At 61.5% G+C, this 55940-nt stretch carries 55 protein-coding genes (2 of these 55 cut by a window edge); 16 read left to right on the top strand and 39 right to left on the bottom strand.

What is annotated here, in order from left to right; translation table 11 throughout:
• From AB4Z19_RS06945 to mltG, 6 genes are all read right to left on the bottom strand, one after another.
• Positions 1-692 carry the 5' portion of a TatD family hydrolase gene (locus tag AB4Z19_RS06945; protein WP_442027585.1) on the bottom strand. Its footprint begins 88 nt before the window's first position, so the window shows 692 of its 780 coding nt (coding positions 1-692); it begins with the start codon at positions 690-692; the stop codon falls past the left edge of the window.
• Positions 693-756: 64 nt separating this feature from the next.
• Positions 757-1263: a GNAT family N-acetyltransferase gene (locus AB4Z19_RS06940; protein WP_442027584.1), complete on the bottom strand. Its 507-nt coding sequence runs from the start codon at positions 1261-1263 to the stop codon at positions 757-759.
• 8 nt (positions 1264-1271) lie between these two features.
• The gene (locus AB4Z19_RS06935; protein WP_442027583.1) at positions 1272-1649 is read right to left on the bottom strand and encodes a PilZ domain-containing protein; all 378 of its coding nucleotides are present in this window, start codon (positions 1647-1649) and stop codon (positions 1272-1274) included.
• A gap of 10 nt (positions 1650-1659) precedes the next feature.
• On the bottom strand, positions 1660-2679 hold the full coding sequence (locus tag AB4Z19_RS06930) for a DNA polymerase III subunit delta' (protein ID WP_442027581.1): 1020 nt from the start codon (positions 2677-2679) through the stop codon (positions 1660-1662).
• On the bottom strand, positions 2676-3290 hold the full coding sequence (gene tmk / locus AB4Z19_RS06925) for a dTMP kinase (RefSeq protein ID WP_442027580.1): 615 nt from the start codon (positions 3288-3290) through the stop codon (positions 2676-2678). The genes AB4Z19_RS06930 and tmk overlap by 4 nt, the downstream gene beginning before the upstream one ends.
• Positions 3287-4276: an endolytic transglycosylase MltG gene (mltG, locus tag AB4Z19_RS06920; protein WP_442034773.1), complete on the bottom strand. Its 990-nt coding sequence runs from the start codon at positions 4274-4276 to the stop codon at positions 3287-3289. Before mltG ends, tmk begins: the two co-directional genes overlap by 4 nt.
• Before the next feature lie 155 nt (positions 4277-4431).
• Here mltG and ygfZ point away from each other — a divergent pair, with 155 nt between their 5' ends.
• The 3 genes from ygfZ to AB4Z19_RS06905 are packed head-to-tail and all read left to right on the top strand — an operon-like array spanning position 4432 to position 6559.
• The gene (gene ygfZ, locus AB4Z19_RS06915) at positions 4432-5439 is read left to right on the top strand and encodes a CAF17-like 4Fe-4S cluster assembly/insertion protein YgfZ (RefSeq protein WP_442028946.1); all 1008 of its coding nucleotides are present in this window, start codon (positions 4432-4434) and stop codon (positions 5437-5439) included.
• A 2-nt stretch (positions 5440-5441) separates the two neighbouring features.
• Positions 5442-5735, top strand: a complete 294-nt coding sequence (locus tag AB4Z19_RS06910) for a DUF4936 family protein (RefSeq protein ID WP_442028947.1) — start codon at positions 5442-5444, stop codon at positions 5733-5735.
• The gene (locus tag AB4Z19_RS06905) at positions 5726-6559 is read left to right on the top strand and encodes an NRDE family protein (protein WP_442028948.1); all 834 of its coding nucleotides are present in this window, start codon (positions 5726-5728) and stop codon (positions 6557-6559) included. The genes AB4Z19_RS06910 and AB4Z19_RS06905 overlap by 10 nt, the downstream gene beginning before the upstream one ends.
• Here the strand turns inward: AB4Z19_RS06905 and AB4Z19_RS06900 are convergent.
• From AB4Z19_RS06900 to AB4Z19_RS06865, 8 genes are read right to left on the bottom strand one after another with little or no spacing between them, the layout of a single operon-like run.
• Entirely contained in the window at positions 6556-6804 is a 249-nt protein-coding gene (locus tag AB4Z19_RS06900; RefSeq protein ID WP_442028949.1) for a hypothetical protein, read from the bottom strand. The two genes, AB4Z19_RS06905 and AB4Z19_RS06900, sit on opposite strands and share 4 nt — an antisense overlap.
• Before the next feature lie 13 nt (positions 6805-6817).
• Entirely contained in the window at positions 6818-7243 is a 426-nt protein-coding gene (locus AB4Z19_RS06895; protein WP_442028950.1) for a GNAT family N-acetyltransferase, read from the bottom strand.
• A gap of 21 nt (positions 7244-7264) precedes the next feature.
• Positions 7265-8170: an SDR family oxidoreductase gene (locus AB4Z19_RS06890; protein ID WP_442034772.1), complete on the bottom strand. Its 906-nt coding sequence runs from the start codon at positions 8168-8170 to the stop codon at positions 7265-7267.
• Positions 8171-9166, bottom strand: coding sequence for an NADP-dependent oxidoreductase (locus tag AB4Z19_RS06885; protein WP_442028961.1), 996 nt, complete (start codon positions 9164-9166; stop codon positions 8171-8173).
• A gap of 9 nt (positions 9167-9175) precedes the next feature.
• A complete protein-coding gene (locus tag AB4Z19_RS06880) occupies positions 9176-9958 on the bottom strand; it encodes an SDR family oxidoreductase (protein WP_442028962.1) in 783 nt (260 codons plus the stop codon).
• A 9-nt stretch (positions 9959-9967) separates the two neighbouring features.
• Positions 9968-10270, bottom strand: coding sequence for a Dabb family protein (locus AB4Z19_RS06875; RefSeq protein WP_442028963.1), 303 nt, complete (start codon positions 10268-10270; stop codon positions 9968-9970).
• A gap of 9 nt (positions 10271-10279) precedes the next feature.
• Positions 10280-12076, bottom strand: coding sequence for an acyl-CoA dehydrogenase (locus AB4Z19_RS06870; protein ID WP_442034770.1), 1797 nt, complete (start codon positions 12074-12076; stop codon positions 10280-10282).
• A gap of 14 nt (positions 12077-12090) precedes the next feature.
• Positions 12091-13269, bottom strand: coding sequence for an acetyl-CoA C-acyltransferase (locus tag AB4Z19_RS06865; RefSeq protein ID WP_442029596.1), 1179 nt, complete (start codon positions 13267-13269; stop codon positions 12091-12093).
• A 177-nt stretch (positions 13270-13446) separates the two neighbouring features.
• On the opposite strand from AB4Z19_RS06865, the gene AB4Z19_RS06860 reads away from it, so the two are divergent.
• On the top strand, positions 13447-15150 hold the full coding sequence (locus AB4Z19_RS06860) for an MFS transporter (RefSeq protein ID WP_442034768.1): 1704 nt from the start codon (positions 13447-13449) through the stop codon (positions 15148-15150).
• A 49-nt stretch (positions 15151-15199) separates the two neighbouring features.
• Here the strand turns inward: AB4Z19_RS06860 and AB4Z19_RS06855 are convergent, their stop codons facing one another.
• The 9 genes from AB4Z19_RS06855 to queE all read right to left on the bottom strand — a co-directional run bounded on the left by AB4Z19_RS06855 (position 15200) and on the right by queE (position 23316).
• Complete coding sequence (locus AB4Z19_RS06855; protein WP_442030051.1) at positions 15200-15709, bottom strand: hypothetical protein; 510 nt, start codon at positions 15707-15709, stop codon at positions 15200-15202.
• Between the two features lie 500 nt (positions 15710-16209).
• Entirely contained in the window at positions 16210-17079 is an 870-nt protein-coding gene (gene nadC / locus AB4Z19_RS06850) for a carboxylating nicotinate-nucleotide diphosphorylase (protein WP_442027594.1), read from the bottom strand.
• The gene (nadA, locus tag AB4Z19_RS06845; protein ID WP_442034766.1) at positions 17076-18218 is read right to left on the bottom strand and encodes a quinolinate synthase NadA; all 1143 of its coding nucleotides are present in this window, start codon (positions 18216-18218) and stop codon (positions 17076-17078) included. The genes nadC and nadA overlap by 4 nt, the downstream gene beginning before the upstream one ends.
• Entirely contained in the window at positions 18218-19816 is a 1599-nt protein-coding gene (locus AB4Z19_RS06840; protein ID WP_442027591.1) for an ABC-F family ATPase, read from the bottom strand. The genes nadA and AB4Z19_RS06840 overlap by 1 nt, the downstream gene beginning before the upstream one ends.
• Positions 19817-19886: 70 nt before the next feature.
• Complete coding sequence (ldcA, locus tag AB4Z19_RS06835) at positions 19887-20801, bottom strand: muramoyltetrapeptide carboxypeptidase (protein WP_442027590.1); 915 nt, start codon at positions 20799-20801, stop codon at positions 19887-19889.
• Positions 20788-21720 (bottom strand): alpha/beta fold hydrolase, encoded by a 933-nt coding sequence (locus tag AB4Z19_RS06830; protein WP_442034764.1) that lies wholly within the window; start codon positions 21718-21720, stop codon positions 20788-20790. The genes ldcA and AB4Z19_RS06830 overlap by 14 nt, the downstream gene beginning before the upstream one ends.
• A gap of 50 nt (positions 21721-21770) precedes the next feature.
• Positions 21771-22241: a tRNA adenosine(34) deaminase TadA gene (tadA, locus tag AB4Z19_RS06825; protein ID WP_442027409.1), complete on the bottom strand. Its 471-nt coding sequence runs from the start codon at positions 22239-22241 to the stop codon at positions 21771-21773.
• The gene (queD, locus tag AB4Z19_RS06820; protein ID WP_442027410.1) at positions 22234-22680 is read right to left on the bottom strand and encodes a 6-carboxytetrahydropterin synthase QueD; all 447 of its coding nucleotides are present in this window, start codon (positions 22678-22680) and stop codon (positions 22234-22236) included. The genes tadA and queD overlap by 8 nt, the downstream gene beginning before the upstream one ends.
• 3 nt (positions 22681-22683) lie before the next feature.
• Positions 22684-23316, bottom strand: a complete 633-nt coding sequence (queE, locus tag AB4Z19_RS06815; protein ID WP_442027411.1) for a 7-carboxy-7-deazaguanine synthase — start codon at positions 23314-23316, stop codon at positions 22684-22686.
• Positions 23317-23466: 150 nt separating this feature from the next.
• Between queE and AB4Z19_RS06810 the strand changes: the two genes are divergently transcribed.
• Positions 23467-24456, top strand: a complete 990-nt coding sequence (locus tag AB4Z19_RS06810) for a diguanylate cyclase (protein ID WP_442027413.1) — start codon at positions 23467-23469, stop codon at positions 24454-24456.
• Here AB4Z19_RS06810 and AB4Z19_RS06805 read toward each other — a convergent pair.
• The 3 genes from AB4Z19_RS06805 to AB4Z19_RS06795 are packed head-to-tail and all read right to left on the bottom strand — an operon-like array spanning position 24444 to position 27224.
• Entirely contained in the window at positions 24444-26162 is a 1719-nt protein-coding gene (locus AB4Z19_RS06805) for a DUF4214 domain-containing protein (protein ID WP_442027414.1), read from the bottom strand. The two genes, AB4Z19_RS06810 and AB4Z19_RS06805, sit on opposite strands and share 13 nt — an antisense overlap.
• 52 nt (positions 26163-26214) lie before the next feature.
• Positions 26215-26466 (bottom strand): hypothetical protein, encoded by a 252-nt coding sequence (locus tag AB4Z19_RS06800; RefSeq protein WP_442027415.1) that lies wholly within the window; start codon positions 26464-26466, stop codon positions 26215-26217.
• A complete protein-coding gene (locus AB4Z19_RS06795; protein ID WP_442034762.1) occupies positions 26463-27224 on the bottom strand; it encodes a DNA/RNA non-specific endonuclease in 762 nt (253 codons plus the stop codon). Before AB4Z19_RS06795 ends, AB4Z19_RS06800 begins: the two co-directional genes overlap by 4 nt.
• Positions 27225-27365: 141 nt before the next feature.
• Between AB4Z19_RS06795 and AB4Z19_RS06790 the strand changes: the two genes are divergently transcribed.
• Positions 27366-28724, top strand: coding sequence for a methyl-accepting chemotaxis protein (locus AB4Z19_RS06790; protein WP_442034760.1), 1359 nt, complete (start codon positions 27366-27368; stop codon positions 28722-28724).
• Here AB4Z19_RS06790 and AB4Z19_RS06785 read toward each other — a convergent pair.
• Positions 28693-30009 (bottom strand): ATP-binding protein, encoded by a 1317-nt coding sequence (locus tag AB4Z19_RS06785; protein ID WP_442034758.1) that lies wholly within the window; start codon positions 30007-30009, stop codon positions 28693-28695. The genes AB4Z19_RS06790 and AB4Z19_RS06785 overlap by 32 nt on opposite strands.
• Positions 30006-30740 (bottom strand): response regulator, encoded by a 735-nt coding sequence (locus tag AB4Z19_RS06780; protein WP_442025384.1) that lies wholly within the window; start codon positions 30738-30740, stop codon positions 30006-30008. Before AB4Z19_RS06780 ends, AB4Z19_RS06785 begins: the two co-directional genes overlap by 4 nt.
• A gap of 171 nt (positions 30741-30911) precedes the next feature.
• On the opposite strand from AB4Z19_RS06780, the gene AB4Z19_RS06775 reads away from it, so the two are divergent.
• The 3 genes from AB4Z19_RS06775 to AB4Z19_RS06765 are packed head-to-tail and all read left to right on the top strand — an operon-like array spanning position 30912 to position 32914.
• Entirely contained in the window at positions 30912-31604 is a 693-nt protein-coding gene (locus tag AB4Z19_RS06775; RefSeq protein ID WP_442025383.1) for a cytochrome c biogenesis CcdA family protein, read from the top strand.
• 25 nt (positions 31605-31629) lie between these two features.
• Positions 31630-32154, top strand: a complete 525-nt coding sequence (locus AB4Z19_RS06770; protein WP_442025382.1) for a thioredoxin family protein — start codon at positions 31630-31632, stop codon at positions 32152-32154.
• Positions 32155-32158: 4 nt separating this feature from the next.
• Positions 32159-32914: an alpha/beta fold hydrolase gene (locus AB4Z19_RS06765; RefSeq protein WP_442025381.1), complete on the top strand. Its 756-nt coding sequence runs from the start codon at positions 32159-32161 to the stop codon at positions 32912-32914.
• Here AB4Z19_RS06765 and AB4Z19_RS06760 read toward each other — a convergent pair.
• Positions 32892-33866, bottom strand: coding sequence for a helix-turn-helix transcriptional regulator (locus AB4Z19_RS06760; protein WP_442025380.1), 975 nt, complete (start codon positions 33864-33866; stop codon positions 32892-32894). The genes AB4Z19_RS06765 and AB4Z19_RS06760 overlap by 23 nt on opposite strands.
• A 62-nt stretch (positions 33867-33928) precedes the next feature.
• Here AB4Z19_RS06760 and AB4Z19_RS06755 point away from each other — a divergent pair, with 62 nt between their 5' ends.
• Positions 33929-34555, top strand: a complete 627-nt coding sequence (locus AB4Z19_RS06755) for a LysE family translocator (protein WP_442025379.1) — start codon at positions 33929-33931, stop codon at positions 34553-34555.
• Here the strand turns inward: AB4Z19_RS06755 and AB4Z19_RS06750 are convergent.
• From AB4Z19_RS06750 to AB4Z19_RS06730, 5 genes are all read right to left on the bottom strand, one after another.
• Positions 34552-34896 carry a hypothetical protein gene (locus tag AB4Z19_RS06750; RefSeq protein ID WP_442025378.1) on the bottom strand — a complete coding sequence of 115 codons (345 nt, stop codon included), beginning with the start codon at positions 34894-34896 and terminating at the stop codon, positions 34552-34554. The genes AB4Z19_RS06755 and AB4Z19_RS06750 overlap by 4 nt on opposite strands.
• 66 nt (positions 34897-34962) lie before the next feature.
• Positions 34963-35949 carry a response regulator gene (locus AB4Z19_RS06745; RefSeq protein WP_442025377.1) on the bottom strand — a complete coding sequence of 329 codons (987 nt, stop codon included), beginning with the start codon at positions 35947-35949 and terminating at the stop codon, positions 34963-34965.
• Positions 35946-37067, bottom strand: coding sequence for a response regulator (locus tag AB4Z19_RS06740; RefSeq protein ID WP_442025376.1), 1122 nt, complete (start codon positions 37065-37067; stop codon positions 35946-35948). Before AB4Z19_RS06740 ends, AB4Z19_RS06745 begins: the two co-directional genes overlap by 4 nt.
• Positions 37068-38417 (bottom strand): sensor histidine kinase, encoded by a 1350-nt coding sequence (locus AB4Z19_RS06735; RefSeq protein ID WP_442025375.1) that lies wholly within the window; start codon positions 38415-38417, stop codon positions 37068-37070. It lies immediately after the preceding gene.
• Positions 38418-38419: 2 nt separating this feature from the next.
• Complete coding sequence (locus AB4Z19_RS06730; RefSeq protein WP_442034756.1) at positions 38420-39823, bottom strand: methyltransferase domain-containing protein; 1404 nt, start codon at positions 39821-39823, stop codon at positions 38420-38422.
• Positions 39824-39967: 144 nt separating this feature from the next.
• On the opposite strand from AB4Z19_RS06730, the gene AB4Z19_RS06725 reads away from it, so the two are divergent.
• Together AB4Z19_RS06725 and AB4Z19_RS06720 are read left to right on the top strand one after the other, a co-directional pair.
• Positions 39968-41668 carry a methyl-accepting chemotaxis protein gene (locus AB4Z19_RS06725; RefSeq protein ID WP_442034754.1) on the top strand — a complete coding sequence of 567 codons (1701 nt, stop codon included), beginning with the start codon at positions 39968-39970 and terminating at the stop codon, positions 41666-41668.
• Positions 41619-42689, top strand: coding sequence for a flavodoxin family protein (locus AB4Z19_RS06720; RefSeq protein WP_442027421.1), 1071 nt, complete (start codon positions 41619-41621; stop codon positions 42687-42689). Before AB4Z19_RS06725 ends, AB4Z19_RS06720 begins: the two co-directional genes overlap by 50 nt.
• Here the strand turns inward: AB4Z19_RS06720 and AB4Z19_RS06715 are convergent.
• Positions 42682-43881: a glycosyltransferase gene (locus AB4Z19_RS06715; protein ID WP_442027419.1), complete on the bottom strand. Its 1200-nt coding sequence runs from the start codon at positions 43879-43881 to the stop codon at positions 42682-42684. The genes AB4Z19_RS06720 and AB4Z19_RS06715 overlap by 8 nt on opposite strands.
• Positions 43882-44027: 146 nt before the next feature.
• On the opposite strand from AB4Z19_RS06715, the gene AB4Z19_RS06710 reads away from it, so the two are divergent.
• Complete coding sequence (locus AB4Z19_RS06710) at positions 44028-46400, top strand: diguanylate cyclase domain-containing protein (protein ID WP_442034753.1); 2373 nt, start codon at positions 44028-44030, stop codon at positions 46398-46400.
• Here AB4Z19_RS06710 and AB4Z19_RS06705 read toward each other — a convergent pair.
• On the bottom strand, positions 46375-47265 hold the full coding sequence (locus AB4Z19_RS06705; RefSeq protein WP_442029884.1) for a LysR family transcriptional regulator: 891 nt from the start codon (positions 47263-47265) through the stop codon (positions 46375-46377). The genes AB4Z19_RS06710 and AB4Z19_RS06705 overlap by 26 nt on opposite strands.
• Positions 47258-48943 (bottom strand): FAD-dependent oxidoreductase, encoded by a 1686-nt coding sequence (locus tag AB4Z19_RS06700; RefSeq protein WP_442034751.1) that lies wholly within the window; start codon positions 48941-48943, stop codon positions 47258-47260. The genes AB4Z19_RS06705 and AB4Z19_RS06700 overlap by 8 nt, the downstream gene beginning before the upstream one ends.
• 95 nt (positions 48944-49038) lie before the next feature.
• On the opposite strand from AB4Z19_RS06700, the gene AB4Z19_RS06695 reads away from it, so the two are divergent.
• A complete protein-coding gene (locus AB4Z19_RS06695; RefSeq protein ID WP_442028857.1) occupies positions 49039-50169 on the top strand; it encodes a hypothetical protein in 1131 nt (376 codons plus the stop codon).
• Here the strand turns inward: AB4Z19_RS06695 and AB4Z19_RS06690 are convergent.
• Entirely contained in the window at positions 50160-51182 is a 1023-nt protein-coding gene (locus tag AB4Z19_RS06690; RefSeq protein ID WP_442034749.1) for an AraC family transcriptional regulator ligand-binding domain-containing protein, read from the bottom strand. The genes AB4Z19_RS06695 and AB4Z19_RS06690 overlap by 10 nt on opposite strands.
• On the bottom strand, positions 51179-52054 hold the full coding sequence (locus AB4Z19_RS06685) for a GGDEF domain-containing protein (protein WP_442034747.1): 876 nt from the start codon (positions 52052-52054) through the stop codon (positions 51179-51181). The genes AB4Z19_RS06690 and AB4Z19_RS06685 overlap by 4 nt, the downstream gene beginning before the upstream one ends.
• A gap of 284 nt (positions 52055-52338) precedes the next feature.
• Between AB4Z19_RS06685 and AB4Z19_RS06680 the strand changes: the two genes are divergently transcribed.
• Positions 52339-54864: a TonB-dependent receptor gene (locus AB4Z19_RS06680; RefSeq protein ID WP_442034745.1), complete on the top strand. Its 2526-nt coding sequence runs from the start codon at positions 52339-52341 to the stop codon at positions 54862-54864.
• Positions 54864-55940, top strand: the 5' portion of a protein-coding gene (locus AB4Z19_RS06675) for a phytase (protein WP_442034743.1). The gene runs 669 nt beyond the window's last position; 1077 of the gene's 1746 nt are visible here — the first part of the coding sequence; it begins with the start codon at positions 54864-54866; its stop codon lies off the right edge, out of view. The genes AB4Z19_RS06680 and AB4Z19_RS06675 overlap by 1 nt, the downstream gene beginning before the upstream one ends.

The following is a 55940-nucleotide window of genomic DNA, read 5'->3' as shown; positions in this document are numbered from 1 at the left end:
AATTCTGCCACATGCGACACGTAGCCCGGCTCATTCATCTTGCCGCGATACGGCACCGGGGCCAGATAAGGGGAATCCGTTTCGATCAGCATGCGGTCCATCGGCACTTCCAGCGCCACCGCCTGCAGCTCCTTGGCGCTCTTGAAGGTCACGATGCCGGAGAAGGAAATGTAGAAGCCCAGCTCCATTGCGGCCCTGGCCACTTCCAGCGACTCCGTAAAGCAGTGCATCACGCCGCCGACGCCGCCGTCCTGCGGCGCGGCGCCCTCTTCCCGCATGATGCGGATGGTGTCTTCGCTGGCCGAGCGTGTGTGGATGATCAGTGGCTTGCGCGTCAGGCGGGAGGCGCGGATATGGGTACGGAAGCGCTCGCGCTGCCACTCCAGGTCCCCTTCCAGCCGGTAGTAATCCAGGCCGGTTTCGCCGATGGCGATAATTTTCGGGTTCCTGGCCAGCTCAACGAGCTGTTCAACGGTCGGCTCCGGCGTGTCCTCATAATCGGGATGCACGCCGACCGAGGCGTAAATATGCGGATATTGCTCAGCCAGGGCGAGCACGCGGGGGAAATCCGGCAGGTCAACCGACACGCAAAGCGCATGGCTGACCTTGTTTTCGTCCATCTTGGACAGGATTTCAGGCATCCGGACAGACAGCTCCGGGAAGTCGATATGGCAATGGGAATCGATAAACATCCCGTGATTTTACCTAAAACCCTAAGACCGGGTCAGACCCAAGGGTCTGACCCGAATCTCGGGTTCAGGCAACGCGCTTGCCGAGGATGATCAGATCGCGTTCGATGCCATCCAAATTCGCGACGCGCGGGAAATTGGCCCAGGTATCGAAGCCGAATTTGCGGAACAGGCCGAGCGACGGCTGGTTGTGGCCGAAGATGAAGCCCAGCAGCGTGTGGACCTTGATCTGCGGCGCGAAGGCGATGGCTTCGGTCAGGGCGTACTTGCCGACGCCTTTGCCGCGCCAGATTTCGTCGATGTAGATCGAGACTTCGGCGGTGCCGGAGTACGCCGGGCGGCCGTAGAAGTTCGAATACGAGATCCAGCCGACGATCCCGTCGCGGCCCTCTTCTTCGATGATCCACAGTGGACGGCGGTCCGGCGTGTGTTCGTGGAACCAGTTTAGACGCGACTCGACTGATACCGGTTCGGTATCGGCCGTCACTTCGCGCGAAGCGATGGTGCTGTTGTAGATGGCGACGATCGTCGGCAGATCGTCAAGCGTGGCAATGCGGTGGCGGAACTGCGTCATGCAAAAAGTCAGAGAGTATGGGTGGCACGGGACGAGCGCAGCGCGGCGCCCAGGATTTCTTCGATGCGCAGGCGGGTGCGCTTGCCGGTTTCATCGTCCGGAAAGTGTACGCCAATGCCCTGCGTCTTGTTGTTGTGCGCGCTGGCAGGCGTGATCCAAGCCACCTTGCCGGCAATTGCATATTTGTTCGGGTCGTCCATCAGCGTCAGCAGCAGATAGATTTCATCGCCTACTTTGTACGGCTTTTGCGTCGGCACGAACATGCCGCCGTTTTTCAGGAAGGGCATATAGGCCGCGTACAGGGCCGCCTTCTCCTTGATCGCCAGCGACAGCACCGTGGGCCGGTTGATCGGCACGGTGTTTGGATCGTTTGGGCTAGCGCTCATTCAATTCCTTTCAGGTACAGCACGAAGTATAGTCAAGCAGCATATCCTCGATAAATAGCTTGGGCGACAGCGGATGGTCCGATGTCGCGCGGCGTTCGGTGGCTCCTTTCAGCGCTGCCATCAGCCGGCTGACGTGGACCTTGTCGGCCAGCCCGGCCAGCTCACGCTGGTAACGTGGATAATAACGGATGTTTCCTGACAGTTTGTACGAAAAAACATCATAAAGCCAGCGCTGTTGCCAGGATACAAGTGCTGAAAGTGGCACTTTTTGCAACTTGTCGGCAGTGCGCAACGCCCCTTCGACGCTTGGATGCGCCAGGTATTGCAGGAAACTGTCCAATTCTTCGCGGTTGCCCGTTTCGGCCTGGGCCGCAGCGGCCAGCGGCGATCCGCCCTGTTCGCGCAGCCAGGAATCGGCCTCCGGTACGCCCTGCTCTTTCAGCCAGGCCAGCGCTTCCGCGTGGTTCGGCATCGGCATGGCGAATTTGCGGCAACGCGACAGAATGGTCGGCAGCAGACGGTCCAGCGAGTTCGACGCCAACAGGAATACGGTGCCTGGCGGCGGCTCTTCCAGCGTTTTCAGCAAAGCGTTCGAGGCTGGCATATTCAAGGCTTCGGCGGGATACAGCACCACCACACGCAAGCCTTGCCGGTGGGTCGAGATATTCATGAAATCCGCCAGGGAGCGGATCTGTTCGATCTTGATTTCTTTGGATGGCGTTTTCGACTTCTTTTTGTCCTCGCCGGCCTCGGCGTCGTCGCTGGGATCATCCTCCATCGATTCAGGGCGGATGCGGCGATAGTCCGGGTGGTTCTGCTGCAGGAACCAGCCGCAGGACGCGCATTCGCCGCAGGCATGGCCATCGGGGCGCACGCTCTCGCACAGCAGCGCCTGCGCGAACTGCTCGATGAAATCCGCCTTGCCGATGCCCGCCGCGCCGTGGAACAGAATGGCGTGCGGCATGCGCTCGCGCAGCGTTTGCAGTTGCCGCCAGGCGTTCTGCTGCCAAGGATAGATCTGGCCGCTCATGCCAGCTTGCCCACGATGCCGGCCAGCTCGCGCTGGATATCTTCAATGCTGCGCGTCGAATCGATCACGCGGAAGCGCTGCGGAAATTCGGCCGCCCGGCGCAGGTACTCATTGCGGGTGGCGTTGAAGAAGTCTGCCTTTTCGCGTTCGAAGCGGTCCAGGTCGCGGGTGGCATCCAGACGGGCACGCGCCACTTCCAGCGGCACGTCAAACAGGATGGTCAGGTCAGGCTCAAGGTCGGCATGAACCCAGTGCGCCATGGTTTCCAGCTTGTGACGGCTCAGGCCACGGCCGCCGCCCTGGTAGGCAAAGCTGGCGTCGGTGAAGCGATCGGAAATGACCCAGGCGCCGCGGTCCAGCGCCGGCTGGATTACTTGCGCAATGTGTTCACGACGGCTGGCGAAGACCAGCAGGGTTTCGGTCTCGACGTGCATGGCCTCGTGCAGCCACAGCTCGCGCAGCTTTTCGCCCAGCGGGGTGCCGCCCGGTTCGCGGGAGCTCACCAGTTCCACGCCGCGTGCCCGGATCAGGTCGCTGACGTACTGGATATGGGTGGATTTGCCGGCGCCGTCGATGCCTTCGAAGGTGATGAATTTACCGCGTTGGGTCATTGTCTCTGGTACTGGTTCACCGCCCGGTTATGGTCGGTCAGGTTGTCTGAAAACTGGCTCGTGCCATTGCCGCGCGATACAAAGTACAGGGCGCCGGATTTGGCCGGCGTCATGGCCGCCATCAGCGACTGCACGCCCGGCAGCGAAATCGGCGTCGGCGGCAGGCCGGTGCGCACATAGGTATTGTAAGGGGTGTCCGTTTCCAGATCCTTTTTGCGGATGTTGCCATCGAACTTGTCACCCATGCCGTAAATCACGGTGGGATCGGTCTGAAGCAGCATGCCAAGCTTCAGGCGATTGACGAAGACAGCGGCAATCATGGAGCGCTCGGACTTCTGGCCGGTTTCCTTTTCCACGATGGAGGCCATGGTCAGCGCTTCATACGGGCTGGAATACGGCAGGTTCGGCGCACGCTTTTCCCAGGCTTCGGCCAGGCGCTGCATCAGCATGATGTGCGCCTGCTTGAAGATCTGCAGCTCGCTGGAGCCTTTGGCGAACAGGTAGGTGTCCGGGAAGAACAGGCCTTCAGGACTCTTGAAGTCCGGATTTACGCGCGCCATCAGCTCCTTGTCGCTCAGGTCCGCCGTATCATGCTTCAGGCCTTTGTGGCCGGCTATGGCGGCGCGCATCTGCTTGAAGGTCCAGCCTTCGATGATGGTCAGCGACTCCTGCGCGAACTCGCCCCTCACCAGCTGGTCCATCAGCCGCAGAGGCGTCGTGTTCGGTTTCAGCTCATAGGAACCGGCCTTCAGCTTATTGCTCTTGCCCGTGAAGCGGGCCAGCATATTGAACATGAAGGGCTGGATCGGCACACCCGCAGCGGCCATCTGCTGGCCTGCCGCGCCGGCGCCGCTACCTTTATTGATCGTGAATTCGATCGCCGGTTCCTCGGTCGTGATGGGCTCTTGTGCCCACCAGGCGAATCCCGCTGCAACTGCCGCGGCAGCCACTACTCCCAATGCGATCGTTTTTGTTATAAATGCCATGTCACTAGTTTGTTGCGAATGATCGTTCGTTAACCGAATATTGAACCAGTTTCGCTCCCGATGTAAGCGTTTTCGGAGCGTCCGGCGGAAATTTCGGGAGATCACTATAATGAGCCCATAATGATACTGCCTTCACGGTCAAAATATTGGATTTTATGAACAGCTGGAATCAACTTTTAATACAGGAACAAGAACCACTGACCACTGCCCGCCTCGCCGTGGGCTTTGTTGCCCCGGTCACCGATCAGGGCCTGATCGCTTTCACCGGCGAAGAATCTGCCAGTTTCCTGCACAATCAGTTGACCAATGACGTGGAGCGTCTGGGCCAGGATGAGGTGCGCCTTGCCGCCTATTGCTCTCCCAAGGGCCGCATCATGGCTTCTTTCCTGATGTGGCGCAATGACGATTCCGTCTTCCTGCAACTGCCGCGTGCCATCCAGGCGCCGATCCAGAAACGCCTGCAGATGTTCGTGCTGCGCTCCAAGACCAAACCTGCAGACGTGACCGACAACTATGTCGCCCTCGGCCTCGGCGGCGGCATGGCGGAAGCGGTGCTGCAAACCTGGTTTGATGTGCTGCCGAACCGCCCATATTCAAGGATCGATCACCCGCTGGGCACACTGCTGCGCGTAGCCGATGCTTTCGGCGCGCCGCGCTACCTGTGGCTGACCACCGCCGAAACGGCAACGATGGCCGCACCAGTGCTGGCCGATCGCCTGATCGTTGGCGGCAATGAAACCTGGCGCCTGGCCGATATCCACGCCGGCGTGGCGCAGATTGGCCCCGGTACGCAGGAGCAGTTCGTGCCGCAAATGGTTAACCTGGAACTGCTGGGTGGCGTCAATTTCAAGAAGGGATGCTATCCCGGCCAGGAAATCGTGGCCCGCAGCCAGTACCTCGGCAAGCTGAAACGCCGCACGGCACTGGTCACCATCGCCAGCGCGGACGTTGCGCCGGGCGCTGAAGTCTTCACGCCTGCCGATCCTGAGCAGCCTTGCGGCATGGTGGTCAACACCGCGCCCAATGGCGAGGGCGGCGTGGACGCGCTGGTTGAAATGAAACTGGATGCAATCGAGCAGGCGGATGTGCGTCTGGGCTCGGCCACCGGCCCCGCCCTGCAATTCCTGCCGATGCCCTACGTGCTGGATAAGCTCGACGTCTGAGCATGTTCGATCTGTACATCTATTACCAGGTGCGCGAGGCCGATGCCGGCGCATTGCAGCCCCTGGTCGCGGCCATGCAGTCAAAGCTGGCCGCGCGCTACTCCCTGGCGCCGCAATTGAAACGGCGCCCGCAAGCCAAAGACGGCTTGCAGACCTGGATGGAGGTTTATCCCGCCACGCCGGACGGCTTCGATGCCGTGCTGGCGCAGGCCGTGGCTGAAGCAGGTCTGGTGGCATTGACCGCCGGTCTTCGCCACGTGGAAGTATTTACGGATTTAGTGTCACCATGTGTTTGATTGTCTTCGCCTGGCAGGTTGTGCCGGGTGTGCCGCTGATTGCCGCGGCCAACCGCGACGAGTTCTACGAGCGCGCGACCGCGCCGGCCGCGTCATGGCCGGAGTTTCCTCATGTTTTCGCGGGCCGCGACCTGAAGGCCGGCGGCAGCTGGATGGGCATCACGCGCCCTGCTTCGGCCGACTGTTCCAGCGCCGACGAGCCGGTCGTGCGTGCGGACTGCCATGGCACGTCCGAGCCCGATCCGGCCGCCGCGCCAGCCGATGCTGCCGTAACGCCATCGCGCTTTGCCGCCATTACCAACGTCCGCAATCCGCTCGATCATCGCGATGACGCGCCTTCGCGTGGCCATCTGGTGACCGATTTCCTGCAAGGCGAGCTGTCGGCGCGTGACTACGTTGCGCAAATCGCCGGCGGCGCATCGTACTACAACGGCTTCAACCTGATTCTGTGCGACGGCAAAGAGCTGGTGTGGTATTCGAATAAAGGCGAAGGTGATGCGCGCAACGGCCAGCCGTTGGCGCCGGGCGTGTATGGCCTGTCCAACGGCTTGCTGGACTCGCCATGGCCGAAGGTGCTGAAGACGAAGGCGCAGTTTGCCAGCATGCTGTGCCTGGGCGCACCGGAAGATGCCTATTTTGAGATGCTGTCGGACACGGCGACCGTGCCGGACATGCGCCTGCCCGACACCGGCGTCCCGATCGAATGGGAGCGTCTGCTGTCAGCGGTGAAGATTGAATCGCCGAATTACGGCACGCGCAGCTCCACGGTGGTCAAGCTGTATGCCAGCGCACCCGGCCTGCTGCACGAGGTTACGGTCCGTTAAGGCAAAGGCTCACGCACGCAGGACGGCTTGGCGCTGCCGTCCGACTTGCACCAGATGAGCGTCCGCGTGCCCGTGTCCACCGTGTAGAAATGCGTGCTGCCGGCTGACGAAGCGGCGGCCGCGGCGGGCCATGCGCCCGCACCGCCATACTGCGCGTGGGCGTTGGGGAAGCTGTTGATCGAACCTGCGATATAGCCGGCGCCAAATACGCCGGCAACTGCCAGTGCTGCGAACACACGCTTCATAGCGCCCTCCGCCTCAGAAGTAATAGACCATCTCGATGTGGGGAATGCCTGCTTCGTAAAACACATCGCCCTGTGCGGCGAAACCGTGGGCGAGGTAGAAATCCGCTGCGTGGGTTTGTGCGCTCAGAATGACGCGCTCGTCGCCGCGCTCCTCCGCCCTGGCCATCAAGCCTTTCAACAGCGCGCCGCCAACCCCGGTGCCGCGCGCAGTGCGCAGCACGGCCATACGGCCGATATGGCCATCCGGCAGCAGGCGGCCTGTGCCAATCGCTTTGCCGTCAGCGAAAGCCACGGCGTGGACGCAGACCGCGTCCTTGTCATCCATTTCCAGATCGGCGGGAACGTTCTGTTCCTGCACGAAGACCTCCAGGCGGATCGGCTTGGCGTCCGCCTGCATGCTTGCCCAGTCGCCGAAGCGAATATCGTGTTGTGTGCTCATGGGCGTGATTGTCGCAGGATTTCAGCCCGCGCGCATCTTCGCCAGCAGGGCCTCCCGGATCTGCGGCGTGGCTGCGTAAGGATCGCTCGGGTTCTGCTGGTTCACCATATCCTTCATGCGCTGCTCCACGCCGCCCAGGGCTTGCGGATGGGTGAAGATGTAGAAGCGGTCGTCGGCAACGGCTTCGAACGTCAGCTCTGCGACGTCCGCCGCAGTCAACTTGCCGGAGTTGACGGCCTTGTCGACCAGCGACTGTGCGGCCAGCTGGCTGGCGGTGGGCGGCGCGGTCATGCGCACATCGCTTGGACGATTGCGGTGCGACTGACCGATCCCGGTCGGGACGAAATATGGGCACAGTACCGAAGCACTGATGGGCGCCTGCACCAGCTGCAGATCCTGGTACAACGTTTCGCTCAGTGTGACCACCGCGTGCTTGGACACGTTGTACACGCCCATGGCTGGCATGCTCATGGTGCCCGCCATCGACGAGGTGTTGACGATATGGCCCTCATAATCCGGATCGTTCTTCGCGCATTCGAACATCAGGCGGGTGAAGATGCGCACGCCGTGGATGACGCCCCAGACGTTCACGCCCATCACCCATTCCCAATCGGCTTCCGAGTTCTCCCAGATCAGGCCACCGGAACCGACACCGGCGTTGTTGAACACCAGGTGCACCGCGCCGAATTCCTTCATCGTGGCATCGGCAAGCGCCTGTACATCGGCACTCTTGCGCACATCACAGACAAGGCCAAACGCCTGGGCGCCCTGCTCGCGCAGCTCCTGCACCGTGCGTTCCAGCGCGTCGGCCTGCACGTCCGCCAGCGCGATCTTCATGCCCAGCTGGTGGGCCTTGATGGCAAATTCACGTCCGAAACCGCTTGCTCCGCCGGTGATGACGGCGACCTTGTCTTTGAAGTTTTTCATTTAGATGAGCTTCACCAGTTGTTTGCCGAAGTTCTTGCCCTTCAGGAGTCCCATCAGCGCTTCCGGCGCCGAGGCCAACCCTTGCGACACCGATTCGCGGTACTTCATCTGGCCCGTTGCGACCAGTTTGCCCAGTTCGGTCAAGCCTTGCGGCCACAGGTCCAGATGCTCGGTCACGATAAAACCACGCAGCGAAACGCGGTTGGTCAGCAACAGGCGCGGATTACGCAGCGGGATGTCTTCGCCGTTGTAGCCGGCCGCCATGCCGCACAGCGCGATGCGGGCAAAGGCATTGCTGCGGCCGAGTGCCGCGTCAAACACGGCGCCGCCGACGTTTTCGAAGATGCCATCGACACCATCCGGCGTTGCGGCAGCGAGATCGGTTTCCAGATTGCCTGTGCGGTAGTCGATGCAGGCATCGAAGCCCAGCTCATTCACCACGAAATCGCACTTTTCCTTGCCGCCCGCGATACCAACCGCGCGCGCGCCCGCCAGTTTCGCCAGTTGGCCAACCGTGGCGCCAACCGCGCCGCTGGCTGCCGAGACGACTACGGTTTCGCCAGCCTTCGGTGCGATGATCTTGTTCACGCCATACCAGGCGGTCATACCAGGCATGCCGACAACGCCAAGATAGGCGGAGGCCGGAATGTGCGTCGTGTCCACCTTGCGCAGCGCCGCGCCATCGGACACGCTCATCTCGGCCCAGCCGAACATGCCGGCCACGAAATCGCCCACGGCGAATTTCGGGTTCTTCGATTCGACCACTTCACCGACCGTGCCGCCGATCATGGTTTCGTTCAGCGGCTGCGGCGCAGCGTAACTCTTGGCGTCGCTCATGCGGCCGCGCATATACGGGTCCAGCGACAGGAAGTGATTGCGCACCAGGATCTGGCCTTCGCTCAGCGCCGGAGTCTCGGCCGTCTCAAGGCGGAAGTTTCCAGCTTCGACTTCACCGCGCGGGCGGGAAGCAAGGACAATGCGTTGATAGGTCGCCATGCTGTCTCCTTAAACTGCCGAGACGCCGCCATCGACGGCCAGCGTCTGGCCCGTGATGTGCCGGCCCGCATCGGATGCGAACAGCACCACCGCGCCTTTGAGGTCTTCGTCACCGCCCAGCCGGTGCAACGGCGTTTCCGCTTCCAGCTTCTCTTCGCCAATGGCCTTCAGTACGCCAGCGCTCATCTTCGAAGGGAAGAAGCCAGGGGCAATCGCGTTCACATTGATGCCATGCTCGCCCCATTCGCCCGCCAGTGTTCGTGTGAAGTTGATTACGGCGCCCTTCGAAGTATTGTAGGCGATGGTTTTCATCGTGCCAGGAGCATTCCCAGCCAGGCCGGCAATCGATGCGATATTGATGATACGGCCGCTCTTGCACGGGATCATGGACTTCTTGCCGACTGCCTGCGACATCAGGAAAATACTGCGGATGTTCAGGTTCATTACCTTGTCCCAGGCCTCCAGCGGATAGTCTTCCGCGGCGGCGCCCCAGGTTGCGCCGGCATTGTTGATCAGGATATCGATATGGCCGAGATGCGCCAGGGCGCCGTCCACCAGCGGCTCGATCGACGATTCCTTGCCCAGATCCGCTGCAATGGCATGCGCTTCGATACCATGCTCGCGCAGCGTGGCGACGGCTTCATCGAGTTCCGCCTGCTTGCGTGCCGAGATCACGATCTTTGCGCCTTGTTCGCCAAGTGCCAGCGCCATTTGCAGGCCGAGACCACGCGAGCCGCCGGTCACCAGCGCAGTTTTGCCTTTGAGGCTGAAGAGTTCCTGGGTCGTGCGCATTGCGTCTCCTTAAACGGTGTAATCCATGCACTGGCGCGCTTCGCGTACGGCGCCAAAGAAAGGCTTGAGAGCCTGGTGCTGAGGGTGAATCTGGTAGGCGTCCAGCGCTGCCTTGTCGGCGAATTCGGAATACAGCACGATATCGTAAGTCGCTTCCAGGCCCTCTTCGGCGATGGCCACTTCCAGCTTCAGGATGCCGGGGACAATGCCCGCGCAGGCTTCCAGCTGCTCCTTCATTTTTTTCGCATTGGTGGCGCGATCGGCGCCCTCGGCGTGGTCTTTCAGCTTCCACATGACGATGTGTTTGATCATTTCAACTCCTCAGAACCACGCATCCTGCATATCGAGCGTAGTGGTATCAAGGCTGTCCAGCAGATCCAGTTGTACGTGGACCTTGGGCAGCTCCCATTGGTAGAAATAGCGGCAGGCTTGCAGCTTGCCGCGATAGAAATCGGATGGCTCGGCGCTCGTGGCCACGATGGCTTGCTCCAGCCAGATCCAGGCGACGATCACGTGGCCGACTGCTTCCAGATAAGCCGTAGCGTTGGCCAGCGTCTTGTTCGTGTCGCCCGCAGCATACAGCGTTTGCGTGACTTCTTCCACGCGGCGCCACGCCGCATCGAGCGCATTGGCATGCGCGGCCAGCGTGGCGACATCCGCCGCCTTATCCACTGTGGCGCGCAGTTCGGACGCAAACGCCTTGAACAGCGCACCATCCTTTAAAGCGACTTTGCGCCCCAGCAGATCCAGCCCGTGAATGCCATGTGTGCCTTCGTGGATGGAGTTCAGGCGATTGTCGCGATACAGCTGCTCGACATTGTATTCGCGCGTGTAGCCATAGCCGCCATGCACCTGAATCGCCAGGCTGTTCGCCTCCACGCACCATTGCGAAGGCCAGGATTTGGTGATCGGCGTCAGGAACTCCAGCAAACGCGCGGCGCGTTCGCGGTCCTCGGCCGTTTCAGCGGTCTGCTGTTCGTCCACCAGCCTGGCGCTGTACAGCACGAGGCCAAGCGCGCCTTCCACGTAAGCTTTCTGCGCCAGCAGCATGCGCCGCACATCGGTATGTTTGATGATCGGCAGCTGCGGCGCGGAAGGATCTTTGGCGGCGGGATGACGGCCTTGCGGGCGATTGCGTGCATAGTCCAGCGATAGCAGATAGCCCGTGTAGCCCAGCATCGCCGCGCCCATGCCGACACCAATGCGCGCCTCGTTCATCATGTGGAACATATTGACCAGGCCATGATTCGGCTGGCCGACCAGGAAGCCGATCGCACCGGCCGCGCCGCCCGGCCGGTACTTGCCTTCACCGAAGTTGAGCAGGCAGTTGGTCGTTCCCCGATTACCCATCTTGTGGTTCAAGCCTGCCAGCGCGATGTCATTGCGCTCGCCATCGGGTAGGAATTTCGGCACGAGGAACAGCGAAATCCCTTTCACACCGGGGATCAGTTTGCCGTGCGCGTCCGGAATCTTGGCCAGAACGAGATGGACAATGTTCTCGGCCAATTCGTGTTCACCGGCGGAGATCCACATCTTGTTGCCGCGCAGGCGATACCGCCCTTCCCCATCCGCTTCTGCGTGCGTGGTAATGTCGGACAGGCTGGAACCGGCCTGCGGCTCGGACAGGCACATGGTGCCGAAATAGCGGCCTTCCAGCATCGGCATGACGTAGCGCTCGATCTGCTCCGGCGAACCACATTTGAGCAGCGTGTTTGCATTCGCCATCGTCAGGAAGGTGTAGGCAGCTGTCGCGACATTGGCAGCCGTGAAGTAGCCGGCCAGCACGCGGTCCACAACATAAGGTAGCTGCATGCCGCCCTGTTCGTAGTCGTGGCCCGCCGCCATCAGACCTGCCGCCGAGAAGGCATCCAGCGCCTGTTTCACCTCAGGGATGATCCGCACGGCGCCGTCGGGGCCAACGTGCGGCTCCTGCTGGTCATTCTTCTTGTTGTGGGGGGCGAACAGCTCGGTCGCGATCTGTTCGGCGGTATCGAGGGCGGCGTCGAAGCTCTCCCGGTTGTGGTCCTGGAAGCGTGGACGCGCTGTTAGCGCCTTCACGTCCAGCCATTCATACAGGAGAAATTCGACGTCCCGGCGCGACAGCAGTTTCGATTGCATGGCGCCTCGCGCGATCAGACGATTTCGAACAGGCCTGCCGCACCCTGGCCGCCGCCAATACACATGGTGACCACCACGTATTTGGCGCCGCGGCGCTTGCCTTCGATCAGTGCGTGGCCGGTCATGCGCGCGCCGGATACGCCGTAAGGGTGGCCCACTGCGATCGCGCCGCCGTTCACATTCAGGCGATCCATCGGGATGCCCAGTTTGTCGGCGCAGTACAGCACCTGCACGGCAAAGGCTTCGTTCAATTCCCATAGGCCGATGTCCTCGACCTTCAGACCGGCTTTCTTCAGCAGCTTCGGCACCGCGAAGATCGGGCCGATGCCCATTTCGTCCGGCTCGCAGCCGGCCACGGCAAAGCCGCGGAAGATACCCAGCGGCGTCAGGCTTTTCGCCGCTGCCGCCCGATCGCTCATCAACACCGCAACCGAGGCGCCATCCGAGAACTGGCTGGCGTTGCCCGCCGTGATCACACCGCCCGGCATCGCAGTGCGAATCTTGGACACGCCTTCCAGCGTCGTATCGGCGCGGATGCCTTCGTCGGCCGAGATGGTCACTTCGCGCGTTCCCAGGGTGCCGGTCGACTTGTCGGCCACGCCCATCACGGTGGTCATCGGCACGATTTCAGCGTCAAACAGGCCGGCCGCCTGGGCGGCAGCCGCGCGCTGCTGGCTTTGCACGCCGTATTCGTCCTGGCGCTCCTTGCTGATGCCATAACGCTTGGCCACGATTTCCGCCGTTTGCAGCATCGGCAGATAGATTTCCGGCTTGTGCTGATTCAGCCAGACGTCCTTATACATGTGCATATTCATCTCCTGCTGCACACAGGAGATCGACTCCACGCCGCCCGCCGCATAAATCTCGCCTTCGCCCGCGATGATGCGCTGAGCTGCGGTGGCGATGGTTTGCAGGCCAGACGAGCAGAAACGGTTGATGGTCATGCCCGGCACGGTAACGGGTGCGCCGGCGCGGATGGCGATCTGGCGCGCGATATTGCCGCCGGTCGCGCCTTCCGGATTGGCGCAGCCCATGATCACGTCTTCGATCTCGCCCGCCTCGATATTGGCGCGGGTGATTGCCGCCTGCAGCACGTGGCCGCCCAGGGTTGCGCCATGGGTCATGTTGAAGGCGCCTTTCCAGGATTTCGCCAGGCCGGTACGGGCGGTCGATACGATGACGGCATCAGTCATTTGGAGTCTCCTTGATAATGTATCCATCGAGAATAACACATTAAAGCACGGTCGTTCGCTAATATTTTTGTAAGTTTTGCGTAAGTTTCAAGCAAGCATGACGTAAGGTTAAGAGTCCAGACTCCATGATGCCGGTTATGTATTTGGCATTCTAAATAAATGGAGGAGACACACATCATGGCAATTAGCTCTGGCACCGCAGACATGCGCAAGATGGGGAACGGTAAAGCGTCCCCCATGACCGCTGAAGAAAAGAAGGTCATCTTCGCATCGTCGCTGGGTACCGTGTTCGAATGGTACGACTTTTACCTGTACGGTTCGCTGGCCGCAATCATCGCCAAGCAGTTCTTCATCGGCGATCCGACCACCACCTTCATTTTTGCGCTGCTGGCATTTGCGGCAGGCTTTATCGTGCGTCCCTTCGGCGCACTGGTGTTTGGCCGCCTCGGCGACATGATCGGCCGTAAGTATACCTTCCTGATCACCATTCTCATCATGGGTATGTCGACCTTCATCGTCGGCCTTCTGCCTGGGCACGCCCAGATCGGCATTGCGGCGCCGATTATCCTGGTCTCTCTGCGTATTCTGCAAGGCCTGGCACTGGGCGGCGAATACGGCGGTGCAGCGACCTACGTGGCGGAACATGCGCCACACGGCAAGCGCGGCATCTTCACTTCCTGGATTCAGACTACCGCGACTCTGGGCCTGTTCCTGTCGCTGCTGGTGATTCTGGGCACCCGTACCGCGATCGGCGAGGAAGCCTTCAATGCCTGGGGTTGGCGCGTGCCGTTCCTGGTATCGGTTCTGCTGCTGGGTATCTCGGTGTGGATTCGTCTGTCGATGAACGAGTCCCCGGCGTTCGCCAAGATGAAGGCTGAAGGCAAGACCTCCAAAGCCCCACTGAGCGAATCCTTCGGCCAATGGCGCAACCTGAAGATCGTGATCCTGGCCCTGATCGGTCTGACCATGGGCCAGGCGGTCGTGTGGTACACCGGCCAGTTCTACGCCCTGTTCTTCATGACCCAGGTGCTGAAAGTCGATGGCCCCAACGCCAACCTGATGACCGCTCTGTCCCTGGCGCTGGCGACCCCGTTCTTCATCTTCTTCGGCTCCCTGTCGGACAAGATCGGCCGCAAGTGGATCATCCTGGGTGGCTGCATTCTGGCCGCGGCGACTTACTTCCCGCTGTTCGGCGCCCTGACCCACTACGGCAATCCGCAGCTGGAATCGGCATTGAAGAACTCCCCAGTGGTGGTGGTGGCTGATCCGGCCTCCTGCCACTTCCAGTTCAACATGACCGGCACCAAGAAATTCCCATCCTCCTGCGATATCGCGACCGGCATGCTGACCGGTTCGTCCGTGGCGTACACCCGCCAGGATGCACCTGCTGGTTCCGTGGCCGTGATCAAAGTCGGCGACAAGGAAATCAATGCCTTCAACGCAGTGATGACCCCGGATGGGCTGAACTTCGACAAGGCCAGCAAGGACAACGAAGCTGCCATGAAGAAGGAAGTGTCGGCCGCCGTCAAGGCTGCGGGCTACCCTGCCAAGGCTGATGAAGCGCAGATGAACAAACCGATGATGGTCCTGATCCTGTTCATCCTGGTGCTGTATGTGACCATGGTGTACGGCCCGATCGCAGCCATGCTGGTGGAACTGTTCCCGACCCGCATCCGCTACACCTCGATGTCCCTGCCATACCACATCGGTAACGGCTGGTTCGGCGGCCTGCTGCCAACCATCTCGTTCTCGCTGGTGGCGTTCAAGGGCGACATCTACTACGGTCTGTGGTATCCGATCGTGATTGCTCTGATCACCGCGGTGATCGGCGCGCTGTTCGTCCGTGAAACCAAGGACAACGACATCTACGCGGCGGACTGATTCTCGCCGCTGTCAATCAGAAGGCCGCCTTCGGGCGGCCTTTTCTATTTCAGCGAAGTTCCCGCTGATGTTCTAGCGCGTGAGTGGTAGCGCGCTGGATCATGGCAGCGCCGGTTTCCGCCAGCGCCTTGCTGAGCGACTCGTTGGCGATCGATTCGCTTTGCCTGATCATCGCGATGGCGCCGAGGATGGGCAAGGTATAAGCATCCAGCTCATTGGGACGCGGCGGCCTTGGCTCACCCAGCCCGGTGGACCAGTTGTGCGGGAAGTGCGGGTGTGGATACGGCGTGCCGCACCAATCATCCAGCACAGCCTTCAGGAACGGCCTTGCGTCGCCATTTTGCGTTTGAATCGCCGAAGCCGCATCCACCTGGCGCTGCCCTATTTCGACGGCAGCCAATTGCGCTTGCAGCCAAGGGCTCGGCTCAGGGTCCGCCGCAATCGCGGCAATCTGAACACGTTTCCCCAACGGCCCGCCTCCCACGACTTCCCAAATGTAAGGGTTGATACGGGCGATGATTTTGATGAGTGTAGGACTGAGTTGCAACAAGTCAGACATGGCGCCTCCTCCAGATATCCGGTTGAGTACACGGGATCTCGTGAATCCCTCCAACGAATATAGGCGTCAAATCCGGCGAGATGCTCACGCATTGTCACAGTCTAAAAACTTGGCCTAGTTCATTCACCAGTTTATTTCTGCGTGACAATTTGATAATTTAGCTGGCAATTGCGTTTACTATAATTGACCCGCGCTAACAGGCAACTGGTTCGTTACGGCGCCGTTTGGGGCAATATACTTTTAGGCGGCGGCATCGGTTATATCGTGGACCGCAATACTGGAGCAGGCTTCGACTATCCGGGATCTGTCTCGGTTCCGCTTCGCAAAGTCAATCTCGCCAACTCGCAAGCCGCCACGGCTCCCGCAACGGCTGTAGACACCGCAGCCAAATAATTCACGAGCTTAATTGATTCTGGCAGAGCCGCTAGACAACTGCCTCTCGTTCACCGCGACGGCCTGAGTAAGAGCAGGACAGTCGCGGCGCTTTGAGGGACATCGACTTAGCCGATGATGCGCAGGGAGAAGTCGGTGGCCTTGATGTCTTTGGTCAGGGCGCCGATGGAGATGCGGTGAACGCCGGTTTCGGCGATGGCGCGGACGGTGTCGAAGTTGACGCCGCCGGAGGCTTCGAGCAGCGCGCGGCCGCCATTGATTTCGACCGCTTTGCGCATGGCGTCCAGATCGAAGTTATCGAGCAGGATGGACTCTGCGCCGGACGACAGGGCTTCTTCCAACTCGGCCAGGCTTTCGACTTCCACCTGAATCGACACGCCCGCTTTCGCTACCTTCTTCGCTTCGACCAGGGCCGCCGTGATGCCGCCCGCCGCTGCGATGTGGTTTTCCTTGATCAGAATCCCGTCGTACAGCGCCAGACGCTGGTTCTGGCCGCCGCCAACGCGCACTGCATACTTCTGCGCCAGACGCAGGCCAGGCAGAGTTTTACGCGTATCGAGAATCGCGGCGGTGGTACCTGCGATCACGTCCACATAGCGGCGCGTAGCCGACGCCACGCCGGACAGCAGCTGAAGGAAGTTCAGCGCCGAGCGTTCCGCGGTCAGAATTGCGCGCGCCGGGCCAACGATTGTGCAGACCGGCGTATCAGCGGCCATCAGGTCGCCTTCCGCGTAATGCCATTCGATGCCGATAGCGGCGTCCAGCGCATGCATGACGCCCTCGAACCAGGGAGCGCCGCACAGCACGGCATCTTCGCGGACGATTACGCGTGCCACGGCGCGGCCATCTTCCGGTACGAGCGTGCCGGTCAGATCGCCGGTGCCGATGTCTTCCAGCAGTGCAGCCAGCAGATTGCGTTCGTAGTCGCCTGCGAGAGCATCGTCAAAAGGAGCAAAGCGATTGATCAATGTACTCATGCCGGACCGATTCCCGAAAACAGTTTAGCTTCTTTCGCCAGATCGGCGCCCGGTGCCACACGCGCCTTCTTCGCGGCCGCGAAATCCAGCATGCGGTTGATGGAGCGCTGAGCCTCAACGCCGACAGCCGGGTCGACGTGGATCTCGTTGTTCAGGTTTTCCAGAACGTCCACCAGATTGCGCAGGCCGTTCATCGCCATCCACGGGCAGTGCGCGCAGCTCTTGCAGGTTGCGCTATTGCCGGCGGTTGGTGCTTCGATGAAGGTCTTGCCCGGTGCAGCGAGACGCATTTTGTGCAGGATGCCGTTGTCGGTGGCGACGATGAATTCCTGTGCCGGCAGGCTGACGGCAGCGGCGATCAGCTGCGAAGTGGAGCCCACCACGTCAGCCTGTTCGACCACATTGGCCGGCGACTCCGGGTGCACCAGCACTTTCGCGTTCGGGTACTGCTCTTTCAGCAGGTCCAGTTCCACGCCCTTGAATTCGTCGTGAACGAGGCAGGAACCCTGCCACAGCAGCATGTCTGCGCCGGTCTGCTTCTGGATGTAGGAGCCGAGATGCTTATCCGGCGCCCACAGGATCTTCTTGCCCTGCTCGTGCAGGTGCTTGACGATATCCAGACCGATCGACGAAGTCACCATCCAGTCCGCGCGTGCTTTCACGGCGGCGCTGGTGTTCGCGTACACCACAACCGTGCGGTCAGGATGCTGATCGCAGAAGGCCGCGAATTCATCGGCCGGGCAGCCCAGGTCCAGCGAGCAGGTCGCGTCCAGGTCCGGCATCAGGATCGTCTTTTCCGGGCTGAGGATCTTCGCAGTCTCGCCCATGAAGCGCACGCCCGCCACCACCAGCGTTTTCGCCGGATGGTCGCGGCCGAAGCGCGCCATTTCGAGGGAGTCGGAGACGCAACCGCCAGTCTCCTCCGCCAGATCCTGCAGGTCGGCGTCCACGTAGTAGTGGGCAACCAGCACGGCTTCGCGTTCGCGCAGCAAGGTGCGGATACGCTCCTTGAGCAGAATCTTTTCGTCTGCCGCGACAGGCGCCGGAGTGCGCGCCCACGCATGGGCCACGCAACTGGCCCCGTCTTCCGTCGGCTTCTCGTAGTCGACGGTTTTGATCGGCATTACAACAGCATTCATTAATCGATACCTTGGCTCTTCAGATAGTCTTCGTAGTTGCCGCGGAAGTCGACGACTTCATTTTCCTTGATCTCGATAATGCGATTGGCCAGCGAGGAAACGAACTCACGGTCATGCGACACAAAGATCAGGGTGCCGGCATACTTGTCCAGAGCGATGTTGAGCGACTCAATCGATTCCATGTCCATGTGGTTGGTCGGTTCGTCCAGCATCAGGACGTTGTGACGGCCCAGCATCAGCTTGCCGTACATCATACGACCTTTTTCGCCACCTGACAGGACGCGCACCTGTTTCTTGACTTCGTCGCCGCCGAACAGCAGGCGGCCCAGGATGGAGCGCACGGCCTGATCGTCGTCGCCTTCCTTGGTCCACTGGCCCATCCAGTCCGTCAGATTCAGCTCATTGGCGAAATCTTCGGTCGGGTCCTGCGGCATGTAGCCGACGTTGGCGTTCTCCGCCCACTTGACCATGCCGGTATCCGGTTGCAGCTTGGCGATGTCGCCCACGATGGAACGCAGCATGGTGGTCTTGCCCGCGCCGTTGGCGCCGATGATCGCAATGCGCTCGCCCGCTTCAACCATGATGCTGAAGTTCTTGAACAAGGTGCGGTCGTAGGACTTGGAGATGCCGTCCACTTCCACGGCCAGACGGTGCAGCTTCTTCTCGCCTTCGAAACGCACGAACGGATAGGCACGGGACGATGGCTTGATGTCCTCGACCTTGATCTTGTCGATCATCTTGGCGCGCGAAGTCGCCTGGCGGGCCTTGGATTTGTTGGCCGAGAAGCGGCGCACGAAGTCCTGCAGCTCGGCGACCTTCTCTTTCGCCTTGGCGTTGTTGGCCAGCTGCTGGTTACGGGCCTGGGTCGACGCCAGCATGTAGTCGTCGTAATTGCCTGGATAGATCTTCAGCGTGCCATAATCCATGTCCGCCACGTGGGTGCACACCTGGTTCAGGAAGTGGCGATCGTGGGAAATGATGATCATGGTGGAATTGCGCTGATTCAGCACGTCTTCCAGCCAGCGGATGGTGTTGATGTCCAGGTTGTTGGTCGGTTCGTCCAGCAGCAGGATGTCCGGATTCGAGAACAGGGCCTGGGCCAGCAGCACGCGCAGCTTCCAGCCCGGCGCCACCGCGCTCATCGGGCCCTGGTGCAGGTCGATGGCAACGCCCACACCCAGCAGCAGTTCACCTGCGCGGGCTTCGGCGGTATAGCCGTCGTACTCGGCGACCTTGCCTTCCAGTTCGGCCGCTTCCATATAGTCTTCGTCGGTCGCTTCCGGGTTCGCGTAAATCGCGTCGCGCTTCTGGATGGCGGCCCACATTTCGGTGTGGCCCATCATGACCACGTCGAGCACGCGCATTTCCTCGTACGCGAACTGGTCCTGACGCAGCTTACCCATGCGCTCATTGACATCCAGCGACACATTACCGGCAGACGGTTCCAGATCACCGCCCAAGATCTTCATGAAGGTGGACTTGCCGCAGCCGTTGGCGCCGATCAGGCCATAACGGTTGCCGTCGCCGAATTTGACAGAGATGTTCTCAAACAGCGGCTTGGCGCCGAACTGCATGGTGATATTTGCGGTGGAAAGCACTGGAAAAAGCCTTTTCAGTTACAGATTGGATAACCTCACATTGTAACATTTTTCGGCCTGTTCCGCCTCTTTACCCTCCCAGGACAGGATATCCCGACACCGTCAAATCGAAACCGGCCGAATCCGACCGCAGGTGGGCCTGCGCGCCAAACGGCAGCGTGCAGCGCTCCTTGACGTGGCCGAACGGCAGGCCGGTCAGCACCGGGATCGGCAAACGGGCGCGGATGAAGGCCAGCATGGCATCGAAATCGTAGCCATTGTCGGTGGGCGCCAGGCGATAACCGGAGAAATCGCCCAGCACGATGGCTTTCTGGCGATCCAGCACACCCGTCATCTGCAATTGCAGCAGCATGCGCTCGACGCGGTATGGATGCTCGCCCACATCTTCCAGGTACAGAATACCGCCTTCGATCTGCGGGAAATACGGTGTGCCGATCAGGTGGTTGACCATGGCCAGATTGCCGCCCCACAGCGTGCCCTGCACGTCGACCAGCGGATTCCCCTCGGCGGTGCCGCGCACACTGTGCGTTGGACCACGCAGGCAATCCCAGAACTGCTGCAAGGTGTAGTCGACCGGCTCTTCGCGGATAAAATCGTCGCACATCATCGGCCCGGCAAAACTGATCTTGCCGGTGGCTGCGTACAAGCCCATATGGAAAGCCGTGATGTCGCTGTAGCCGATAAACAGCTTTCCGCTGTCGGCCATTTTGCGGAAATCGATCTGCGGCAGGATGCGGCTGATGCCATATTGTCCGCGCAGCGCGACCACGATCTGGCAGTCGGGATCATCGGCGGCGGCATTTAGCTGCGCCAGGCGTCCCTCGTCGGTGCCGGCGAAGCGCTGGAATTTCTTGTGGGAGTCGTAGTAGTTGTGCACCAGGACGCCCTGCTCTTCAAGGCGCGCAATGCCGCGCGCGAGTGCTGCGTCGTCCAGTGCGTAGCCGCCGGGAGCGGCGATGGCGATGCCGATTTTAGTCTTGCTCAAGATAGTCTGGATGGGATGGCTGAGGCGCTGCCATCTTACCTTCCAAGTGCGTGCCGATCAAGGCAAGCAGACGCCCCATCAACTGGGGCGGCAGATCATGGCCCATGCCCTCGATCAGCTCAAGCCGCGCATCGGGAATCTGGTCCGCGGTATCGATGCCGCAGGCGGGCGGCACCAGCGGATCTTCCGTGCCGTGCACCACCAGGGCCGGACAGCGCAAACCTTGCAGCAATTTGCTGCGATCCCCTGAAGCGACAATCGCCACCAGCTGGCGCGCAGCACCGTCGGGATGGACATTGCGGTCCACTGCCCGCCCGCACATCTCGCGCACATAATCCTCCGGCATGGGATAGGCAGGACTGCCGATCACGCGGAAGGTATTGGTCATGTTTTCAATCAGCTCTTCGCGTGTCGCTTGCTGCGGTGCGGAAGTGAGCAGAATGCGCCTCGCCGCCGGCGTTGGTCCCGGCAATCCGGGCTTGCCGCTGCTCGACATGATCGAAGTGAGGGATAGCGTGCGTTGCGGATAACGCGCTGCAAAAATCTGCGACACCATGCCGCCCATCGACACGCCAATGATGTGCGCACGCGGCACACACAGATAATTCAGCAGGCCACAGGCGTCGGCAGCCATATCGTGCAGCGTGTAGGCGGCTTTGAGCTTGATTCCGGCAAGGGTCTTGAGATAGGCCAGCCACAGGCGCGGCGTGCCAAGATGGTCGAATTTGCTGGACAGGCCTGCATCACGGTTATCATAGCGAATCACGTAATAGCCCATTTCTACCAGGCCTTCGACGAAGGCAGGCGGCCAGGAAACGAGTTGCAGCCCGAGCCCCATGTTCAGCAACACCGCAGGGTTGCCGGGGTTCCCGCTTGCCTCGAAGCTAATGGTAATACCGTTTATTTCGGCAGTTGCCACGACCCTGTCCTCCATTAGTGACAGGATAGCACCGTGACATGGAGCACGGTTCAGCTTTGTTGTTTTGCCACACGACGGCGCTCGGCAAAGAATGCCTTGAGCAGATTGCCGCAATCTTCGGCCAGCAGGCCTCCCTCAACCTCCGCATGGTGATTGAGTTTTTCCTGTTCAAACATATTCACGACCGAACCGCAGGCACCGGTCTTCGGGTCCGTCGCACCGTAGACGATACGGGACAGGCGCGCGTGCATCATGGCGCCCGAGCACATGACGCAAGGTTCCAGCGTTACATACAGCTCGCAGCCCGGCAGGCGGTAATTGCCCACCGCTTCGGCCGCGGCGCGCAGCGCGACAATTTCCGCGTGCGCCGTGGGATCATGGCTGCCGATCGGCTGGTTGAAGCCGCGGCCGATCACCACGCCATCCTTCACCACGACAGCGCCCACCGGCACTTCACCCCGATCCCAGGCGCGCTGCGCCTCGGCCAGGGCCTCGCGCATGAAGTCCTGCGGATCAGGCATCGGTGATCTCAGCCCAGCAGTTCGGGGTTTCGTGCAGCACCAGCTTGTGCAGGTGCAGGCCGGTGCCGTAGCGGTCCTTGAAGGCGGCCTTCAGGATGTCCCAGGCCACCGCTGCCAGGTTTTCCACGGTTGGAATGCGGTCAATCACAACGGTCTTGTGACCGGGCAGCGAAGCCAGGAAGTCCTTGACGGAGGCGTCCTTCTCGTACACCAGGAAGGCGTGATCCCACACGTCGACCAGATTTTCCTTGGCGATGGTCTTCACGTCGGAGAAGTCCATGATCATGCCGTTGTCGGAATTGCCTTCGACGTCGATCACGGCGCCGGTCAGGGTGATTTCCAGCGTGTAGCGGTGGCCGTGTAAGTTGCGGCACTGGCTCTTGTGGTCCGGAATACGATGGCCAGCATCGAATTCCAGCTTGCGGGTAATGGTCAGCATTGCTCAGGGGATGTTCAAAAGTTTATGGGTTTGCAGGCTCAGATTCCACTTCGGATTGCGCTTGCAGGTTTCGACCGCCAATTCCGTGTTGAAGGTGGCCAGTGGACCGTCCATCGGCTGCAGGAAGAAATGCTCGAAATCCAGGCCTTCGTAGGCTGCCAGCTCCTGATCCTTCTGCGGAATGACGACCTTGATTTCATTGCCTTTCGTGACCACCAGCTGCGAACCCATTTTCGGGCTGACGCAAATCCAGTCCACGCCGGCCGGCACCTCGATCGTGCCATTGGTTTCGATGGCGATGGTGAAGCCGGCCGCGTGCATGGCGTCGATCAGCGGCGCATCCAGTTGCAGCAGCGGTTCGCCGCCAGTGAACACCACGTATTTGTGGCCATGGCCTTGCGGCCACAGGCTGTCGATCTCCTGTGCCAGGGCTTCAGGCGTGGTGAATTTGCCGCCACGTTCGCCGTCGGTGCCGACGAAGTCCGTGTCGCAGAACTGGCAGACGGCGCTGGCGCGATCGCTCTCGCGGCCGGTCCACAGATTGCAGCCGGAAAAGCGGCAGAAAACGGCGGGCCGTCCGGCATGGGCGCCTTCGCCCTGCAGGGTATAGAAGATCTCTTTGATGCTGTATGTCACGATAGTTCCAGGAATCGGGCCGAAAGCCCGGGAGGCAACCTTCTATTATACCCGTTTCTCCAACCAGACACAGTTTGCGCTGAATCAACAGTGGCTATGCAGCAAGGGGGCAAAATCAATTCACCACCGAACAAAAGGGGCTGCCGCCAAATGAACCAACTCCTCAAAATCCAGCATCTGTCGGAATTTTCCCAAGCCGGTCAGCAGCATGGATTCGCTTTCAAGCTGATGGAATTACTGGTCATTCCCACCTTCGTTCTCGACACAAATTGTAAAGTCATCATCTGGAACCGCGCCTGCGAAAGGCTGACCGGAGTTCCGGCCCATGAAGTGCTGGGCACGTCCGATCACTGGCGCTGCTTTTACGAAGCGCCGCGCCCTACCCTGGCCGATCTGGTGGTCCAGGGCCGCACCGATGAAGTCCGCCATCTCTACGACAGCCACGCTATCCACGGCGAAAGCAAGGACAATCTCTGCGCAGAAAACTGGTGCGAGATGCCGCGTACCGGACGCCGCCGCTACCTTGCAGTGGACGCCAGTCCCATCCATGATGCGGACGGCAGCATGATTGCCGTGGTCGAAACCCTGCGCGATATGACCGACGAAAAACAGGCCCAGATCGCGCTGGAACAACTCGCCACACGCGACGGCCTCACCGGCCTCGCCAACCGCCGCTGTTTCGACGATACGCTACACGCCGAATGGCAGCGAGCCCTGCGCCAGCAGCAGCCCTTGTCCCTGCTGATGGTCGACGTCGACAACTTCAAACAATACAACGACGCTTACGGCCACGTGGGCGGCGACGAATGCCTGAAACGCATCGCAACCGCCGTGGCGAGCGAAATGCGCGCGAACGATCTGGTGGCACGCTATGGCGGAGAAGAGTTTGCAGTGATCCTGCCGAATCAATCGCTGAAAGGCGCCGCCATCGTGGCGGAGCGCATCCGCTGCCGTGTCGAAGCCCTGCGCTTGCCGAACCTCGGCGCGGACAAGCAGTTCGTTACCGTAAGCATCGGCGCTGCAACGGCCATCGCCTCAAACAGCAACGAGCCTTCGCAGCTGATCGCCACCGCCGACGCGGCGCTCTATCGCGCCAAACACATGGGCCGCAACCGCATCAGCCCCGATCAGCCAGTGTAGGGAATGTAGGGAAGTTTGTTCGGCATCACGCCGACCAGCGACGCGATATATTCAACCGATTCGGAGAACGCGAGCAGCACGTCCTCGCGCGACACGCCGTGTGCCAAGCGGGACATATGGTCGGCAAAACCGGGCGCGTCCGGGTCACGGTGCAGCACATTGTGGTAGAGCTGCGTGACGTAGCCTGCGTCACTCAGATTGCTGCCGTAACGCAGGATGAATTCCTGGCTATTGGTAAAGCCGGAAGCAATCGACTCCAGACTGGTGCCGCTGTCGCCCGCGTGCAGCCAGTAGCCAAGGCCGCTGTCATCCGGCGCACGGTCGAATGTGGCGCCGTACAAGCGATACAACTGGCCAGCGGTTCCATCCACATCCAATGCCAGGGCGCCATCGCTGAACTGCAGGCGTTCCACCCCCGTCAGCACATCGATCCCGCCCAGCGCGTCATTAATAACCACCGCTCCGGAGACCGGATTGAGGCGGAAATTGCCTTCCGGGCCATTGAGCACGAGCGTGTCAATACCTGCGCCGCCTTCAATTCTTTGATCGCCAGTCTGCGCATACAAGATGTCGTTACCTGCCGTGCCGGTGATGGAAACTGCCTGTGGCAAATCGGCCAGCGTCAGCGTCTGGTCGCTGAATCGCAGAGATTCAATTCCCTGCAAAGTGTCGATGCCCTCGCCGATCACAGTCACAGAATCGCCAAGCCGCACTACGCCATAGCTGTCAAAAGAATGATGGAAAATAACCGAGTCGTTACCTCCGCCGCCATTAATGACATCGTTGCCTTTGCCGACTTCGATTTGGTCATTCCCGGGGCCGCCCGTCAGCACATCACCCAGGTCATTGGCAATCATCACCGAGCCACCGGAGCCGGCAATCGCATGCTGAACTGAGACGCCGTATGCGATCGAAATATTGTGAAGACCCGGCGAGGTTTCGCTGAATGTGCCTGCATTCAGGTTGATGCTGACCTGATCGAGGCAATTGGAAAAGTCGAAGGTATTATTTCCGCCGGCATCCCAAATACACTGCGGCGCCGAGTTTGAGAAAAACGAATAGCTATCGTCACCCACTCGATAGCTCATGTTAGGGCCGTACAAGTATTGAATTGCCTGGATGTCGTACAGCATGGGCGAGCCGGGATACTTGCCGTTGACGTGCGCACCAATTGGCGCGGTGTACGACATGATCGAATAGTCTTCGTTATCGAAGGTCTTGGGCAGAACCGCGCCACCCAATGACGCACCGCCTGCGTCATAGTCGCCAGGATGCTTCAGCCCCAGCATATGGCCAATCTCGTGCACCACGTCATTCATGCCCACGCTACCCGAACCAAAGTAAGTATTGCCCTGATAGGTGTTATCCAGGTACATGCTCACAAAGTCGCGGCCTGGCTCAGGCAAGTACGCGTAGCCAGCAGAGCCCGCCGCAGACTGGTCGTTTGTTCCGAAACGCAGTTCGCCGCTTGAGCTCACCTGTTGAAAACTCACATTGGCGACATCCGCCCACACCTGCAGCGCGGTAGCGACCGCCTGCTTTTGAATGGCGGTCATCGACATGAAGCCATTCCTGTCGATCGAACTGGCGCCTGACGGCGGGCTGCTCAGGAAGCTGTAAGTGAGCGTCACCGGAGTGTGTGCATCGTAGTTCCAGCTGCTGTAGACAAGCGAATCTATCGAGTTGTTTCCGGTGGTGAGCGTCATGATGCTGGTCGAAGATTAGTTACCTGGAAGCATCTTATCACTAAGTATTCAGCTAATCGAACGGGTTTTCGACCTTTTTTGTATCTGGCGCTGGCAAGCGTCCGGGCAGGTCCGGCGCGGCCTCCAATGCAGCCACCACGCGCTTCAACAGCGCATGCAAAGCATTAGCATTTGCGAGACCGGCGGCATCGCGTGTCAGATCGACATCACCGCTGATGGTGATGCGATCAAGCCGGTTTTCAATCTGCAGGCCGCCGATGTGCAGCACCTGCGCTTCGTTCGCATAGGGTTTGAATTCTTTCATGATTTTCCTTTCGGCCGAGGCAGGCGTAGCATCGATTCTTTCTGATGTTCTGTCAACGCCGGCAACAAATTGATACCAAGTTTGCCTTCCAGTTCGGCCACGCTGATGGTCTGATAACGCGCGTCCGGCTCATTGGCAATGAAATAAGCGGCGGCCGCATTCTGGCGCGGGCTGAACACCACTTTGTATAAATGGCTCGGCACCAGCACATTGCCCACCTTGCGCAGTTCGCGTCCGATAAACGCCGGGCCGGTAATCACATAAAGGCCGCCTTCGCGTTTGGCCATCTTGCGCACGGCCTGCTCGATCGACGCCCACACATGGCGATTATTGTCGGCATCCTGCGGCACCATATTCGCAAGCGAAAAGCTTTCGTGCTGGCTGGTGCGGTCCGGCATATCGCCGTTTGGCGCCATATGGCCGCGATCGAAACCGCTGCGCGCGTAATCGGCAAGCTCGGCGCGCTGCGACGACGGCAACTGCTGCTCGGAATGGAAGCTGTTCTCGCGCGATAGCTCCTGCGCCGCGCTCAGCTGGTCCGGCGTCAGATGCTCGGCCGACCACAGCGGCGTGCGGGTCAGGCCGGAGTGCATCAGGCCGAAGGAACGGAAACACAGGGTTTGCGTTTCGCGCGCCAGCTTTTCGTTGACGATTTGGGGAGAACGCCCGTCGACAAAATATTGGGGACAGGATGGGGAAGCCAGGCTCACGCCATGCGCCAGCAAGGCAAACGCCAGCGCGGTGATGCGGTAAATCATCTGATCCTTTTGACACTATTAAGAGATCAGCATTCTATCTTTAAACTGTGAAATAGTGTCGCACGGAAAATACACTCACAGTGGACAATTGTGAACTCTTGTGACATTAATATTGCTCTTTTACAATCTTCTGAGGCCTGCATGGACCTGGTAGCTTCGCTCCGCGAGCAACACATATCCAAAGTGAACCGCTATTTTCTGCCCGTACTGTGGCTGCTCTTTCTGCTGGGAATGGCGCTGGCGTCCTGGCACGACACCTGGACTGCGGCCCTGCTGGTAGGCTTGCCCGCCGCCCTGCTACCCACTTTGATGATTTTCATGATGCCGCACGCGCTCGCTACGCGAATGGCCGTCGGCGCGGCGGCCATGGTGTTTTGTGCCCTGCACATTCAGCAATCCATGGGCATGATCGAGCTCCACTTCGGCATTTTTGTTTTGCTGGCCCTGCTGGTGTATTACCAGGACTGGCGGGTGATCATTGCCTCCGCCGCCGTGATAGCGCTACACCACCTGCTCTTCAATCAGCTGCAGGAAATGGGCTACGGCGCCATGTGCCTCAGCAAGCCATCGCTTGCCGTCATCATCGTCCACGCCGTGTATGTGGTGATCGAGGCCGCGGCCCTGGTTGCGCTGGCCATCACGCTGGACCGCAAGGCCACCAATGAAGCCCGCAGCCGTCACGCGCTGCAGAGCAGTTTTGACGGCATGCGCCGCACGGTCGAACAGGCCCACGCCGGCATTCGCGCCATCACGGCGGCCGCACACGAAATTTCCAGCGGCAGTAGCGACCTGTCGCAGCGTACCGAAACGCAGGCCGCCAGCCTGGTCGAAACAGTGGGCACGATCGACCAGTTGGCGCGCACAGTACGCCAGAATGCGGACGATGCTCACGCAGCAAATGAACTGGTGCTTGATGCGTCCACTGTAGCAGTCGAAGGCGGCGGCATGGTGTCGAAAGTAGTCGATACCATGGGCGCCATCCGCGACAGCTCGCGCCGCATCGTGGAGATTATTTCGGTCATCGACGGCATCGCGTTCCAGACCAATATCCTGGCGCTGAATGCTGCGGTGGAAGCGGCGCGCGCTGGTGAGCAAGGCCGTGGATTCGCCGTGGTTGCCAGCGAAGTGCGGAATCTGGCGCAGCGCAGTGCGGCAGCGGCAAAGGAAATCAAGGACCTGATCAACGACTCCGTGGCCAAGGTGGAAGCCGGCGGCAAGCTGGTGGACGACACGGGCCGCACCATGCAGCAATTGGTCGATGCCGTGCAGCGCGTGGCGAATCTGATGAGCGGAATTTCAGACGCCAGCCGTGTGCAGACGGATGGCATCGAGCGGGTGCATCAGGTGATGACCGCAATGGACAAGGCCACGCAGGAAAACGCTTCGCTGGTACAGCAGGCCAGCGAGGCATCGGTGACCATGCGCGACAACGCAGGCCACCTGGCACAGCTGATGGAAGCCTTGCACCTCAGTCCTGTGCGGCCTCAACTCCCAGCGTAAGACGTGCCTCCAGTCCGCCGCCTTCGCGGTTTTGCAGCGTGAGGGTGGCGCCGAGGGCTTTCGCCAACTGCTGTGCGATGGCCAGGCCCAGACCCGTGCCGCCAGTCTCGCGGCTGCGCGACCCTTCCACACGATAGAACGGCTCGAACACGGCTTGCAACAGCTCTTCCGGAATGCCGGGACCGCGATCGAGTACGCGGATTTCGGCGCGGCCGTGTGGGGTCATCGATGCATGCACTTCGGCGCTGCCGCCGTATTTGATGGCGTTATCGATCAGATTGCCCAGCACCCGGCGCAGCGCCAGGGGCCGCGTCGTGACGGGCGTGCTGATCGCGCCATGCAAGCTGACTTCCTTGTTCAAGTCCTGATAATCGAATACCAGGCTATCGAGGAAAGCGTCCAGATCCAGGCTGCGCGGCGCTTCATTGCCGCCCTGCGCTGAGCGTGCATAGGTCACGCCTTCGCGTACCATTTCTTCCATCTGCTGCAGGTCGCGCAGGATGATGTCGCGCTGTTCAGGGTCCGCATCCATCAGCTCCGTGCGCAGACGCATACGCGTGATTGGCGTTTGCAGATCGTGCGAAACGGACGCCAGGATCTGCATGCGCTCCGTCATATAGCTTTTCACGCGGTCCTGCATGGCGTTGAAGGCGCTGGCGGCGCGTGCCACTTCTTCCGGGCCGCCTTCCGCCATGCGCTTCGGCTGCAGATCGGGGCCGACGGCGTTTGCGGCGCGCGCCATGTCCGTCAGCGGACGCGTTGCCTGGCGCACGCATAGCCAGCAGATCGTGCCCAGAATCAGCAGTTGGCCAATCAGGGCCGGCAGCAGCCACGGGGCCATTGGCCAGCCGCGCGGCAGGATATCCAGCGTCACCGGCGAGCCGTCGCGCAGGTGCATATGTACTTGCAGGTGCTCACGTGGACCCGGCAAGGCGCTGGCTGTGAGAGGATAATTCTTGCCGATGACCTCTTCCAGAGAAGTGAGCAGCAGCATGGAAATCGGCGCGGTCGGCCGCATCCCTTCTTCACCCGGACCAAGAATGAAACTGTAAGTGCGGCGCTCAAGTTTGGGTAGCCAGGACTCGCGTTCCGCGGCGGGCAGGCGGTCCAGCAGTGCCACCGAACTGGCCACGTCCTGTTCCATGAAATTCAGCATCACACCCTTGGTCGCCGCCGTGCGCTCGCTCACGATGACGTAAAAAGCCAGCGCGTGGGCGGCAATCAGGCCGGCAAACAGAATCGCAGCCAGCTGACCGAACAGGGTGCGCGGCATGAGCCGCTTCATTCCTCTTCTCCCTCGGTCTGCACCGCGGACGAGAAGATATAGCCTTCGTTACGCAAGGTCTTGATGTAGCGCGGCTCGCGCGCGTCGTCGCGCAGGCGCTGGCGCAGGCGGCTGACCAGCAGGTCGATGGAGCGGTCGAACTGTTCCGCGTCGCGGCCCTGGGTCAGGTTCAGCAGCTGGTCGCGCGTCAACACGCGCTGCGGATGGTCGAGGAATACGCGCAGCAGGCGGTATTCGGCGCCGCTTAGCGCCACCATGGTGCCTTGCTCATCCAGCAGATGGCGGCCGGTGGTATCCAGCTTCCAGTCGCCAAACACCAGCATCGGCGTGGTTTCGACCGGCGAACGGCCTTGCGGCAGCATGCGCGAGCGGCGCAGCACGGCCCGAATGCGGGCCAGCAGCTCGCGCGTCGAGAATGGTTTGCCCAGATAATCATCAGCGCCCATTTCGAGGCCGATAACGCGCTCGGTCTCTTCGCTCAGCGCCGTCAGCATCAGCACCGGCACGGTACGCCATTTGCCGCCACGCAGTTCGCGGCATAGCTGGAGGCCGTCTTCGCCGGGCATCATCACGTCCAGCACGATCAGGTCCACCGGACCTTGTTCCAGTTCCGTCCACATTTGCTTGCCGTTGGCGGCGGTGGAAGCGGTCATGCCATTGCGGGAAAGGTAGTTTGCGAGCAGTTCGCGGATTTCACGGTCGTCGTCGACGATCAGGATATGTTCGGCCATTTAGATTCCAGATTAATGCTGTTGTCAGTTTTATAGCCGAAGTGTAGCGGAGATTTGTGTCTCCATGTATCTGGCCCTGTACATAGACACACTGGCACATAGTGACACATTTGCCCGACATGTCAGGGCGGTCTAATACAGTCATTCCAAATCACTTTTAGGAGTGCTGCCATGAACCACCTGCTTGAAGCACCACTTGCCTTCGGTGCCGGTATCCTGACCATCGCCTCTCCCTGTGTTCTGCCTGTTTTGCCCATCATTCTGGGCAGCGCGGTGAACGGTACCCGTACCCGTCCACTGTTTATCGTCGCCGGTTTCGTGCTGACTTTTTCGGCACTCGGCATGCTGCTGGCGTTCGTGTCCGGCGCGGTGGCCGATGCCCACGAAATCCTGCGCAATGTCGCCATTGCCCTGCTGGCCATCTCCGGCCTGGTGCGCCTGTGGCCGCACCCGTATGAATGGCTGAAGGCCCGCATCGAAGAGCGCCTGCCGCAGCGCACCGTGCAGGCCGCCCAGCCTGGCCCCGGCAACGCAGGCGGCTTCGTGCTCGGCATGTCGCTCGGCGCCGCCTGGACTCCCTGCGCCGGTCCGGTGCTGGCTTCGATTCTTGCCCTGGTGGCGCAGGCACAGGACACCGCCCGCTCCGCCGGCCTGCTCTCGCTGTACGCCGCCGGCGCCGGCATTCCGATGCTGCTGATCGCATACGGTGGCCAGGTGGTGACCGGCCGTCTGCGCTGGCTGGCCCTGCGTTCGCAAGGCATGCAGCAGATTTTCGGCGGCCTGGTGCTGATTACCGCGATTGCCATTTATTTCCATCTTGATGTCCAACTGTATGCCCGTTTGCTGGGCGGCCCTTCCATCTGATCTGAATCTGAAAAGGAGAATCACCATGTTCAAGAAAGCCCTGCTCATCGCCGCCCTGTCGGCATCCGCCGTCGTCGCTACTGGCGCACAAGCTGCCACGGCACGCGATTTCGGTGCCGCACCTGAATTCAGCGGCATCAACAATTGGCTCAACAGCCAGCCCCTGACCCAGCAGTCGCTGCGCGGCAAAGTGGTGCTGGTCGATTTCTGGACCTTCGACTGCATCAACTGCGTACGCACCCTGCCCTACGTGAAATCCTGGTACGAGAAGTACAAGGATCAGGGCCTGGTGGTGGTCGGCGTGCATACCCCTGAGTATCCGTTCGAACGCAAGACCGAGAACGTGGCGGCGGCGATCAAGCGCTTCGGCATCACTTATCCGGTCGCCCAGGACAATGCCTACAGCACCTGGCGCGCTTACGACAACCAGTATTGGCCGGCTGCCTACCTGATCGACAAGAAAGGCCGCATCGTCTATACGCACTTCGGTGAAGGCAACTACGACGTTACCGAACAGAAGATCCGCGAACTGCTCGCCGCAAAGGACTAAGAAGATGAATAAACTGATCAAATCCGCTTTCGCTGCGGCTGCACTGTCCGCCGCAGCACTTTCTCCGGCTGCATTTGCCGCCGATCCGGCAACGGTGGTTCTGGTGCACGGCGCGTTTGCCGACGGTTCCAGCTGGGATAAAGTGATTCCGCTGCTGGAGGCGAAAGGCCTGAAAGTCATCTCGGTGCAGAATCCCCTGACTTCGCTAGCGGACGACGTGGCCGCCACCGAGCGCGCCATCGCCGCGCAAAAGGGTGACGTGGTGCTGGTTGGCCATTCGTGGGCCGGCACCGTCATCACCCAGGCTGGCGCTACCGGCAAGGTGAAGTCGCTGGTATATGTGGCGGCCTTTGCGCCGAACGAAGGCGAATCGACCGCCTCGCAGGGCAAGGGCTATCCGACGCCACCGGGCATCGGCACCCTGCAGGCTGATGCTTCAGGCTTCGTGACCATTCCCGAGGAGTCGGTGGCGCAGAACTTTGCGCAGGATCTGCCGGCTGCTCAGCAGAAACTGATCGCAGCCACGCAGGGTCCGATCCGCGGCGCGGCCTTCGATGAGAAGGTGACCGTGGCGGCGTGGAAGACCCGTCCAAGCTACTTCATCGTGACCAACAACGACCGCATGATCGCACCGCAGCTGCTGAAAGACTCGGCAAAGCGCATTCACGCCAAAACTACCGTGGTGGAATCGAGCCACGTGGCGATGCTGGCGCAGCCTGAGGCGGTTGCGAACGTGATCATCGAAGCTGCGCAGCACTGAGCAGTTGCCGGGCGTGCTGCGCCAATACCGCGCACAGCTCCGGCGGCCCGATGATCTCAAAGCCGAACGGCAGGGCCGCCAGCTGTCGCGCAAACCATTCGAGTTCGTCGGACTGGTTGTGCAACAGGACGCCGTTGGGTGTTTGCTCCAGCAGTCCGATCCAGTCGGGCAGCACCGATTGGGCGCGCTGGAGATCGGTCTTCAGCAAGACCGTCGCCGGGAATTTGCGCGGCAGCGCGGCGATGGTGCGCCGCAGGTGAGCCAGCGCGTCGAAGTTAGCCGGACGCTCGAAATGTTGCGCCAATGCGCGGGCCTCAAGCACGCGGTCCAGCCGGAAGGTCCGCAAACCGCGCCGCAGATGGCAATGCGCGACCAGATACCAGAATCCCGTGTAGTAAGCCAGCCCATACGGATCGACATCACGCGCCGTCTCGCCTGACGCCGGGCCGGCTGCGGCTAAAGGGCTGGCGCGGTAGTTGATGTGGACGCGCTGGCGGTCGCGGGCGGCGGCGCTCAGCACCACCAGGGCGGCATTGTCCTGCGGGGCACGGCCGCGCGCGAGGTCGAGGTGGACGCTGTCGCCGATGGAGCCGATGCGCTGCTTGAGGCCATCCGGCATGATGCGCTCCAGCTTGGCCTGGGCGCTGGCCACCGCAGGCGCAGCTTCGGCCAGTCCCAGGCTGCGCGCGGCCAGCAAGCCAAGCGACAAGGCCAGCGCCTCGTCATCATTGAACATCATCGGCGGCAGTTTGAAGCCCGGCATCAGCGAATAGCCGCCATGCCGTCCGCGCTCGGACATGATGGGAATCCCCAGGTCTTCAAGCATCACGATATAACGGCGCAGCGTGCGCTGGTCGACTTCCAGGCGGCGCGCCATGTCGGCGCCGCTCAGGCGGCCCTGAGACTGCAGCAGTTCGAGCACTGCCAGTACGCGAGTGGTTGGATAGTACATGCCAGACAATATAGTCCGGAATCAGGGCGAATGCTGTCCTGATTAGGCCTTAATCTGCCTGCATGAACCATCACCTCTTACTCTATTTCGCCGTCGTCTTCGGCATCATCATCCTGCCCGGCCTGGACATGGCCTTCGTCATGGCCAACGCCATGCTCGGCGGACGCAAAGCGGGATTCGCCGCGGTGGGCGGCATTGTGGCAGGCGGCTTTTGCCACCTGTTAATGGGCGCACTCGGCGCAGCGGTCGTGCTGCAACTGTGGCCAGCCCTGTTTCAGATCATGCTCGTCGCAGGCGCTGCGTACATCGCCTGGATGGGCTGGACCTTCCTCCGCAGCACCGACGTCTTTACACCCGGCGCCGGCAAGGAAGTGCTGGCGGCGCCGGTCATCTTCCGCCGCGCCATGCTCACCAGCCTGACCAACCCCAAGGCCTATATGTTCATGCTGGCTGTCTTCCCGCAATTCCTCAAACCGGGACAAGACCCGCTGTGGATGCAGTCCGGCGTACTGGGCACAATCACGGCCGCCACGCAGCTCGGCGTGTACGGCGCCCTGGCGCTGGCGGCCAGCCAGGCAAGCGGCTGGTTTGCCGCCAATCCCGCCGCCTCACGCTGGACCGCACGCGGTATCGGCCTGCTGCTGATCGCCACCGCCCTGCTGAGCGTGTGGCAAGCAGCGAAGGCTTAGTGCAGACGGTCGAGCGCCTCCATCACGCCCTTGCGGTTCTTGTGCTTCGATTCGAAAGTGCGGATTTTGCGGCGCTCGGCCGGGCTCAGATGCGCAATCTGGCTGGCGATCTTCGGCACGGTCAGATGCTCGTAATCGTCGATCGGCAGGCCGCGGTCCGATGATTTGCCGGCCTTGTCGGCCTTCTTGGCGGATTTGGTTTCGCCGTACTGCTTGCGCTGTTTGTTGACGATGCGCGCCGCGACCTCTTCCTCACGGCCCTTGTAGCGGCCTTCCTTCTCGAATTTCGCTTCGATTTCCTTGTATTCGCGTTCGCGTTTGGGGCTGGCTCCTCGTGGCATGATGATTTCCTCCCTTGATAGTGGAGCCCATCTTAGCCAAAGGAGCGCCCCAGCGGCGCACGCCTCTTAGAACTGTTCGACCCAGGCCGCCAGCTGCGACGGGGTCAATGCCGATTCGGCGTTCACCATGCGGCACTTCACGCCTTCATCGCCGCCGGACATCTGCATCGCCGCACCGCGTTTGCCCATCCACAGCAGTACCGCCAGCCAGAACGCATGCTGCGACGACACTGGCGTTCCGGTTGGCGTTTCGAGGAACTCGGTGAGCTGGGAGCGCTGCAGGAACAGCGCCGTCCCATTGCCCGTATCGCGGAACGTCGGACCAAAGGTTTCGGCCAGCAGCACAAAGGCTTGCGCCGCATCGGCGCCCGCATGCTGCTGCTCCAGGCGGCCCAGGTGCTCGCGTACCGTTACGCCAAAGGCTGCGCTGCGGAAGGCCTCGGAACTGATCAGGTCCGAATGGTCGAGCATCAGCCAATCCGGCTCCGGCGGCACCATGCCCGCGCTCAGAGCGCCGGACAGATAGCTTTCCACCGGCACGAACGGCGCGCCCGCTGCCAGGCTGGCGGACAGCGTGTACAGCGTGCCGATACGGCTTGCCACCGCCTGCTTCTGGCGCACCAGCAGCTTCTCGCGCAGCAGCTGCGAGTGTTCCTTCTGCAGCTTGGCCAGGGCCAGCGCCTGCTTGAGCTCCATGCGCAGCGAAGCGATGTCCCACGGCTTCTGGATGTAGCGGTGAATCTGTCCCTGGTTGACCGCATCCACCGTATGCTCCATTTCGGAGTAGGCGGTGGTCAGGATACGCACAATGTGCGGATAACGGTCCCACGCATAGAACAGCAGCTCGTTGCCGTAGGCGCCCGGCATGCGCTGGTCGGACACCAGCACGGCAATTTCATCGGCATGCTCGTCGAGCATACGTTTGCCCTCTTCCACCGATTCAGCGGTGTATACGGGAGCGAGCGAACCAAGGGCGCGCTGGAAGTATTTGAGGGCGGTTGCCTCATCATCGACGTACAGGATCGCCGGTGCGGTTTTGGTGGGTTCGGTCATGCTCGTTCCTTCTCTAAATCCGGGAAATTCATGGTTACGGTGGTGGAGCGTCCTTGCTCCGACTGCACCCGCAGATGGCCTCCGAACGACTGCATCACGCGGTTACAAAAAATCAGGCCCCAGCCGCTGCCGCCGTCCTTGCCGTGCATGGTTACCGGATCCAGCAGCAGGCGGTTGAGCAGCGCCGGCGGGATGCCGGGGCCATTATCCTCCACGACGATGAACGGACGAGCCTCCACGCCCACGGTAATTTTCAGCACCGGCTCGGGATGGCCGTTCAGCGCGCGCAGTCCATTGCTGAGCAGGGAGGACAGCACCAGGGCCACGCAGTTCGGCGAGGCCTTGACAGTAAAGTCGCTCTGCACATCGACCGCGACCGCGGCGCGCTGTGAAGGCGACAAGGGATAAACGTTGAGCAGCGCGTTCACCATCTGGTGAGCACTGCCGCTGGCCACACGCGCCGCCGGCACCACGCTGGCGCGCTTGACCGACTCCACGAAGGACGACAGCACCGACAGGCAGTAGCGCGCATTGTCATTCATATGGGCCGCTGCGTTGCCGATGTCGGCCTTCAGCGGCAAGCCATTGTCGGGCGCATTGCCGTTGACGCGGCGCTGGATATTGCGCGCGAAGTTGGCGATGGTGGCCAACGGTGTATTCAGTTCGTGCGCCAGGAAGGCCACCGTCTCCTCGATCGCCAGCAGGCTTTGACGGCGCGCGGCGCGTTCGCGGGCGTTGGTGGCAGCCATGCGCAAAGCTGTGCGCAAGGTATCCATGTCCAGCGGTTTTTCGAGGATACGGAAAATATCGCCGCCATTGATGGTATCCAGCAGCACCTGCTTGTCGGCGTAGGCTGTGACCAGGATGCGCACCAGGTGCGGATAATGTTCCTCGACCTGGCGCAGCAGCTCGCCGCCCACGCGGCCCGGCATGCGGTAATCGGTCACCAGCACATCGATGTCCGCATCGGGTTTGCTCAGGATTTCGAGGGCTTCATCCACGCTGGGCGCCGTCAGCACCTTGTAATCGCCCTCGATGGACCGCGCAAAATATTTGCGGGCCATTTCTTCGTCATCGACGTACAGCACGGTGGCTGCATTGCGCTCGCTATTCGACATTTATTTCTCCCCGCCTGCCACACGCGGCAGGTCGAAAGTGAATCTCGTCCATTCACCCGGCACACTTTCGGCCGCGAGCAGGCCGCCGTGCCGTTGGATGACGCTATAGCAAATGCTCAGTCCAAGGCCAAGGCCCTGGCCCACCTCGCGGGTGGTAAAGAATGGTTCGAACACGCGCCCGATGTTTTCCGTCGCAATACCGGGGCCGTTGTCGCGCACCGCGACGCGCAGACGGTCCCCTTCGGCCTCGGCGCTGACGTCAATGGTCGGATTGGCCGTGGCGCCTTTGCGCATGGCCAGTGCCGCATTGCTCAGCAGATTAATCAGCACACCGACGATCGCCGCCTCATCGCCGCGTACCAGCGTGTCGGCTTCCAGATTGCGGTTGATCTTCACGCCCTTGATTTCGTGGCCCACCAGGCGCACCGAGGAATCTAGCGCGCGCTCGAACAGGAATTGCGAGCTTTCGTGGTCCACGCCGCTCTTGCGGTAAGCGAAGGTCTTGAGGTCGGAAACGATGTACTGCACGCGCTGCATGCCCTGCTTGGCGTCCGTCAGGCATTCCATCAGCAGCGGACTATTTTTGGCGGCCGGCTCCTCGACCGCCACATCGATCGCCATCATGCAGAAGTTGACCGGGTTGTTCACTTCATGCAGCAGGCCTGCGGCCAGAGTGCCGAGGGCCGCCATTTTTTCCTGTTGCAGCATCTGGCCCTTGATTTCGGCCAGGCTGCGGTTGGTGTCTTCCAGTTCGATATTCTTCTGCGCCACCTCTTCCTTCAGCGAATGCAGCTGGCGCCGCACACGTTCGCTGTAGAAGGTGTAGACCGTGCTGCCAGCGATGGAGAAGATGATGATGGTCAGGTGGAAGGCAAACTGGCTGCCATCGTGGATGCCGCCGGGACGCAGCGCGCAAGCCAGATAGAACAGCAGCACCGTCACGGCGCCAAAGCCCAGCGTATATTTATAGCCGACCGGGAACAGCGTCCCCACGGCGAATATGGTCAGGATGATCCCTGCATAAAACAGCGAAGATTCGCCCTGCGTCACGTGGATCATCCAGGCGATCATCAGCTGCGGGAAAGTCAGCCAGATGAAGGTCACCACGTGCACATGGGCACGGCCATAGCGGGTGTACAGCAGCACCAGCGCAGCCACGATGGCGGCACTGGTCACCACGCGCGCAATGGCAAAGCGCAGCATTTCATTGGGATAAACGGCGTAGTCCAGCACCATGCCCAGCAACACGAGCACGATCACCGTGACCGCACAGGCCCGGCTGGACATCAAATGGTATTCGCTCAGCTCTTGTTCGTAGCTGGTACCCGGCAAGATGGCAACTCCGCTCATGCTCAATGCGCCGCCACACCAACTGTCGTTTCGGCAAACACGTTCACCCCAGTCGGGTCGGTGTACACCGAAGTACCGCTGCATTGAGGCGGCAGGATGGCCTGCATCTTGGCTTCGTCACGATAAATCAGATACCACTCCAGAATATGCTCCATGCTGAAGCGTTCAGGGTTGCTGGCGTGGACATTGGTCACCAGCAGCTTGCCGCCCGGACGGGTGCGCGCCGCGAAGTAGCTGTTCAGGCGTGAGCACACTTTGTCGGACAGGTAATCGAACAGGCCCGCGCAATATACGGCGTCGAACTCGCGCTGCTCTTCATCCACCGCATCCACGCGGCGTTTCAGCAACTGGTGCACCGAGTCGTGGACGAAATCGATATTGGCATGGCGGCCGGTGCGGCGCTGAATCGCGGCCAGCGTGCTGCGCGTCCAGTCCAGCGTCTCTTCACTGAAGTCCATCAGCTGGAAGGACAGCAGTTCAGGGTTGGCCGAGGTTTCGAGGAAGCGCTGGATCTCCACCGCGGGGCCGCAGCCCACATTCAGCACGCGCAGCGGACGGCCGATACGGCGCGCCTCTTCCGCCAACCGATCCAGGTAGCCAACCAGGATATCGATGCGATGGCGGTGCGCCGTCGCCACGGCCGTTTGCAGAAACGCCGTGTTCACGATCTGGAAATAAGTGCTCGGACCCTGACGCGGATCGCTCAGGATCTGGTTCACCATCTGGTAGTCGCCCGCATAGCCAAGCGGCTTGGTATAGGTGCGGAACACAAATGGCGCACGCAGGATCAGCGGATGCAGCGCCGCCTGCGCAAACGCGCGGTGCGATGCCTGCAGTTCTTCTTCCACCAGTGAGGCCTGGTGATTCAGCTCATCGAAATAGCCCTTGGTCTTGATCATGAGCGGGCGCGCCAGCTCATAGAAGTATTCCAGCGGCAGCCTTGCCTCTTCCTTCGGCAGCGAGTCGGACATATCGACCTGCTCCAGCCAGCGCGAGGCATCGGACAGGAAGGCGCGCGTTTCATTCACAACGATCTGGTAATCACGGCGGATGCGGAAGCGGTCGCTCCAGTCATCGACGAAAGACTGCGCTTCGCGGCCCAGCGCGCCCGGCGCCACCACCACTTCCGACAGCTCGCGCCATTCATCAATCAGGGTGACCGACACTACGGCCGTCAGGCCGGTGTTCACCATGCTGATCACGACCGCCTTGCCGATATAGGCGCTCTTGGAGCCCATACGCACCGTCAGTTCGTTCAGAACTTCACTGACCTGAACGATCGAGTAAGGGTTATAGACCTCCATCACCAGCGACTTGCGCTGGAGGTTGACAATCGTGCCGCGAACCGCCTCACCCTGCGTGTTAAGAAAACTTACGACCGGATCAATTTGCGTCTGTGAATACACGTTATTGGCTATTGGTGGAGGTCAACAAATCGAGTGTATATGAGTGTGGCGTAGACCGCAATATTTCCCCCTAGCGAACTTAATTTCTTATACACTAATTTAATCCCCGTGGAGACCGGGGTTTTTAATATCACAATAATCCATATGAATATCGCGAATATAAAGATCGGCCATCGGCTAACAATCGCATTTTCTCTCACCACCCTCCTGCTTGCCATCGTCGTCATTCTTGGCGCGGGGGCTCTACAATTCGTCAAGTCGGAAATTGAACTGACTACCGGCGATCGTTATGAAAAGATTAAGCTCCTGTATGAAACCAAGGAGATGCTGAATCAACAGGCGCGCAGCCTGCGAAATGCGCTGTTGATGCCGGATGCCGGGGAAGCTAAAGCGGAATTAGAGGTTTCCATCAAATCGGGAAAAGAGGCGGATAGCGCGCTGGAAAAGATTGGCGGCCTTATCGTTAATCCGGAAGGCAAACGCCGCCACGCCGCCGCAATCGCTGCCGGCGAGGCTTACGACCGTGTGGAAGCCAGCCTGCTGGCCGCCATCCGCTCGGGTGATCACGATCTGGCCCTGGCGGTCATGTTCAAGGACGTGCGCCCTGCCCAGCTGGCTTACTTCAAGGCCATCGACTACCTGCTGGACTTCCAGAGCGAACTGATGAATGAAGCAGGCGCATCCGCGGCGCAATCCGCCCGCAAGGCGACGATTTCGATGATCGTCCTGGGCCTGCTCGGCGGATTGCTCAGTCTGTTCACCGCCTGGTATATCACGCGCAGCATCGTCCGTCCCGTCAACCACGCGGTCAAGGTGGCACGCACGGTGGCCAACGGCGACCTCAGTTCCTATATCGAGGTGCGCTCAACCGATGAGATCGGCCAGCTGGCGCAGGCACTGAAAGACATGAACACTTCGCTGCAGAAGATCGTCAGCGATGTGCGCGGCGGCACCGAGCAGATCGCAACCGCCTCGCGCGAAATCGCCCACGGCAACCAGGATTTGTCCAACCGCACTGAACAGCAGGCCGGTGCGCTGGAAGAAACCGCTTCGTCCATGGAAGAGCTGACCTCGACCGTGAAGCAGAATGCGGACAATGCGCGCCAGGCCAACGTGCTGGCAGCCTCCGCCTCCGAAGCGGCGGGCAAAGGCGGCGCGGTGGTGGCCCAGGTGGTGGATACCATGGCCTCCATTAATGAGTCCTCGCGCAAGATCGTGGACATCATCTCCGTGATCGACGGCATCGCTTTCCAGACCAATATCCTGGCGCTGAACGCCGCCGTGGAAGCCGCGCGCGCCGGTGAACAGGGGCGCGGCTTTGCCGTGGTGGCGTCCGAAGTGCGCAACCTTGCACAGCGCTCAGCCGCTGCGGCCAAGGAAATCAAATCGCTGATCGGCGATTCCGTGGACAAAGTCAGCACCGGCGCCAAACTGGTGGACGACGCGGGTCACGCCATGCAGGACATCGTCAACCGCGTGCAGCGCGTGACGGACATCATGGCCGAGATCGCGGAAGCCAGCGCCGAACAGCTGGCAGGCATCGAACAGGTCAACGAAGCGATCGTACAGATGGACGGCACCACCCAGCAGAACGCCGCCCTGGTGGAACAGGCTTCCGCCGCGGCCACGGCAATGCAGGATCAGGCCGACCGTCTGCACGAGACGGTCGGAGTTTTCCGGCTGGAAGCGGCACCGACCGCGCGCGTATCCAGCATGACTGGCCGCCGTAAGTACGCTGCCGCACCGACCCGGCAGCAGCTCCCTGTCACACTGATTTCGACGACAGGAGAAGCTGATGACGGAAGTCAGGAAGGGCCAGGCACCCGGCAAACTGGAACGCGCTGAGTTTCACCAGCGCTTTGCGCGCACTTTTGCCGATCCCCGTTTCGACAAGGTGCGCGACGCCGTCGCCGCGCTGGAGGACGTCGCCTGGCAGAATTATGTCGATGGCCGCAAAGCGCCGGTAACCGCACCGGCCGGTCCCGGCTTCGCTGATCCCTCTTATGACCTGTCGGTTGAATGGAAGGCGACGCGCGACCGGCTGCTCGACGCTGAAAAACTTCAGAAAGACCCGCACACGCCATCCAGGGTATTGCTGATCTGCGGCGCCGCCCGCAATGACGGCAGCTGCCCCGGCGAGATGTCCAAGACCTGGCGCCTGCTCAAGCTGGCCGAGCAAACGTTAAAAGGACTGGGCATCGGCACTGACGTGCTGGATCTCAGCCGCCTCACTTCCGAAGCCGACCTGCACATCCATCCCTGCAAGGGCTGCGTTTCAACCGCCCAGCCGCTGTGCCACTGGCCTTGCAGCTGCTACCCGAATCACAGCCTGAACCAGGTCAACGACTGGATGACCGAGATCTACGAACAATGGGTGTCGGCCCATGCCGTCATCATCTTCACGCCGGTGTACTGGTATCAGGCGCCCTCGGTGCTCAAGCTGATGATCGACCGCCTGGTATGCGCCGACGGCGGCAATCCCGATCCCTCGAGCACCCACGGCAAAAAAGCTGAAGAAGCCAAGGCGATTGAACTGGCGGGCTGGCCTTATCCCAAGCATCTGGCAGGCCGCGCCTATGGCCTGGTGGTGCATGGCGACGTGGCCGGGGTGGAAAGTCTGCGCCGCAATCTGAGCGACTGGCTGGATTGGATGGGCCTTCTCGATGCTGGCGCGCTGGCGCGGCTGGACCGCTACCTTGGCTATTACGAGCCTTACGCCACCAGCCACGATGGGCTGGACAAGGACCAGGCCTTCCAGGAAGAAGTGCGCAACGTTGCCCGCGCCGTCGGACATGCCGTGCAGATGCTACGCGCCGGCAAGCTGCAGCGTGCCGATGCCGGCATTGAACCGCCGCGCCTCAAATAGCCAGCTGCCGCTCGAACTGTTCAACAATCTTCTGCGCCATTGCCTGCTGGGTAAAGCCACGATAACGCGCCGCGAAAGCCTGTGCCGCCGCACGGTAGCTACCCTGTCCCAGCAACTGCTGGATCACGCTGCCCCAGTCCACCGGCTGCTGAAGGCGCGCTGCATTGATGCCCGCTCCGCCCACGTCGACCCGCTGCGAAATCAGGAACTGCTCCAGCTGCATCGGCATCAGCAGCAGCGGCACGCCGGCCAGCAAGGCTTGCACCAGCGTCGCTTCGCCGCCATGGCAAACGCACAGGTCAGCCTGCGCCATGGCCTGCGCCAGCGAAACCGGACCACGCGCATAAGCGATGTTCGGCACGGCCACCGGCGGCGCCATGCCCGATGCCACTTCCGGCAAATAGCAGGCAACGCGGCAGCCCGCATCCACCAGCGCACGCAGCACGTCGGCATGCTGGGTGTGCTCCGATTTCAGATAGGCGAACACTTTCGGACCGCTACCAGCGGGCCAATGCGGCGCGGTGCCGGTATGCGGCAGGAAGTTGGGGCCGAACCATTGCGCCGTCGAGGCGGGGCGCCCGTAGTGATCGAGCTCCGGCCAGGTGCACAGCAAGGCCGCATCACCCAGCAAGATATCGGCGGCCTGGCCAAAAGCGGGGGCGCGGTGGCGGGCCAGTACCGCATTGGCCGTCTTCAGCACATGGTCTTCCGCGGCGGCCAGGCGCCCGCTGCCGATTTGTTCCCAGGGCCGCAAATTGGGCAGCGCCCGTCCGGCGGGCGGGCTGTAGAAGCCGATACCGACGGTGGCGCTGGGCACGCCCAGACTGCGCGCCGCCAGGACGGCCGTTGGCGCATAGTCGCCTACTACGAGGTCAGGCTTCAGCGTTGAAAGCATGCCGCGCCAGCCGCATACCAGGCCATCCAGCGCAGCGGCTTCCAGATAGCCATTCGGAATCAGGATTTCCGCCAGCGAAGCCTGATTGGGCGGCATGCCTGCCGTGCGGTGCAGCCAGACCGGCGTCTGGAACTTGGGCACGGCCAGATTTTCCAGCAGGCGGTGCGTATTACCGAGGTCGCGTAAGCTCAGGCTGACGCGGTGTCCGCGCTCCAGCATGGCCTGCGCCAGTGTTTTCAGGCGGCCCGCATGTCCGAGTCCGCCGCCGAGTTCCCAGGCGAGGTGAATATGCGCCATAGGCTGATTAACCACTAATATTGTTCATATTGCTCCAGTCCTGGTAGCGTCGCTGCGGCGTCACGAGTTGCTTCAGAATGTTATTTTATGGCACAAAGTTCGCTCAGCGTATGCAATACTAAGCCATCCCACAGCCGCCGCTAGCAATGAGACTTCCGCAAAGCCTGAAATTCCGCATGTCCAGCGTGGTCATCCTGCTGGTGCTGGCGGCGACGACGATCGTCACCTGGCTTGCCTTGCTGATGGCGGAGCGGGACATGAAAGCTGTGATCGGCCAGCAGCAGTACCATCTGCTGTCTGCCGCGGCGGGCCATATCGACGAACAGTTGTCCGGCAAACGCCTGCTGCTGGCGACGCTGGCTGAAGCCATCTCGGTCGGCAAACCGAGTCCGGAATCCATCCGCCAGGCGCTGGCTGCGCATTCTTCAGCGCGCACGGAGTTCGCTAACCTGGTGGTGTTCGACAAGAACGGCGAAATGGTGGCGACCATGCGCGAGCAGCTGGCTGCCCGCCAGTTCAATGTCGGCACGCGTCCCTATTTCGAACAAACCCGCCAGCAGAAGCGCGGCATCATTTCGCCGCCGGTGCGCAGCCGCATTTCCAACCTGCCGGTGGTGGTGTTGACCCATCCCGTGATCGACAGCGGCGGCGATGTGCAGTATGTCATCGCGGGCAGTATTGACCTGATCAATTCGGATTTTTTCAGCCAGTTCACCGGCATGAGTCCCGGCAAGACGGGCTTTATGTTCATCATGACGACCGATGGCATCCTGGTCAACCATCCCAACAAGGCGCGGCTGCTTGAGCACATCAACGCCCGCCCCGGCTTCAACAAAGCCACCGATATGGCGCTGAAAGGCTTTGAAGGCTGGGTGGAAGCGCGCAACAAGGAAGGCAACGAGGGCATATATTCCTATAAGCGCCTGCAGGCCACCAACTGGATTGTGGCCGTGCGCTATCCGACAGAGGAAGCGTTCGCGCCCATGATTGCCATGCGGCGCACCGCCATTCTTGCCGCTACCGCCTTTGCTGCGGTAGCGGGCTTGCTTAGCTGGTTTGTGATCGACCGCCTGCTGTCGCCCCTGGAACGCCTTCGCGCAGGCTTGCACGCCGTGCGCACACGCGGCAGCGACCTGTCGCAGCTGCGCACCGGCCGCCAGGATGAAATCGGCGAAGTCAGCGAAGCCCTGTATGAGCTGACGGCGGAACGCCAGGCGGCACAGGATCAGCTTCGTGAGAGCGAGCACCGGGCGCGCATGATCGCGGATAACATCCCGGCCCTGATTGCCTACGTCGACCGCGACCTGCGCTACAAATTCACCAACGAGCATTACCGCTTCCTGGTGGGGCTCGATCCGAAAGACATGCTGGGCAAGACCATCGGTGAAGTATTCGGTCCGGAAGTGATGGACCGCTGGCGCGACAAGTTTGAACTCGCCCTGTCCGGCCAGATAGTCTACGAAGAGCGCGATGGTGAAGAACTGGGCCGTCACATGCATCTGATGGTCCACATGGTGCCCGACCTGGCCCCGGATGGCAGCGTGATCGGACTTTATTTGATGTCCATGGATATTACGGAGCGCAAGACCGCCGAGCTGACGCAAGCCGCCAGCGAGCAGCGCCTGAAGCTGATTACCGACCATTTGCCTGTCATGATTTCGGCTATCGACAGCGCCCGTTATCTGCAATTCGGTAACGCGACCTACCAGCGCTGGCTGGGCATCGATCCGCACAGTGTGCCGGGCCGTCCGCTGCACGCTGTGATCGGCTACCGCTATTACGAACTGGCCAAGCCCTGGATCGACCGCGCCTTCCACGGCGAAGTCACGGTACACGAATCCCGTGCGCGCCTGAACGGCGAGCCGCGCATTCTCGAAACAACGTTCGTGCCGGATGTGCGGCGCGATGGCAGCGTGCCCGCCGTGTACGCCCTCACCCATGACGTCACCCGTGCCCGCGAAGTGGAAGCGCAACTGCTGCAGCAGGCAAGGCGCGACCCGCTCACCGGCATCGCCAACCGCCGCCTGTTTGAAGAAGCGCTGGACCAGGCCATCGAGCGCGTGCGGCGGCAGGACACCCAGATGGCGCTGGCCTACCTGGATATCGACAACTTCAAATCCGTCAACGATACGCTGGGACACAGCGCGGGCGACGAAGTACTGAAGCAGTTTGCCCTTCGCCTGTCGGGCAGCATTCGCACCACCGATACCGTGGCGCGCCTGGCTGGCGATGAATTCGTCATCATTTTCGAAAACATTCGCCAGCCGGCTGAAGTGCGTGTACTGGCCGACAAAATCATCGCCTCCATTGCCTCCGATTTCATGGTGGCGGGCCAGCCCATGCGCGTGACGACCAGCTTTGGCGTGGCGCTATATCAGGGCGGCAGTGAAACCTCAGGAGGACTGATCGGCCGCGCCGACGCCGCGCTGTACGACACCAAGCGCCGCGGCCGCAACGGCTACACCATCGACAGCGGCCGTCACATCGCAGGCCTCAGCCCTGTTTCAGCAAATCGATAAAGCTGCGCCCTGCCGGCCCTGGCGGCGCATCCTTGCGGTAGACAGCGTACATGGAAAAGGCGTTGCCCAGTACCGGGCTGGCTTCCAGTTCGATGCGCACCAGCGCACCGCTGGCCAGGTCGCCTTCCACCATATGCAGCGGCATGCCGCCCCAACCCAGGCCCGCACGCAGGAAGGCATGCTTGGCGCCCAGGTCGGCCAGACGCCAGCCATTCGGATTGAACACGCCGTACTGGCGTCCAGCGGTCAGCTCCGAGCGGTCGGTCAGAATCAGCTGCACATGGCGCGCGGCCTCGCTGCGCGGGACTGGCCCCTTGATTTTGGCCAGCGGATGCTCTGGCGCCGCGACCGCAACCAGCGGCACGGACAACAGATATTCGCTGCTGCAGCCAGGCGGCAGCTCGGGGAAAGAGCCGAGAATGGCAATGCGCGCGACGCCTTCCAGCATCGGCTGCACGGCAGCGCCCAGTACCTCAACACCAAGGCGTAATGGCGTGCTGGGATATTTTTCGTGGAAGCAGCGCACCGCATCCGTCAGCCGCGCAATCGGAAACATGACGTCCACCGACACGGAAAGCTCGGGTTCCAGCCCTTCCGATAGCGAACGCGCGCGCGCCTTGAAGCCATCCATGCTGCTGGCTGCCGCTCGTGCATCTTCCAACAGGGCGCGGCCTTGTTCCGTTAAGCGGGGATAGCGTCGGCTGCGGTCGAATAAGGGAAAGCCGACTTGCTGCTCAAGGTTGGCGAGCGTCTGGCTAACGACCGACTGCGCCCGCCGCAGCTTGCGTCCTGCGGCTGAAAAACTGCCTTCATCTGCAGCTGCGATAAAGGTTCGCAGCTGGTCCATCGACATCCCGTCAAGCATCCGGCACTCCGGCCAGCACCACGTGCAGCGACTGGATCGCCGCCGAGCCCTCGCCCACTGCCGCCGCCACACGCTTGACTGAACCGCTGCGCACGTCGCCTACGGCAAACACGCCTGGTCTGCTGGTTTCCAGCGGATGCGGGCGGCGCTCCAGCGGCCATCGGCCGGGCGGGATCTGCCAGCCGGTCAGCACGAACTGGCGGTCATCCAGTGCCACACAATCGTTCAGCCAGCTGGTGCAAGGGTCGGCGCCGAGGAAAAGGAAGACATGGCGTATCGGCTTTTCCACCACCTCGCCGCTGCCATCCATGCGGCAACGGATGAACTCCAGTTTGTCTTCACCGCACAGCTCCACGACCCGGCTGCGCGTATGCAGCGTGATGTTCGGCGTGGCCTCGATGCGCTGGATCAGGTAGTGCGACATGCTGGCCGCCAGCCCTTCCGAGCGCACCAGAATATGCACATGCCGAGTGTGCGCGGCCAGGAAAACGGCGGCCTGGCCGGCAGAATTGCCGCCGCCGACTACGACCACCTCTTCCTTATGGCAGAACTGCGCTTCCATGTAAGAGGCGCTGTAGTAGACGCCGCGTCCCTCGTATTCGCCCAGCTCAGGCAGATCCGGCTTGCGGTAGCGCGCGCCGGTTGCGATGACCAGCGAGCGACCATGAACCTTCTCGCCCTGGTCGAGATGCAAGGTGAAGCGCCCGTCTGTGGTGGCCGGGCATTCGATCGCTTCGACTTCAAACGGCACCGCCACTTCGGCCCCGAATTTGCGGGCTTGTGTCAGTCCGCGCCCTGCCAGCGCTTGGCCGGAAATCCCGGTCGGGAAGCCAAAGTAGTTTTCGATGCGCGAGCTGGCGCCGGCCTGGCCGCCCGGAGCTTTCCCGTCCAGCACAGCGACTGTCAGGCCTTCCGAAGCCGCGTACACGGCGGCGGCCAATCCTGCCGGGCCGGCGCCAACCACGACGACGTCAAATTGGCGGCCATCCAGCTTGTCCGGACTGATGCCGATGGCGTCCGCCACTTCACGCGCCGTCGGCTGCTTCAGCACCACGCCGAGGTGGGTGATCACCGCGGGCAGTTCATCGCTGCGGATGCCGAATTGCTCCATGATTCCGGCGGTTTTTTCATCCGCCACCGTATCGAAATAGGTCGCCGGTTGCAGATTCCGTTGTAGGAATTTTCTCACCTTGAGCGTGCTGGCCGAGTTCTGTGCACCCAGCACGATGAGTCCTGCTTCCTTCTCATTGAAGAAAGCCACGCGGCGCAGGATGAACGCGCGCATCATCAGCTCGCCCAGCTCGGCATCGCCGATGACCAGAGCCCTTAGCTCGTCTTCCGACAGCGTGATCACCTCGCCCTCGCTCACCGCTTTGAAACTGGCGCTGGCGGCACGGCCGACCAGGGTCCAGGTATCACCAGTGAACATCCCACGTCCGTGCAAACCGAGCGAATGCTCGCCCAGCGGCCATCGGCGCAACAGTTCAACCTCGCCGGACAGAATCACATAGCAGCGCACGTGCCGCTCGCCCTGGCGAATCAGGTAATCACCCGTCGCGAATCTGGCGCGATGGCCGTAACGTTCGATGCGCGCCAGCTGCTCCCCACTCAACGGTGGAAAGATCTGATGGCGGCGGTTGCTCAAATCCGGAGCTGGCGGACGGGGTTTATCAGTCATAAAATTATTCTAACACTGCGTGTCAGCGCATTCTTACACGCCAACGGCATGGTGGCTGCTAGAAAGTGCGCTGCGGCATGGCCATACTTTTTGCCATGATGACAACCATCGAACACGTCCGGCGCAACAAAAGCGCACCCCAGCCCGTTCTGACGGCCCGTCAGCTCTATCTGATGCTGCGCGAACAAAGCGACCGCGAACAGGCACGTGCTTTCATTATGCGCGCCATTGAGGAAGTCGCGGAGCTGCCTTGCGACTTGCCGGAGGATTACGCCACGTGGCCGCAATGGGTGGTGAGTCGCAATCAGGAAGCCGAAAACCAGCATCAGCGCTACCAGGATTCACGCCGCGCCGGTGCGCCGCGTCGCCATTTCGCCACACGTCCGGCGGCCCGCCGCTTCCTCAGCTATGCGGCGCCGGCCCTGATGGTGGAAGGCGCCTGGCTGTACGGTGTGCTGCGGCACTGGGACCTGGAGGCGGTGCAGCCGCTGGTGCGCATCTATCTCGAATACATCGGCAAAGGCATCCCGGACTGGAACCGCGTGCTGCGCGTGCGCCAGCTGCTGACTACCCAGGGCTGCGTCAACTGGCAGGATCAGGAAGATGAACTGTTCGCGCAAGGCGCGCTGCGGCTCGCCCTGTCCTGCTGCGGCGACGAATTGCTGCCGGAACTGCTGGGCTACCAGCTTGGCGTCGCGGCGGAGCCACAGTATCGCCATTCGGTGGTCGAGGAGCTGCGCGAACTGGGCATCTCCTGCTATCTGCTGGCGCCACCTGCAGCGGCCGATGACGCCACCGTCGCCTGCATTAACGATATGCTGCCGCTGATGCAGGACCGTGCCGATTTCCTGCGCCGCGTGCGCAATGGCTACCGCCTGCACGGCCTCGGCGCCGAACCGGTGGAAGCCGCGCGCGACGACACCGCCGACATCAATGCCGCCATGGTCGCGCTGCCGATACCGGAATTTGAGTCCGCCCCGCCTGCCGAACCGGCGATGCGCCCGCACGACCACGAGCCGCGCGCCGTGATCCGTCACGACGTTCCCGTCGATGAACACGCGTGGGAAAGCATCGACAATGAACTCGGCCTGCTGGAAGCGCGCGTCGCGAGCTGCGAAACACGCGAAGAAGCCGTGCACCTGCTGGTGCGCGAAATCTCGCCGTCCCAGCACCACCAGCCTCTGGGGCTGATGGCGGCTCGCCTGTTCACCCAGCTCTATGCCTGAATCGCCAGGCCTTCCCGCAGAAGGCCCGGCGTTAATCCCGTCCAGCGTTTGAAGGAACGGCGGAAATTCGCCGCGTCGTGGAAGCCAAGATAATGCGCCACCGCTTCATTATCGGCCCGCTGCGCCAGGAAGAGATACAGCGCCACATGGCTGCGCACCTGATCCAGCTCCGCCTGGAAATGCGTACCATGACGCTGCAAATGGCGTTTCATGGTGGCGGCACTGAAGCCGAATGTCGCACTGGCCTGCTCCAGCGATGGCGCGCAGCGCACATGCTCCAGCAGGTAATCGTACAAAGCTGCCAGCAGTCCCGGCGCGGCTTGTAATTCGGCCTCGGCCTGCCGCAAAGCCAGCGCCGACACTACGTTGCTGCCGCGCGGCCAGGGCTGGTCCAGGCAGGATGCATCGACCAACATGGCGTCCAGATGGCAGTTGAATCGTAACGCGCTGCCCAGATGGACCTCATGCTGTTCCACATGGCGTGGCGCCGCACGGTTGAAGCAGAAGCGCCAAGGCAGGCGTGCGCCGGACAGCCAGCGGCATAAGGACACCAGCGCCGCCATATGCATCTCCACCAGCGCGGGGCGCAGCGAATGGGCGCCGAAACTGTCGCTCCAGTACAGCACCGCCATGCCGTCCGCCTCACGCCAGCGCGGGCAAAGCAATGGCGTCAGGCGCGCATGGCCAGCGCACAGCAAATCCAGCGCATGCCGTAAATCCGGGGCGTGCAGCAGCGCATGGCTGATGGCGCCAGCCTGGCCCGGCAGCATTTGCTGGCCGAGCAGGAAGCTGGTGTCCGGACTACCGGCCAGCTTCAGCAAATTTTCCAGTAACTGCAGATACTGCGCAGGTGTAATCCTGCCACCGGCCGTGTCGAGCGCTTGCGGCAGCAAGCGGCTGCCGCGCATCAGCGCCGTTTCCGGCAATTCCTGGCTGCGCGCAAACTCCAGCAATAACGCAGGCTGCGGCAACGCCGGAATGCAGGCATCGGCGCTTGTGCTGAAGCGAATCACGCAGGCTCCATCTGGTGCGGCGTAGCGGCGCCATCCAGCACCTGGCCCAGTGCCGCCAGCAGATGTTCGGGCTCGCCTTCCGCCTCGCCGCAGGCATAGCGCACACTGAGGGAAATCACGCCGGTCGCTGCATGGTGGCGCAGCAGCGCGGCTGCATCGCACAGATGCGTCGCCACAGCGCGTGCCTGCTCGACGCCTAGTCCCGGCAGCAGCACGGCAAAACGGTCGCCTGCATAGCGGCAGAGCAGATCCTCATTGCGCAGATTGAGCAGCAGCAGATGGCCCAGGGCTTGCAGCACGCGGTCGCCTTCGCGCTGGCCATGCTCACGATTGATGCGATGGAAGCCATCCACATCCAGCAGCACCAGTGAAGCCTTGCGTTGTTCCAGCTTGATCTGGCTGCGCAGATAAGCGGCGTCCGCCAACTGCGTCACGCGGTCGAAGCCGCGATGATCGCGGAACAGCCGTTCGCGTTTCTGCAAATGCTCATTGACGTTGAACTGCTCCTCGCGCCAGTAATACAAGCCCGCCGTCAGGACCAGCATCCCCAGCGGCATCAGGCCCTCCAGCCAGTTATCCCAGGTCGCGGCCTTATCGATCTTGTAGAACTCATCGAGGCAGTCGGCCCATGAGCCGAGCATGATGAAGGCCAGACCGCAAGCCAGCAGGCGCGTCACCAATCCGCCGGGACGGCTGCTCAAGGTGATAAGGAACCACACTCCCGCCATTGCCGCAGTGCCGCCCTCGTTAATGATGTCCAGCCACTTCCACGCCGCGAAAGGCTTCGGCATGCCGGCATTGGCGTATAGCAGAGCAAAGGCCACTAGTGCGAGCGTGGCGGCGGCAAGATAATCACGGTGCAGTCGGAGCATATTGGCAGCGGCTTCAAGTTTGGGCCGCAGCAGCATAAGCACTACGCATGACAAGCCGATGACATGGCGCGTCAATACAACAGGGGTCAAATCAGCTCACATCTCATCCCCCAACCGCTTTGGGGTCAGGCGCCAAATGCAACATGTGGCCGCTACCGTGAGTCATTTCGGCTCATTTGCCGCGGTGATTGGCCTATTTGGGGCTGCGCATCAATAAGCCGTCATCGAACTGTCACATCGCATTTCAATAATCCGTCCGGTTTTCCAACTACACTCGCACAAAAATGAACCAAACGAACACTCCCCTGCGCCTTTCCGCTATCGCTGCAGGCGTCCTTTCCATGGCCAGCGCCTATGCACAAAACAGCGACACCGCCGGTCTGGCCGCCAGCGTGCTGGTGACCGGCCAGCGTGCAAGCCTGACCAAATCTATCGCCGCACAGGAAAAGGCCGATAACATCGTCAGCGTCGTGAGCAGCGACGATATCGGCGGTCTGCCGGATAAGAACGCCGCGGAAGCGCTGGCGCGTCTGCCGGGAGTCTCGGTGCAGCGCGACCAGGGTGAAGGCCGCTACGTGACCGTGCGCGGCCTGGGCCCGGACCTGAACGCCGTCACCATCAATGGCACCATCGTTCCCTCGCCCGAAGCCAGCCGCCGCGCCGTAGCGCTGGACGTCATCCCTGCCGGCATGATTCGCTCGCTGGAAGTGAGCAAGACGCTCACGCCGGACATGGACGCCAACTCCCTCGGCGGCACGGTCGAAGTAAAGACCCTGTCCGCCTTCGACCTGCCGGGCCGCCTGCTCTCCGCCAACGCGGCCGCCAGCCACGACGAAAACACCGGCCAGACCAGCCCGAGCGCCGGTATTCTGTGGGCACAGCGCTTCATGGACGGCAAACTGGGCGTGGCGGCAGGCCTGAGCGGCGAAAAGCGCAAATTCGGCTCCGATAACGAGGAAACCGGCGGCGCCTGGGATGGCGATCGTCTGACCGGCTTCGAAATGCGCGACTACCTGCCGGTACGTGAGCGCTATGCCGCTGCGCTGAATCTGGACTACCGCCCGGCCGCCGGCGAGAACTACTACCTGCACAGTTTCCTGAGCCGCTTCAGCGACGATGAAGTACGCGACCGCATGACCGTCAGTAACGTCAGCGGCGGCGCACTGACCGAAGGCGTACCTGCCAGCGCGCGCCTGGAGCGCCGCATCCGCCAGCGCAAATTCACGCAGGAGATCCGCTCTGCGGTTCTGGGCACCAGCCAGAATTTGAGCGACTGGCAGCTCGATCTCGAAGCTGCCTACAGCCGCTCGGATGAAGACACGCCGGAATCCCTGAACGACGGCCGTTTCCGCGGCAACGCCAACTTCGCGGGCATCGCATTTACGGATGGCCAGCTGCCGCGTTTACAGGCCCCCGCCAGCGCCTTCGACCCAGCCAGCTACAGCCTGAACGCCATCACCCTGCAACAGCGCTATTCCAACGACAAGGAAAAGCACGCACGATTCGACTTGTCGCACGCCTTTGAACTCGGCGAATACCGCTCCGACCTGAAGTTCGGCGCCAAAGCCAGCCGCCGCGACAAGACCAATGACACCAACCAGTGGGCCTACAACAGCAGCAAGTCCACCAGCCCGAATTACTGGGGCGCCGGCTCCACTTCCATGAGCGCCTTCGTGGAAGACCGCATGCTGGACTACAAACTGGGCACCATCGGCACCGCGCTGGACCCTATGCTGATCCGCGCCCGCGTCGCTGGCCTGGACCGCAACGCCGCCAGACTGTCCGCCGAATCGGCCATCAGCGATTTCGGCATGAGCGAGGATATCAACGCAGCCTATGTGCAGAACACACTGTCGCGCGGCGCATGGCGCGTGCTGGCAGGCGTGCGCGCCGAGCGCACCAGCTTTGACACATCCGGCGCACAGGTCAACGGCAGCGTGATCACGCCTGTGCAGCGCAGCCACTCCTACACCAACTGGCTGCCGTCGCTGCAGGCCCGCTACGAAATCGACAGCGCCACCAGCGTGCGTGCGGCATGGACCAATTCCGTCGTCCGCGCCAACTTCAGCCAACTGGCGCCGGGCGTCACCCTCGCCAGCCCAACCGAAGCGACCATCGGCAATCCGGACCTGGCCCCATTGAAAGCGCACAATATCGACCTGGGCGTCGAGCGCGTCATAAGCAGCGACGGCACTGTGTCGGCCTATCTGTTCAACAAAGAGATCCGCAACTTCACCTACACCACCAATCTGGCGGGCACCGGCCAGTGGCTGGGCTACACCACCGCGACTTCCTATGCCAATGGCGATAGCGCCCACGTACGCGGCATCGAACTGGCGTGGCAACAGCCGCTGCGCATGCTGCCGGCCCCCTTCAACAACCTGCTGATCGGCGCAAACGGTGCGCTGACCGCGTCCAGCGCTGCCATCGCCAGCTACGATGCTGCGACCAAAACCCAGCAACGCCGCGACATCATGCTGCCGGGCCAATCCAGGCGTGTGATGAACCTGATGCTGGGCTATGAACAAGGCCCCGTCAGCAGCCGTCTGGCCGTGAACTACAAATCGCCTTACCTGCTGGAGCTGGGTGCGGACATTCTGAAGCCTGCGCAGGACCATATCGTCGACACGCAGACCCAGCTTGACTTCTCCTTCAACTGGCAGCTGAATAAGCGCGTGCAGCTGACCTTCGAAGCGGCAAACCTGAACAACGAAAAATACTACGTCTATCAGGGCACCAAAAACCACAACGTTCAATACGAACAATACGGCCGCACCTACAAGATTGGCCTGAAAGCGAGCCTGTTCTGATGAAGGCGGTATTCAAGACCCTCGCAGCGTCACTGGCCCTGATTGGCGGCGGCACGATCCACGCCGCGCCAGCACAGCCGCCCCTGGTGGCCAAGGCCAGCGAGCTGTCCGCCCTGCCCGGCGGCGGCTGGCTGACAATTGACAAGCACGGCCTGCACTTGCTGGCCGCCGATGGCTCGGAGCGCGCCCACCTGGCCCTGCGCGCCAAGCAGCTGGACACGCGCGCAGCGAACGGCATTACCGCCCAGCGCACGCTGGCCATTGTCATCGACGCCAACACCGAGCAAGTAGTTCCTGTACTGGCCGATCCGGCGGCCGGCACCCTTCAGGCCTCCGCGCCAATCCCGGCGCCGGGATGGGGCACTGGCGTCGCCTGCCTGTTCCGCGACGCCCAGCAGATCGACTACATCTTCCAGTCGGCACGCGATGGGCAGGCGGAGCAATGGCTGTTGAAGGACGGCGTGCCGCAACTGGTGCGCAAGCTGGCCCTGCCGCCACACGTGAAGCATTGCCGCACCGACGACGCGACGGCAACGCTGTTCGTCAGCGAGCCGGACCTGGGCTTGTGGGCCTACAACGCCGATCCTGAAGACGGCGGCTCACGCGAGCCGGTGGCGTTGCGCGCGCCATTCGGCAAGCTGTCCGGTGGTGCAGGCGCGATAGCGGTACGTGCAGATGGCGTGGAAGTCGAGGATGCCACATCGCACAGGCACATCTTTCATCGCGGCAGCGGCGCCTGGCACTCCGGCGCTGCGCGCAAGACGCCGGCAGCAATGCAAGCGCCTGCCATCGTGATGGCCCGTGCGCAGACCGAACCCATGCCACGCCTGGGTGACGCAGCCGACGATCCGGCCATCTGGGTCAATCCACGCAACCCTGCCGACTCACGCGTGCTTGGCACGAACAAGAAACAGGGCCTGCTGGTGTACGACATGCAGGGCCGCCAGACCCAGTTGCTGGAATCCGGGCGCCTGAACAACGTCGACCTGCGCCAGAACGTCGATCTCGGCGGCGTGCGCGGCGATTTCGCCCTCGCCACACAACGCGACGAAAACTCGATGGTGCTGTATGCCATT

It is taken from the genome of Pseudoduganella sp. RAF19, assembly GCF_052114165.1.
Classification (GTDB): Bacteria; Pseudomonadota; Gammaproteobacteria; order Burkholderiales; family Burkholderiaceae_D; genus Rugamonas.
The sequence above is the reverse complement of the archived record's forward strand: the minus strand, read 5'-3'. Positions and strand labels throughout refer to the sequence as shown.

Excerpts from the sequence above, each read along its gene's own strand:
- AB4Z19_RS06940 (WP_442027584.1), bottom strand. The coding sequence starts at position 1,263 with ATGACGCAGTTCCGCCACCGCATTGCCACGCTTGACGATCTGCCGACG.
- AB4Z19_RS06935 (WP_442027583.1), bottom strand. The coding sequence starts at position 1,649 with ATGAGCGCTAGCCCAAACGATCCAAACACCGTGCCGATCAACCGGCCC.
- AB4Z19_RS06930 (WP_442027581.1), bottom strand. The coding sequence starts at position 2,679 with ATGAGCGGCCAGATCTATCCTTGGCAGCAGAACGCCTGGCGGCAACTG.
- tmk (WP_442027580.1), bottom strand. The coding sequence starts at position 3,290 with ATGACCCAACGCGGTAAATTCATCACCTTCGAAGGCATCGACGGCGCC.
- mltG (WP_442034773.1), bottom strand. The coding sequence starts at position 4,276 with ATGGCATTTATAACAAAAACGATCGCATTGGGAGTAGTGGCTGCCGCG.
- ygfZ (WP_442028946.1), top strand. The coding sequence starts at position 4,432 with ATGAACAGCTGGAATCAACTTTTAATACAGGAACAAGAACCACTGACC.
- AB4Z19_RS06910 (WP_442028947.1), top strand. The coding sequence starts at position 5,442 with ATGTTCGATCTGTACATCTATTACCAGGTGCGCGAGGCCGATGCCGGC.
- AB4Z19_RS06905 (WP_442028948.1), top strand. The coding sequence starts at position 5,726 with ATGTGTTTGATTGTCTTCGCCTGGCAGGTTGTGCCGGGTGTGCCGCTG.
- AB4Z19_RS06900 (WP_442028949.1), bottom strand. The coding sequence starts at position 6,804 with ATGAAGCGTGTGTTCGCAGCACTGGCAGTTGCCGGCGTATTTGGCGCC.
- AB4Z19_RS06895 (WP_442028950.1), bottom strand. The coding sequence starts at position 7,243 with ATGAGCACACAACACGATATTCGCTTCGGCGACTGGGCAAGCATGCAG.
- AB4Z19_RS06890 (WP_442034772.1), bottom strand. The coding sequence starts at position 8,170 with ATGAAAAACTTCAAAGACAAGGTCGCCGTCATCACCGGCGGAGCAAGC.
- AB4Z19_RS06885 (WP_442028961.1), bottom strand. The coding sequence starts at position 9,166 with ATGGCGACCTATCAACGCATTGTCCTTGCTTCCCGCCCGCGCGGTGAA.
- AB4Z19_RS06880 (WP_442028962.1), bottom strand. The coding sequence starts at position 9,958 with ATGCGCACGACCCAGGAACTCTTCAGCCTCAAAGGCAAAACTGCGCTG.
- AB4Z19_RS06875 (WP_442028963.1), bottom strand. The coding sequence starts at position 10,270 with ATGATCAAACACATCGTCATGTGGAAGCTGAAAGACCACGCCGAGGGC.
- AB4Z19_RS06870 (WP_442034770.1), bottom strand. The coding sequence starts at position 12,076 with ATGCAATCGAAACTGCTGTCGCGCCGGGACGTCGAATTTCTCCTGTAT.
- AB4Z19_RS06865 (WP_442029596.1), bottom strand. The coding sequence starts at position 13,269 with ATGACTGATGCCGTCATCGTATCGACCGCCCGTACCGGCCTGGCGAAA.
- AB4Z19_RS06860 (WP_442034768.1), top strand. The coding sequence starts at position 13,447 with ATGGCAATTAGCTCTGGCACCGCAGACATGCGCAAGATGGGGAACGGT.
- AB4Z19_RS06855 (WP_442030051.1), bottom strand. The coding sequence starts at position 15,709 with ATGTCTGACTTGTTGCAACTCAGTCCTACACTCATCAAAATCATCGCC.
- nadC (WP_442027594.1), bottom strand. The coding sequence starts at position 17,079 with ATGAGTACATTGATCAATCGCTTTGCTCCTTTTGACGATGCTCTCGCA.
- nadA (WP_442034766.1), bottom strand. The coding sequence starts at position 18,218 with ATGAATGCTGTTGTAATGCCGATCAAAACCGTCGACTACGAGAAGCCG.
- tadA (WP_442027409.1), bottom strand. The coding sequence starts at position 22,241 with ATGCCTGATCCGCAGGACTTCATGCGCGAGGCCCTGGCCGAGGCGCAG.
- queD (WP_442027410.1), bottom strand. The coding sequence starts at position 22,680 with ATGCTGACCATTACCCGCAAGCTGGAATTCGATGCTGGCCATCGTATT.
- AB4Z19_RS06810 (WP_442027413.1), top strand. The coding sequence starts at position 23,467 with ATGAACCAACTCCTCAAAATCCAGCATCTGTCGGAATTTTCCCAAGCC.
- AB4Z19_RS06805 (WP_442027414.1), bottom strand. The coding sequence starts at position 26,162 with ATGACGCTCACCACCGGAAACAACTCGATAGATTCGCTTGTCTACAGC.
- AB4Z19_RS06800 (WP_442027415.1), bottom strand. The coding sequence starts at position 26,466 with ATGAAAGAATTCAAACCCTATGCGAACGAAGCGCAGGTGCTGCACATC.
- AB4Z19_RS06795 (WP_442034762.1), bottom strand. The coding sequence starts at position 27,224 with ATGATTTACCGCATCACCGCGCTGGCGTTTGCCTTGCTGGCGCATGGC.
- AB4Z19_RS06790 (WP_442034760.1), top strand. The coding sequence starts at position 27,366 with ATGGACCTGGTAGCTTCGCTCCGCGAGCAACACATATCCAAAGTGAAC.
- AB4Z19_RS06785 (WP_442034758.1), bottom strand. The coding sequence starts at position 30,009 with ATGAAGCGGCTCATGCCGCGCACCCTGTTCGGTCAGCTGGCTGCGATT.
- AB4Z19_RS06780 (WP_442025384.1), bottom strand. The coding sequence starts at position 30,740 with ATGGCCGAACATATCCTGATCGTCGACGACGACCGTGAAATCCGCGAA.
- AB4Z19_RS06775 (WP_442025383.1), top strand. The coding sequence starts at position 30,912 with ATGAACCACCTGCTTGAAGCACCACTTGCCTTCGGTGCCGGTATCCTG.
- AB4Z19_RS06770 (WP_442025382.1), top strand. The coding sequence starts at position 31,630 with ATGTTCAAGAAAGCCCTGCTCATCGCCGCCCTGTCGGCATCCGCCGTC.
- AB4Z19_RS06765 (WP_442025381.1), top strand. The coding sequence starts at position 32,159 with ATGAATAAACTGATCAAATCCGCTTTCGCTGCGGCTGCACTGTCCGCC.
- AB4Z19_RS06760 (WP_442025380.1), bottom strand. The coding sequence starts at position 33,866 with ATGTACTATCCAACCACTCGCGTACTGGCAGTGCTCGAACTGCTGCAG.
- AB4Z19_RS06755 (WP_442025379.1), top strand. The coding sequence starts at position 33,929 with ATGAACCATCACCTCTTACTCTATTTCGCCGTCGTCTTCGGCATCATC.
- AB4Z19_RS06750 (WP_442025378.1), bottom strand. The coding sequence starts at position 34,896 with ATGCCACGAGGAGCCAGCCCCAAACGCGAACGCGAATACAAGGAAATC.
- AB4Z19_RS06745 (WP_442025377.1), bottom strand. The coding sequence starts at position 35,949 with ATGACCGAACCCACCAAAACCGCACCGGCGATCCTGTACGTCGATGAT.
- AB4Z19_RS06740 (WP_442025376.1), bottom strand. The coding sequence starts at position 37,067 with ATGTCGAATAGCGAGCGCAATGCAGCCACCGTGCTGTACGTCGATGAC.
- AB4Z19_RS06735 (WP_442025375.1), bottom strand. The coding sequence starts at position 38,417 with ATGAGCGGAGTTGCCATCTTGCCGGGTACCAGCTACGAACAAGAGCTG.
- AB4Z19_RS06725 (WP_442034754.1), top strand. The coding sequence starts at position 39,968 with ATGAATATCGCGAATATAAAGATCGGCCATCGGCTAACAATCGCATTT.
- AB4Z19_RS06720 (WP_442027421.1), top strand. The coding sequence starts at position 41,619 with ATGACGGAAGTCAGGAAGGGCCAGGCACCCGGCAAACTGGAACGCGCT.
- AB4Z19_RS06715 (WP_442027419.1), bottom strand. The coding sequence starts at position 43,881 with ATGGCGCATATTCACCTCGCCTGGGAACTCGGCGGCGGACTCGGACAT.
- AB4Z19_RS06710 (WP_442034753.1), top strand. The coding sequence starts at position 44,028 with ATGAGACTTCCGCAAAGCCTGAAATTCCGCATGTCCAGCGTGGTCATC.
- AB4Z19_RS06705 (WP_442029884.1), bottom strand. The coding sequence starts at position 47,265 with ATGCTTGACGGGATGTCGATGGACCAGCTGCGAACCTTTATCGCAGCT.
- AB4Z19_RS06700 (WP_442034751.1), bottom strand. The coding sequence starts at position 48,943 with ATGACTGATAAACCCCGTCCGCCAGCTCCGGATTTGAGCAACCGCCGC.
- AB4Z19_RS06695 (WP_442028857.1), top strand. The coding sequence starts at position 49,039 with ATGATGACAACCATCGAACACGTCCGGCGCAACAAAAGCGCACCCCAG.
- AB4Z19_RS06685 (WP_442034747.1), bottom strand. The coding sequence starts at position 52,054 with ATGCTCCGACTGCACCGTGATTATCTTGCCGCCGCCACGCTCGCACTA.
- AB4Z19_RS06680 (WP_442034745.1), top strand. The coding sequence starts at position 52,339 with ATGAACCAAACGAACACTCCCCTGCGCCTTTCCGCTATCGCTGCAGGC.